Annotated in this window: 54 protein-coding genes and 6 pseudogenes; 23 read left to right on the forward strand and 37 right to left on the reverse strand. The window is 63.8% G+C overall.

What is annotated here, in order from left to right:
* Positions 1–90: 90 nt before the first annotated feature.
* Complete coding sequence (locus tag Q4G22_RS12255; RefSeq protein WP_303386184.1) at positions 91–420, reverse strand: antibiotic ABC transporter; 330 nt, start codon at positions 418–420, stop codon at positions 91–93.
* A gap of 136 nt (positions 421–556) precedes the next feature.
* Here Q4G22_RS12255 and pyrC point away from each other — a divergent pair, with 136 nt between their 5' ends.
* From pyrC to Q4G22_RS12295, 8 genes are all read left to right on the forward strand, one after another.
* Positions 557–1,600 carry a dihydroorotase gene (gene pyrC, locus Q4G22_RS12260; RefSeq protein WP_303386185.1) on the forward strand — a complete coding sequence of 348 codons (1,044 nt, stop codon included), beginning with the start codon at positions 557–559 and terminating at the stop codon, positions 1,598–1,600.
* Complete coding sequence (locus Q4G22_RS12265; RefSeq protein ID WP_303386186.1) at positions 1,597–2,268, forward strand: orotate phosphoribosyltransferase; 672 nt, start codon at positions 1,597–1,599, stop codon at positions 2,266–2,268. Before pyrC ends, Q4G22_RS12265 begins: the two co-directional genes overlap by 4 nt.
* Before the next feature lie 94 nt (positions 2,269–2,362).
* Positions 2,363–3,844 (forward strand): replicative DNA helicase, encoded by a 1,482-nt coding sequence (locus Q4G22_RS12270; protein ID WP_303386187.1) that lies wholly within the window; start codon positions 2,363–2,365, stop codon positions 3,842–3,844.
* Positions 3,838–4,191: a DMT family protein gene (locus Q4G22_RS12275; protein WP_303386188.1), complete on the forward strand. Its 354-nt coding sequence runs from the start codon at positions 3,838–3,840 to the stop codon at positions 4,189–4,191. The genes Q4G22_RS12270 and Q4G22_RS12275 overlap by 7 nt, the downstream gene beginning before the upstream one ends.
* On the forward strand, positions 4,178–5,371 hold the full coding sequence (locus Q4G22_RS12280; RefSeq protein ID WP_303386189.1) for a multidrug effflux MFS transporter: 1,194 nt from the start codon (positions 4,178–4,180) through the stop codon (positions 5,369–5,371). Before Q4G22_RS12275 ends, Q4G22_RS12280 begins: the two co-directional genes overlap by 14 nt.
* 282 nt (positions 5,372–5,653) lie before the next feature.
* Positions 5,654–7,051: a short-chain fatty acyl-CoA regulator family protein gene (locus Q4G22_RS12285; protein ID WP_303386234.1), complete on the forward strand. Its 1,398-nt coding sequence runs from the start codon at positions 5,654–5,656 to the stop codon at positions 7,049–7,051.
* A gap of 174 nt (positions 7,052–7,225) precedes the next feature.
* Entirely contained in the window at positions 7,226–8,551 is a 1,326-nt protein-coding gene (locus Q4G22_RS12290; protein WP_303386190.1) for a M23 family metallopeptidase, read from the forward strand.
* Positions 8,541–9,029, forward strand: a complete 489-nt coding sequence (locus Q4G22_RS12295; RefSeq protein ID WP_303386191.1) for a polymer-forming cytoskeletal protein — start codon at positions 8,541–8,543, stop codon at positions 9,027–9,029. Before Q4G22_RS12290 ends, Q4G22_RS12295 begins: the two co-directional genes overlap by 11 nt.
* Positions 9,030–9,097: 68 nt before the next feature.
* On the opposite strand, the gene Q4G22_RS12300 is transcribed toward Q4G22_RS12295, so the two are convergent.
* Complete coding sequence (locus tag Q4G22_RS12300; protein ID WP_303386192.1) at positions 9,098–9,286, reverse strand: hypothetical protein; 189 nt, start codon at positions 9,284–9,286, stop codon at positions 9,098–9,100.
* Positions 9,287–9,460: 174 nt separating this feature from the next.
* Here Q4G22_RS12300 and Q4G22_RS12305 point away from each other — a divergent pair, with 174 nt between their 5' ends.
* A complete protein-coding gene (locus Q4G22_RS12305) occupies positions 9,461–9,730 on the forward strand; it encodes a hypothetical protein (protein ID WP_303386193.1) in 270 nt (89 codons plus the stop codon).
* Between the two features lie 2 nt (positions 9,731–9,732).
* On the opposite strand, the gene Q4G22_RS12310 is transcribed toward Q4G22_RS12305, so the two are convergent.
* The 5 genes and pseudogenes from Q4G22_RS12310 to queA form a co-directional block, all read right to left on the reverse strand.
* Complete coding sequence (locus Q4G22_RS12310; protein WP_303386194.1) at positions 9,733–10,047, reverse strand: TraR/DksA C4-type zinc finger protein; 315 nt, start codon at positions 10,045–10,047, stop codon at positions 9,733–9,735.
* Positions 10,048–10,181: 134 nt separating this feature from the next.
* Complete coding sequence (lpdA, locus tag Q4G22_RS12315) at positions 10,182–11,573, reverse strand: dihydrolipoyl dehydrogenase (RefSeq protein WP_303386195.1); 1,392 nt, start codon at positions 11,571–11,573, stop codon at positions 10,182–10,184.
* A gap of 45 nt (positions 11,574–11,618) precedes the next feature.
* Complete coding sequence (locus Q4G22_RS12320; RefSeq protein ID WP_303386235.1) at positions 11,619–12,188, reverse strand: DUF924 family protein; 570 nt, start codon at positions 12,186–12,188, stop codon at positions 11,619–11,621.
* A gap of 48 nt (positions 12,189–12,236) precedes the next feature.
* Positions 12,237–13,433, reverse strand: a pseudogene (locus Q4G22_RS12325) (MFS transporter); the annotation flags it as partial.
* Positions 13,434–13,436: 3 nt separating this feature from the next.
* Positions 13,437–14,507, reverse strand: a complete 1,071-nt coding sequence (gene queA, locus Q4G22_RS12330) for a tRNA preQ1(34) S-adenosylmethionine ribosyltransferase-isomerase QueA (RefSeq protein ID WP_303386196.1) — start codon at positions 14,505–14,507, stop codon at positions 13,437–13,439.
* A 119-nt stretch (positions 14,508–14,626) separates the two neighbouring features.
* On the opposite strand from queA, the gene Q4G22_RS12335 reads away from it, so the two are divergent.
* Together Q4G22_RS12335 and bfr are read left to right on the forward strand one after the other, a co-directional pair.
* Positions 14,627–14,923 (forward strand): bacterioferritin-associated ferredoxin, encoded by a 297-nt coding sequence (locus Q4G22_RS12335; protein ID WP_303386197.1) that lies wholly within the window; start codon positions 14,627–14,629, stop codon positions 14,921–14,923.
* Positions 14,871–15,356 (forward strand): bacterioferritin, encoded by a 486-nt coding sequence (gene bfr, locus Q4G22_RS12340; RefSeq protein WP_303386198.1) that lies wholly within the window; start codon positions 14,871–14,873, stop codon positions 15,354–15,356. Before Q4G22_RS12335 ends, bfr begins: the two co-directional genes overlap by 53 nt.
* A 79-nt stretch (positions 15,357–15,435) precedes the next feature.
* On the opposite strand, the gene Q4G22_RS12345 is transcribed toward bfr, so the two are convergent.
* Positions 15,436–16,107 (reverse strand): HAD-IA family hydrolase, encoded by a 672-nt coding sequence (locus Q4G22_RS12345; protein ID WP_303386199.1) that lies wholly within the window; start codon positions 16,105–16,107, stop codon positions 15,436–15,438.
* Positions 16,108–16,209: 102 nt separating this feature from the next.
* Here Q4G22_RS12345 and glmU point away from each other — a divergent pair, with 102 nt between their 5' ends.
* The 3 genes from glmU (at position 16,210) to Q4G22_RS12360 (ending at position 20,399) form a co-directional block, all read left to right on the forward strand.
* Positions 16,210–17,550, forward strand: a complete 1,341-nt coding sequence (gene glmU / locus Q4G22_RS12350) for a bifunctional UDP-N-acetylglucosamine diphosphorylase/glucosamine-1-phosphate N-acetyltransferase GlmU (protein ID WP_303386200.1) — start codon at positions 16,210–16,212, stop codon at positions 17,548–17,550.
* Position 17,551: 1 nt separating this feature from the next.
* Complete coding sequence (glmS, locus tag Q4G22_RS12355) at positions 17,552–19,369, forward strand: glutamine--fructose-6-phosphate transaminase (isomerizing) (RefSeq protein WP_303386201.1); 1,818 nt, start codon at positions 17,552–17,554, stop codon at positions 19,367–19,369.
* A gap of 760 nt (positions 19,370–20,129) precedes the next feature.
* Positions 20,130–20,399 (forward strand): hypothetical protein, encoded by a 270-nt coding sequence (locus Q4G22_RS12360; protein ID WP_303386202.1) that lies wholly within the window; start codon positions 20,130–20,132, stop codon positions 20,397–20,399.
* A gap of 484 nt (positions 20,400–20,883) precedes the next feature.
* Here the strand turns inward: Q4G22_RS12360 and Q4G22_RS12365 are convergent, their stop codons facing one another.
* Positions 20,884–21,762: a DMT family transporter gene (locus Q4G22_RS12365; protein ID WP_303386203.1), complete on the reverse strand. Its 879-nt coding sequence runs from the start codon at positions 21,760–21,762 to the stop codon at positions 20,884–20,886.
* A 39-nt stretch (positions 21,763–21,801) separates the two neighbouring features.
* A complete protein-coding gene (locus tag Q4G22_RS12370) occupies positions 21,802–22,401 on the reverse strand; it encodes a LysE/ArgO family amino acid transporter (RefSeq protein ID WP_303386204.1) in 600 nt (199 codons plus the stop codon).
* Between the two features lie 87 nt (positions 22,402–22,488).
* Here Q4G22_RS12370 and Q4G22_RS12375 point away from each other — a divergent pair, with 87 nt between their 5' ends.
* Positions 22,489–23,328 carry a LysR family transcriptional regulator ArgP gene (locus tag Q4G22_RS12375; protein ID WP_303386205.1) on the forward strand — a complete coding sequence of 280 codons (840 nt, stop codon included), beginning with the start codon at positions 22,489–22,491 and terminating at the stop codon, positions 23,326–23,328.
* Between the two features lie 61 nt (positions 23,329–23,389).
* On the opposite strand, the gene Q4G22_RS12380 is transcribed toward Q4G22_RS12375, so the two are convergent.
* A complete protein-coding gene (locus Q4G22_RS12380) occupies positions 23,390–24,130 on the reverse strand; it encodes a YebC/PmpR family DNA-binding transcriptional regulator (protein WP_303386206.1) in 741 nt (246 codons plus the stop codon).
* 133 nt (positions 24,131–24,263) lie between these two features.
* Between Q4G22_RS12380 and Q4G22_RS12385 the strand changes: the two genes are divergently transcribed.
* Positions 24,264–26,045 (forward strand): SLC13 family permease, encoded by a 1,782-nt coding sequence (locus tag Q4G22_RS12385; RefSeq protein WP_303386207.1) that lies wholly within the window; start codon positions 24,264–24,266, stop codon positions 26,043–26,045.
* A 3-nt stretch (positions 26,046–26,048) separates the two neighbouring features.
* Here Q4G22_RS12385 and Q4G22_RS12390 read toward each other — a convergent pair whose 3' ends face one another.
* The gene (locus tag Q4G22_RS12390; protein ID WP_303386236.1) at positions 26,049–27,836 is read right to left on the reverse strand and encodes an SLC13 family permease; all 1,788 of its coding nucleotides are present in this window, start codon (positions 27,834–27,836) and stop codon (positions 26,049–26,051) included.
* An 83-nt stretch (positions 27,837–27,919) separates the two neighbouring features.
* Entirely contained in the window at positions 27,920–28,738 is an 819-nt protein-coding gene (locus tag Q4G22_RS12395) for a TIGR00282 family metallophosphoesterase (protein ID WP_303386208.1), read from the reverse strand.
* A 139-nt stretch (positions 28,739–28,877) separates the two neighbouring features.
* Here Q4G22_RS12395 and Q4G22_RS12400 point away from each other — a divergent pair, with 139 nt between their 5' ends.
* Positions 28,878–29,372 (forward strand): CAP domain-containing protein, encoded by a 495-nt coding sequence (locus Q4G22_RS12400; protein ID WP_303386209.1) that lies wholly within the window; start codon positions 28,878–28,880, stop codon positions 29,370–29,372.
* 32 nt (positions 29,373–29,404) lie between these two features.
* Here the strand turns inward: Q4G22_RS12400 and Q4G22_RS12405 are convergent.
* The 15 genes and pseudogenes from Q4G22_RS12405 to Q4G22_RS12475 form a co-directional block, all read right to left on the reverse strand.
* Positions 29,405–29,506, reverse strand: a pseudogene (locus Q4G22_RS12405) (5-deoxy-glucuronate isomerase); the annotation flags it as partial.
* Between the two features lie 96 nt (positions 29,507–29,602).
* A complete protein-coding gene (locus Q4G22_RS12410; protein ID WP_303386210.1) occupies positions 29,603–29,749 on the reverse strand; it encodes a hypothetical protein in 147 nt (48 codons plus the stop codon).
* Between the two features lie 147 nt (positions 29,750–29,896).
* Positions 29,897–30,604: an urea ABC transporter ATP-binding subunit UrtE gene (urtE, locus tag Q4G22_RS12415; protein ID WP_303386211.1), complete on the reverse strand. Its 708-nt coding sequence runs from the start codon at positions 30,602–30,604 to the stop codon at positions 29,897–29,899.
* Position 30,605: 1 nt separating this feature from the next.
* Positions 30,606–31,346 carry an urea ABC transporter ATP-binding protein UrtD gene (urtD, locus tag Q4G22_RS12420; protein WP_303386212.1) on the reverse strand — a complete coding sequence of 247 codons (741 nt, stop codon included), beginning with the start codon at positions 31,344–31,346 and terminating at the stop codon, positions 30,606–30,608.
* The gene (gene urtC / locus Q4G22_RS12425) at positions 31,343–32,566 is read right to left on the reverse strand and encodes an urea ABC transporter permease subunit UrtC (RefSeq protein ID WP_303386213.1); all 1,224 of its coding nucleotides are present in this window, start codon (positions 32,564–32,566) and stop codon (positions 31,343–31,345) included. Before urtC ends, urtD begins: the two co-directional genes overlap by 4 nt.
* Position 32,567: 1 nt before the next feature.
* Complete coding sequence (urtB, locus tag Q4G22_RS12430) at positions 32,568–34,475, reverse strand: urea ABC transporter permease subunit UrtB (protein ID WP_303386214.1); 1,908 nt, start codon at positions 34,473–34,475, stop codon at positions 32,568–32,570.
* Positions 34,476–34,535: 60 nt separating this feature from the next.
* Positions 34,536–35,816, reverse strand: coding sequence for an urea ABC transporter substrate-binding protein (gene urtA / locus Q4G22_RS12435; RefSeq protein WP_303386215.1), 1,281 nt, complete (start codon positions 35,814–35,816; stop codon positions 34,536–34,538).
* 176 nt (positions 35,817–35,992) lie between these two features.
* On the reverse strand, positions 35,993–36,655 hold the full coding sequence (ureG, locus tag Q4G22_RS12440; protein WP_303386216.1) for an urease accessory protein UreG: 663 nt from the start codon (positions 36,653–36,655) through the stop codon (positions 35,993–35,995).
* Positions 36,652–37,326, reverse strand: a complete 675-nt coding sequence (locus Q4G22_RS12445; protein WP_303386217.1) for an urease accessory protein UreF — start codon at positions 37,324–37,326, stop codon at positions 36,652–36,654. Before Q4G22_RS12445 ends, ureG begins: the two co-directional genes overlap by 4 nt.
* Complete coding sequence (locus tag Q4G22_RS12450) at positions 37,298–37,768, reverse strand: urease accessory protein UreE (protein WP_303386218.1); 471 nt, start codon at positions 37,766–37,768, stop codon at positions 37,298–37,300. Before Q4G22_RS12450 ends, Q4G22_RS12445 begins: the two co-directional genes overlap by 29 nt.
* A gap of 7 nt (positions 37,769–37,775) precedes the next feature.
* Positions 37,776–39,479 carry an urease subunit alpha gene (ureC, locus tag Q4G22_RS12455; protein WP_303386219.1) on the reverse strand — a complete coding sequence of 568 codons (1,704 nt, stop codon included), beginning with the start codon at positions 39,477–39,479 and terminating at the stop codon, positions 37,776–37,778.
* Positions 39,469–39,783 (reverse strand): urease subunit beta, encoded by a 315-nt coding sequence (locus Q4G22_RS12460; protein WP_303386220.1) that lies wholly within the window; start codon positions 39,781–39,783, stop codon positions 39,469–39,471. Before Q4G22_RS12460 ends, ureC begins: the two co-directional genes overlap by 11 nt.
* 4 nt (positions 39,784–39,787) lie before the next feature.
* Positions 39,788–40,345, reverse strand: a complete 558-nt coding sequence (locus Q4G22_RS12465) for a HupE/UreJ family protein (protein ID WP_303386221.1) — start codon at positions 40,343–40,345, stop codon at positions 39,788–39,790.
* A 9-nt stretch (positions 40,346–40,354) separates the two neighbouring features.
* On the reverse strand, positions 40,355–40,657 hold the full coding sequence (locus Q4G22_RS12470; RefSeq protein WP_303386222.1) for an urease subunit gamma: 303 nt from the start codon (positions 40,655–40,657) through the stop codon (positions 40,355–40,357).
* Between the two features lie 10 nt (positions 40,658–40,667).
* Complete coding sequence (locus tag Q4G22_RS12475) at positions 40,668–41,465, reverse strand: urease accessory protein UreD (protein WP_303386223.1); 798 nt, start codon at positions 41,463–41,465, stop codon at positions 40,668–40,670.
* A gap of 193 nt (positions 41,466–41,658) precedes the next feature.
* Here Q4G22_RS12475 and Q4G22_RS12480 point away from each other — a divergent pair, with 193 nt between their 5' ends.
* A complete protein-coding gene (locus Q4G22_RS12480) occupies positions 41,659–42,426 on the forward strand; it encodes an HpcH/HpaI aldolase/citrate lyase family protein (RefSeq protein ID WP_303386224.1) in 768 nt (255 codons plus the stop codon).
* 261 nt (positions 42,427–42,687) lie between these two features.
* Positions 42,688–42,960, forward strand: coding sequence for a hypothetical protein (locus Q4G22_RS12485; protein WP_303386225.1), 273 nt, complete (start codon positions 42,688–42,690; stop codon positions 42,958–42,960).
* Here Q4G22_RS12485 and Q4G22_RS12490 read toward each other — a convergent pair.
* The gene (locus Q4G22_RS12490; RefSeq protein WP_303386237.1) at positions 42,950–43,285 is read right to left on the reverse strand and encodes a hypothetical protein; all 336 of its coding nucleotides are present in this window, start codon (positions 43,283–43,285) and stop codon (positions 42,950–42,952) included. The two genes, Q4G22_RS12485 and Q4G22_RS12490, sit on opposite strands and share 11 nt — an antisense overlap.
* 30 nt (positions 43,286–43,315) lie before the next feature.
* Here Q4G22_RS12490 and Q4G22_RS12495 point away from each other — a divergent pair.
* A pseudogene (locus Q4G22_RS12495) lies at positions 43,316–43,448 on the forward strand (IS5/IS1182 family transposase); the annotation flags it as partial.
* A 385-nt stretch (positions 43,449–43,833) separates the two neighbouring features.
* Here the strand turns inward: Q4G22_RS12495 and Q4G22_RS12500 are convergent.
* Both Q4G22_RS12500 and Q4G22_RS12505 read right to left on the reverse strand, forming a co-directional pair.
* The gene (locus tag Q4G22_RS12500) at positions 43,834–45,015 is read right to left on the reverse strand and encodes an MFS transporter (protein WP_303386226.1); all 1,182 of its coding nucleotides are present in this window, start codon (positions 45,013–45,015) and stop codon (positions 43,834–43,836) included.
* A 10-nt stretch (positions 45,016–45,025) separates the two neighbouring features.
* Positions 45,026–45,850: an aldo/keto reductase gene (locus tag Q4G22_RS12505; RefSeq protein WP_303386227.1), complete on the reverse strand. Its 825-nt coding sequence runs from the start codon at positions 45,848–45,850 to the stop codon at positions 45,026–45,028.
* A 116-nt stretch (positions 45,851–45,966) separates the two neighbouring features.
* Between Q4G22_RS12505 and Q4G22_RS12510 the strand changes: the two genes are divergently transcribed.
* The gene (locus Q4G22_RS12510; RefSeq protein ID WP_303386228.1) at positions 45,967–46,869 is read left to right on the forward strand and encodes a LysR family transcriptional regulator; all 903 of its coding nucleotides are present in this window, start codon (positions 45,967–45,969) and stop codon (positions 46,867–46,869) included.
* A gap of 554 nt (positions 46,870–47,423) precedes the next feature.
* Positions 47,424–47,576: pseudogene (locus Q4G22_RS12515) on the forward strand (IS5/IS1182 family transposase); the annotation flags it as partial.
* Between the two features lie 284 nt (positions 47,577–47,860).
* Here the strand turns inward: Q4G22_RS12515 and Q4G22_RS12520 are convergent.
* The 6 genes and pseudogenes from Q4G22_RS12520 to Q4G22_RS12545 form a co-directional block, all read right to left on the reverse strand.
* Positions 47,861–49,204 carry a chloride channel protein gene (locus Q4G22_RS12520; RefSeq protein WP_303386229.1) on the reverse strand — a complete coding sequence of 448 codons (1,344 nt, stop codon included), beginning with the start codon at positions 49,202–49,204 and terminating at the stop codon, positions 47,861–47,863.
* Positions 49,205–49,208: 4 nt separating this feature from the next.
* Complete coding sequence (locus Q4G22_RS12525; protein WP_303386230.1) at positions 49,209–50,462, reverse strand: threonine/serine exporter family protein; 1,254 nt, start codon at positions 50,460–50,462, stop codon at positions 49,209–49,211.
* 57 nt (positions 50,463–50,519) lie between these two features.
* Complete coding sequence (locus tag Q4G22_RS12530; RefSeq protein WP_303386231.1) at positions 50,520–52,154, reverse strand: NAD-dependent malic enzyme; 1,635 nt, start codon at positions 52,152–52,154, stop codon at positions 50,520–50,522.
* Between the two features lie 81 nt (positions 52,155–52,235).
* A complete protein-coding gene (locus Q4G22_RS12535; protein ID WP_303386232.1) occupies positions 52,236–52,628 on the reverse strand; it encodes a PRC-barrel domain-containing protein in 393 nt (130 codons plus the stop codon).
* 96 nt (positions 52,629–52,724) lie between these two features.
* Entirely contained in the window at positions 52,725–53,369 is a 645-nt protein-coding gene (locus Q4G22_RS12540) for a Crp/Fnr family transcriptional regulator (RefSeq protein WP_303386233.1), read from the reverse strand.
* A 552-nt stretch (positions 53,370–53,921) separates the two neighbouring features.
* Positions 53,922–54,568, reverse strand: a pseudogene (locus tag Q4G22_RS12545) (transposase); the annotation flags it as partial.
* Here Q4G22_RS12545 and Q4G22_RS12550 point away from each other — a divergent pair.
* Positions 54,564–54,710, forward strand: a pseudogene (locus Q4G22_RS12550) (IS3 family transposase); the annotation flags it as partial. The pseudogenes Q4G22_RS12545 and Q4G22_RS12550 overlap by 5 nt on opposite strands.
* Positions 54,711–54,834: the final 124 nt, after the last annotated feature.

A 54,834-nucleotide genomic window follows, 5' to 3' on the forward strand; every position in this document is an offset into this window, starting at 1 on the left:
CGTCCTTCCGATGGTCACAGGTAAGTAGACCATCACATGATGGGACTAAACACCCCCCCTAGCCCCATCATCCCAAAACCGCAGCCAGTATCAGCCGCGACGCTTGGGTTTTACCCGGTAAAGACGCCGGGAATTGGCACGTGTGCGGCGACCATAGGGACGCAGGGCGTCAGACAAAATCTCACCTGGAGCCTCGCCGCGCCAGATGGCGTGATAAGCGGCCTGCGCCGATTCCATCACCGCCTGCTGTTTTTCTGTGACCATGCGCAGTGGTTCAGTCGGAGATTGGGCGGTCAGCCCCATCATTCCGGCCAGCCGCATGGCGATCACCGCCTGCGATTCGAAGCCGATCCGCGCCATCTGTGCCATCAGCATCAGATGCGCCGCCGGATTGGCAAAAGAGTTAAAGGACTTGTGCATACGCCGACCTTTGACCATGGAATTAACCAATAATTGTAGTTCGCGACAGAATGCCGCACAAGAAAAACCTTGGCCACCATCAGTGGCGCAGCGATCTGCTTGGCATCCTCACATGTCGCGTTATACATCGTGCCTTATGAACAAATCACTAACGCTGACGGTTCCCGACGACTGGCATCTTCATCTGCGCGATGGGGCGATGCTGCACGCTGTCGCCGCCCATTCCGCAGGTTTTGGCCGTGCAATCATCATGCCAAATCTGGTGCCCCCGGTGGTGACAGGGGCGCAGGCCGCCGCCTATCGCGACCGGATTATGGCGGCGCTGCCACCGGGCGCGCGGCTGCACCCCCAGATGACGCTGTATCTGACCGATGCGACCGACCCGGCCGATGTGGTGGCCGCGCATCAGGGCGGCATCATCCGCGCGGTCAAGCTGTATCCGGCGGGCGCGACCACCAACAGCGCCAGCGGCGTGACCGATTTCGACCGTGTGCGCCCCGTGTTCGAGGCGATGGCCGAGGCGGGTATTCCGCTGTGCGTTCACGGCGAAGTCACTGATCCTGCTGTCGATATTTTCGACCGCGAGGCGGTGTTCATCGACCGCGTGCTGGACCCGATCCGCCGCGAGACGCCCGGCCTGCGCGTGGTGATGGAACATATCACCACCGCCGAAGGGGTCGCCTATGCCCGCAGCGGTGGCGATGATCTGGGCGCGACAATCACCACGCACCATCTGGTCATCAACCGTAACGCGATCCTCGCCGGGGGCATCCGTCCGCATTATTATTGCCTGCCGGTGGCGAAACGCGAAACGCATCGTCTGGCGCTGCGTCAGGCGGCCACCAGCGGCGAGGCGCGGTTTTTCCTTGGCACCGACAGCGCGCCGCATCCCGACAGCGCCAAGTTGCAGCCCTGCGGCTGTGCGGGCTGCTTTACCGCGCCGAACACCATGTCGATTCTGGCGCAGGTGTTTCAGGATGAAAACGCGCTGGACCGGCTGGAGGCGTTTACCAGCCTGAACGGCGCCGCGTTCTATGACCTGCCGCCAAACGAAGGCAAAATCCGTCTGACCCGGCGCGACACGCCCGCCGAATACCCAACACACATCACCGCCGGGGACGAGACCGTGACCGTCTTTGACCCCGGCTTTCCGCTTTATTGGCATCAGGAGGACGCATGACCCTGCCCTATCCCACGCGCGAGGAAATCGCCCGCCTGTCCGCCCGGATGTTGCTGGACATCAAGGCGGTCGATTTCAACGCCGCGCAACCGTTCACCTATGCGTCGGGTCTGAAAGGGCCGACCTATGTGGATTGCCGCCGTATCATCAGCTTTCCGCGGGTGCGCGCCACGCTGATGGACTTTCTGGCCGCGACCGTGCTGCGCGACGCCGGGTTCGAGGCGTTTGATAACATCGCGGGCGGCGAAACCGCAGGCATCCCCTTTGCCGCCATGGTGGCCGAACGGCTGTCGCTGCCGATGACTTATGTGCGTAAGAAACCAAAGGGTTATGGCCGCAATGCCCGGATCGAGGGCGCCATGACCGAAGGTCAGCGCGTGTTGCTGGTCGAGGATCTGACCACCGACGGCGGCAGCAAGCTGTCTTTTGTCGATGCGATCCGCGAAACCGGGGCAACCTGCGCGCATACCGCCGTTATCTTTTATTACGGCATCTTCCCCGAAACCATCAACCGGCTGGGCGATCATGGCGTGACGCTGCACCATCTTTGCACCTGGTGGGACGTGCTGGCCGAGGCGCGGGCGCAGGCGACCTTTGACGCCGCGACGCTGGATGAGGTCGAGGCATTCCTGCGTGATCCGCGCGCATGGCAGGCTGCGCATCCGTAACTTATCCACAGAACCGCCCCCCGTTATTTTTCGCCGCCGGATTCCATTCGGCGGCGAAATGCGTTAGGCGTAAGGCTTTGTCAGAGGAACCCTCATGAGCGAGATTCGCGCCCTCAGCACCGCCCCGCAACCCGAGGCGGAGCAGCAGACCGTGCCCTTCTCGATCGAGGCTGAACAGCAATTGCTGGGCGCCCTGCTGACCAATAATGACGTGTTTGACCGGATCAGTCAGATCATCAAACCCGATCATTTCTATGAACCTGTCCACGCCCGCATCTTTGACATCTGTTCCGAACGCATCCGCCGCAATGCGCTGGCCAGCCCGGTGACGATCAAGGCATTCATGGAACAGGACGCGGGTCTCAAGGATCTGGGCGGCCCGGCCTATCTGGCGCGGATGGCGGCAGGTGCGATCAGCGCCTATGCCGCGCGCGACTATGCCCAGATGATCCGCGAATTTGCCCTGCGACGCGAGTTGATTACGCTAGGCCAGGATATTGCCGCGCGCGCAGGCACCGTTGCTGTCGATGACGACGCCGAAGAACAGATCAAGGCCGCCGAACAGACGCTTTACAAGCTGGGCGAACAAGGCGTGGCCGAGCGCGGGTTTCAAAGCTTTCTCAAGGCCGTTACCGGCGCGGTCGAGGCGGCAAACGCCGCCTATCAGCGCGATGGCGAGTTGTCGGGCATTTCGACCGGGCTGATTGATCTCGACAAAAAGATGGGCGGGCTGAACAATTCCGACCTGATTATTCTGGCCGGTCGTCCCTCGATGGGCAAAACCTCGCTGGCGACGAACATCGCCTTCAACGTCGCCAAGGCGCATCAGATGGGCGAAAAGCCCGACGGCACCACCGGCACCGTGGCGGGCGGGATCGTCGGCTTTTTTTCGCTGGAAATGTCGGCCGAACAGCTTGCCGCCCGTATCCTGTCCGAAGCCGCCGAGGTCCCGTCAGAACGCATCCGCCGCGGCGATATGGACGAATCCGAATTTCGCCGTTTCGTCGAGGCCGCGCACGCCTTGCAGAACTGCCCCTTGTATATCGACGACACGCCCGCCCTGCCGATCAACCAGCTTGCCGCCCGCGCGCGCAAGCTGAAACGCACCTATGGGCTGGACGTGCTGATGGTGGACTATCTGCAACTGCTCAAAGCCGCGTCGGCCAAGGACAGCCGCGTGAACGAGGTGTCGGAAATCACGCAGGGTCTCAAGGCTATCGCCAAGGAACTGAACATCCCCGTCATCGCCCTGTCGCAGCTGTCCCGTCAGGTCGAAAACCGCGAGGACAAGCGCCCGCAACTGTCCGACCTGCGCGAATCCGGCTCGATCGAACAGGACGCCGACATCGTGATGTTCGTCTTTCGCGAGGAATATTACCGCGAACGCGAAAAACCCTCGGACAGCGATCTGGACGCCATGGCCAAGTGGCAGCAGATCATGGAGGCCGTCCATGGCAAGGCCGAGGTCATCATCGGCAAGCAGCGTCATGGCCCCATCGGCACGGTCGAACTGGCCTTCGAGGGGCAGTTCACCCGCTTTGGCAACCTTGCGCGCGAAAGTCAGTCGCAATGGTAAACCTGCCCGTGCCGGTGGTGACAATCGGCCTGCTGATTGCTTCGAATGTGTTTATGACAGTCGCGTGGTATGGCCACCTGAAATTCAAAGCCGCGCCCCTGATGCTGGTGATTTTCGTCAGTTGGGGCATCGCGCTGTTTGAATACATGATGCAGGTGCCCGCCAACCGCATCGGCCACGGTCATTTCAGCACCGCCCAGTTGAAAACCATCCAAGAGGTCATCAGCCTGACGGTTTTCGCCCTTTTTTCATGGTTTTATCTGGGCGAGAAACTGGGCTGGCAACATGGTGTCGGCTTTGCGCTGATCTGTCTTGGTGCGTGGTTCGTGTTCCATGACTGGAGTTAAGGCACCCTCACTGCTGACGCTGGTGGCGATGGCCGGGCTGGGGGCGCTGGCCACCAACATCTTTCTGCCCTCGCTGCCGCATATGGCGCAGGACTTCGGCACTGATTACGCCACCATCCAGCTTTCGGTGTCGGGTTATCTGGCGACCAGCGCGGTGCTGCAACTGATGATCGGGCCGATCAGCGACCGCTTTGGCCGCCGCCCGGTGATGATCGGCGCGCTGCTGATCTTTCTGCTGGCGACATGTGGAACGTTGCTGGCCACGAATATCTGGCTGTTTTTGCTGTTCCGCATGACGCAAGCCGTATCGGCGGCGGGCATGGTGCTGTCACGCGCGGTGATCCGCGACCTGTCCGGCCCCGATCAGGCAGCCAGCCGCCTGGGCTATGTCACCATGGGCATGTCAGTGGTGCCCATGATGGCCCCGGCTTTGGGCGGCATTCTGGAAGAAACCGTCGGCTGGCACGGCAGCTTTGCCGTCATGCTGGGTGCGGGCGTGGTCGTGCTGATCCTGGTCTGGACGGACCTCAGCGAAACCGCGCAAGGCGGCGGAATACCGCTGCGCCAACAGATCGCGAGCTATCCGGTGCTGGCGCGGTCGGTGCGGTTCTGGGGCTATGCGCTGGCAGCCACCACATCGTCGGGCGCGTTTTTCGCCTATCTGGGCGGCGCGCCGTTTGTGGGGCAGGAAATCTATGGCCTGACGCCGGGGCAACTGGGCTGGTGGTTCGGGGCACCCTCGGTCGGCTATTTCATCGGCAATTATATCTCGGGGCGTTGGTCGGTGCGGTTTGGGATCAACCTGATGGTGCTGGCCGGGTCGATCATCGTCGCCGCTGCGCTGCTGATCGGGCTGGGGCTGGACCTGTGGGGGCTGCGCACGCCGCTGGCGTTCTTTGGGCCGGTGGTGGCGATGGGGCTGGGTAACGGGCTGGTTCTGCCCAGTGCCAACGCTGGTATGATGAGCGTGCGCCCCGAACTGGCGGGCACGGCATCGGGCCTTGGCGGTGCAATGGCGATCGCGGGCGGTGCTGGGCTGGCCGCACTGGCCGCGCGGATGCTGGACAAAGAGGCGGGCGCCACGCCGCTGCTGACGATCATGGTCGCCTCAGCGCTTGGCACCATTGCCGCCATCCTGTGGGTCATGGCGAGAGAGCGGCAGTTGCTGCGGTCCGGTTAACCCACAGGGATCAACCATTTCTTAGGGGTTATCGCCCCATGATGGGCCATGATCGCGAATCTTGGCTCTTTTCTGATGACCCTGATGGCGGTGATCGGTCTGGGTTTTACCCTGCTGATCCCATCGTCAGTTCAGCGCGCACCGGCAGGCTGCGCACCTTTGGCCTCGCCTGCTGTGGCCGGGCCGGATTTGCCCCGGCTTGTCGCGGTATCCGCAACGCGGCCCCTTGCCCAAGATTGTTTGCAAAGGTTACAGCCGGATTTGCAAACCAAGGGGGCGATCATGGCCTTGCAAAAGATTTATGGTGGTGCCGCCTTGCGGGAAACGCGGGCACGGGCATCCCTGTCGCAGCGGGCCTTTGCCGAACGGCTGGGGGTATCGCTGCCCTATCTGTCGCAGATGGAAAACAACCATCGCCCGATCTCTGCCGGGGTTCTGCTGCGGTTGGCGCAGGAGTTCGGCACTGATCTGGCCTCGCTGGCCTCGGGCGATGCGGAACGCATGGTCATCGATCTGCAAGAGGCGCTGGCCGATCCCTTGTTCGACAGCGCGCCGCCTTTGGCCGATCTGCGACTGGCGGCCACGAACACGCCAATGCTGTCACGCGCCTTTCTGGACCTTTACCGCGCGCATCGTCAGGGGCAGGAACGGCTGGCCGCGCTGGACGAAGCCCTGGGCAACGCCGGTCAGAACGCCATGGCCACCCCGTGGGAGGAAGTGCGCGACTTTTTCCACTATTGCGACAATTACATCGACGCCGTGGACCGCGCGGCGGAACGCTTTGCCAGCCCCGACGGGCAGCGTGCCGACCCATGGCACACCGCGGTCGAGGCGCTGGATACGCGCGGCATCAAGGTGCGGCTGGCCGATCTGCCGCCGGGGGCCGTTTTCCGCCGCGAGGGGCGGCAGATCGTGATGAACGCCGCCGCCGATGCCCCCACTCGCAGCTTTCAGTTGCTGCATCAGGTGGCGCTGGAACAACAGCACGACCTGCTTGAAGCGACACTGGATCTGGCCCGGTTCCGCAGCGCAACAGCGCGGGATGTGGCGCGTCTGGGGCTGGCCAACTATTTCGCCGGGGCGGCACTGATGCCCTATTGCAGCTTTCTGAACGCCGCGCGCACGGAACGGCACGATCTGGAGCGGCTGGCGCATCAATTTGGCGCCTCGCTGGAACAGGTGGCGCACCGGCTGTCCACGATGCAGCGCCCTGGCGACAAGGGCGTGCCGTTCTTTTTCGTGCGCGTGGATCAGGCGGGCACCATTACCAAGCGGCATTCCGCGACACGGCTTCAGTTCGCGCGCTTTGGCGGTGCCTGTCCGCTGTGGAACGTGCATCAGGCGTTCGAACAGCCGGGCCGATTTCTGCGGCAACTGGCGCAAACCCCCGATGGCGCACGCTATCTGCTGCTCGCTCGGGATGTATCAAAACCGGCCGGTTCATTCGCCGCATCGATCCGCCGCTTTGCCATCGGGCTGGGGTGCGAGATCAGCCATGCGGCTGCCATGGTGCAGGCCGACGGGCTGGATATTGGCAACCCGCGTGCCTTTGAGCCTATTGGCATTTCGTGCCGAATCTGCCCGCGCACCGATTGCCATCAGCGCGCCGTGCCCCCGATCGACCGCCCGCTGAGGATACCGCAAGACCGATCCGGCCCCTTGCCATACGATATTTCCTAGGGATTTATCCACAATTTAGGCGGGAATCCGCCTGATCGGGCACGTCTTCGCGCATCCACTGACCACTGGTCTCAACGCATGTTGCCATTCAGGCACACATCCCTTTTATCCGTCTGAATATCGAACCAAAGGCGCGCAGGGAAACCGGGCCGCCGAACCTGGGGACGCGCTGATTTGCCCGGACGCATTCTGAACCGACTGAATACCTCGCTGGAACGCTGGCTGCCCGAACAACGGCTGTTTCTTCGCTCTGACAACGCGACGCGCTTTGTCCGGTTGCGTCCGCTGACGCAAATCGTTGCCTTTGGCGGCACGGCGGTGGTGTTTGGCTGGTCGATCATCGCCAGCTCGATCCTGGTGATCGACGCGATCAGCGCCGGTTCATCGCGCGACGACATCCTGCGCGCGCAATCCGCATTCGAGGATCGTCTGGATCAGCTTTCCGCCGAACGCGATGCCCGCGCGGCCGAGGCCGTGGCGGCGCAGCGGCGGTTTTCGGTGGCGCTGGATCAGGTGTCGCAGATGCAATCGCAACTGCTATCGTCCGAGGAACGCCGCCGCGAGCTGGAAACCGGCATGGGCGCGGTGCAGACCACCCTGCGCGACGCCATCGTCGCCCGCGACAGCGCCAAGTCAGAGGCGCGCGATCTGACCGCCGTGATCGAAGAGCAGACCGGCGCCCCCGTTGGCGAAGCGGGGCGCGCGCAGGAATTTTCGGTCGCGCTGGACATTCTGTCGGGCGAGTTGAAAACCACCGCCGCCCAACGCAGCGATGCCGTGCAAGAGGCACATGAAGCCCGCCTTGCCGCCGAGCAACTGACCGTCGAACGCGATCAGATCATTGCCCGTCAGGATGAAATCTTCACTCAGCTTGAAGACGCCGTAGCCCTGTCGGTCGAGCCTCTGAACCGTGTCTTCCGGCAGGCTGGCATGGACCCAGAGGAAGTGCTGCGTCTGGTGCGACGCGGCTATTCCGGTCAGGGCGGCCCGCTGACACCGATTTCCTATTCCAGCAGCGGCAATGCCGCGATTTCCGAGGGCGAGACCCGCGCCAACAAAATTCTGATTACGCTGGATCAGGCCAACACCTATCGCATCGCGCTGGAAAAGGTGCCGCTGGCGATGCCGGTGAAATCCTCGTTCCGCTATACATCGGGCTTTGGTCGTCGCTGGGGCCGCGCGCATGAGGGGATCGACATGGCCGGGCCGGTCGGCACCCCGATCTATGCCACTGCTGACGGCGTTATCAGCTATGCGGGCTGGCAGGGCGCTTATGGCAATCTGATCAAGATTGACCACGAACTTGGCACCGAAACCCGTTACGCCCATCTCAGCAGAATTCGCGTCCGTCCCGGCCAAAGGGTGTCGCAAGGCGATCTGATCGGTGATATGGGAAATACTGGACGCTCGACCGGACCGCATCTGCACTATGAGGTGCGGGTCAAAGGACGGGCCGTGAACCCCATGGAATTCATCAAGGCGGCAAGCAATGTTTTCTAAAACCCGAGTGACCGAAACCGGCAACCGCAGCCAGACCCCGGCGGAAACCTATGTTCCGCCGACGCCCGAACGCACCGATACCCCGGTACCGCAGGCCCCGCGCAACCGACAGGCCCCCTCGGTTCTGTCCTCTGACCTGACCGTGACCGGCAACATCCGCACGCAGGGCGATATTCAGGTCGAAGGCACGGTCGAAGGCGACATCCGCGCGCATCAACTGACCATCGGCGAAACCGCCACCGTCAAGGGCGAGGTCGTGGCCGATGAGGTTATCATCAACGGTCGTATCGTCGGCCGGGTCCGCGGGCTGAAGGTCCGCCTGTCCGCCACAGCGCGCGTCGAAGGCGACATTATTCACAAAACCATCGCCATTGAATCGGGCGCGCATTTCGAAGGTTCGGTGCAGCGTCAGGAAGATCCGCTGCAAGGCGGCAGCGCGAAAAAGCTGCCCCCGCCTGCGGCAGCCGAGACCGAATAAAACAAAAGGGGCCGCAAGGCCCCTTTTCCATGGCAGATCATGCCTTCTCTGCGGCAAGAGAAGCGGCATCAAGGTTCTGATGCGACGATCTGTTTGGCAACGAACCACGACACCGGAACCGACAGCACAGCCCCCGCAGCAGCCCCCGCGATAATCGGCCAGCCGCCGGTAAGGCCCGCAACCAGCACGACAATGACCCCGATACCGGCCAGCGTGCCCATGGCGATGGACAGGATCAGCAGAAAAAGACGCGGCATGACAGCCCCCTTGATAATTCCCTGCTTATTTGTTTAGCAACCCCGCCCAAAACTGCATTGATGCGGATCAAAACCGCACCGCAAACCGCCCCTGCGTCAGCATGTCGCTGCCCGTATCTTTGGTGCGCGTCAGTGGCCGTGTTATGCTGAACACAAAGCTGTGGAGGCGATGAAATGACCACGCTGAATAACATTCTCACCGCATCGGGCCTGTCTGCGGATGATGTCGCAAGGCTGACCGAAGGCCAGGCCAAAGCCGCCGTCAATACCGCGCTGCGTTCGGAATGGCTGATGCAGCACCGGCATGGCACCGGGCAACTGGCCCGCACGGTCTGTGAAGACATCAAGGAAACGCTGCGTCTGGGCGATCTGGATCATGCCCGCACGCTTTATGCCACGCTCAAGGCGGTTCTGTCGGAACAGACCGCCCCGGCAGGTCGCTGAAATCAGGGCGCGCAGGCGGCGCAGAAGGGCGTATCGGGCAGCAATTCCAGTCGCGCGGGGGCAATATCGTTGCCACATTTGACGCAGGCGCCGTATTCGCCCGCATTGATGCGATCCAGCGCGGCGTCGATGCGGCGCACCTCGGCCTGTTCCTGATGGCCAAGCGCCTGCAACACCTCGTCGTCCTGCCGTTCAACCGCGCGTTCTTCCCAATCGGCGGGCGGCGTTTCGTCCAGCCGGTCCTCGATCTCGTTCAGGTTCGACAGCAATTCACGGCGGCGCGCGATCAGAAATTTACGGGCGGCTTCGGGGGTCATGGCTGCTCCTGTTGGCAATTGGCCAAGGTTAGACGCGGGCGGGGCTGCACACTTTGATGTGGGTCAACGTCACGTAAAAACTGGCAGAGAGAGGGATCGCCCCTCCGCCAGTTTCTCAGCAGGATGACGCAATCTTAGAAATGGATCGCACGGCCATAGGCGTCCAGCACGGATTCGTGCATCATTTCCGACAGGGTGGGGTGCGGGAACACCGTTTCCATCAGATCCTGTTCGGTGGTTTCAAGCTGACGCCCGATGACATAGCCCTGGATCAGTTCCGTCACCTCGGCACCAACCATATGCGCGCCCAGCAATTCGCCGGTTTTCGCGTCAAAGATGGTTTTTACCAGACCGTCCGGCTCGCCCAAGGCAATCGCCTTGCCGTTGCCGATAAAGGGAAAACGCCCGACCTTGATGTCATAACCCGCCTCTTTCGCCTTGGCTTCGGTCAGGCCGACGCTGGCGACCTGCGGGTGGCAATAGGTGCAGCCGGCGATAGAGGACGGCTTGACCGGATGTGGATGCTGACCGGCGATCAGTTCGGCAACCATTACACCTTCATGGCTGGCCTTGTGCGCCAACCAGGGTGCGCCCGCCACGTCGCCGATGGCATAAATGCCGTCAACTCCGGTGCGGCAATATTCATCGGTCACGATATGGGTGCGGTCCACCTTGATCCCCAAGGCTTCCAGCCCAAGGTTCTCGACATTGCCGACGATCCCGACGGCTGAAATCACCGTATCGAAATCCTGCGTTTCGGTTTTGCCGCCGACCTCGATATGGGCGGTCACGGTGCTGCCCTTGCGGTCCAGCTTTTTGACCGTGGCCTTTTCCATGATTTTCATGCCCTGCTTGACGAACTGCTTTTTCGCAAAGGCGCTGATTTCCGCATCCTCGACCGGCAGCACACGGTCCATCACCTCGACCACGGTGGTATCGGCACCCAAAGTGTTAAAGAACGACGCGAACTCGATGCCAATCGCGCCCGAGCCGATCACCAACAGCTTTTTCGGCATGTGCGGCGGCTTCAGCGCATGTTTATAGTTCCAGACCAGCTTGCCATCGGGTTCCAGCCCCGGCAGTTCGCGCGCCCGCGCGCCGGTGGCGATGATGATCGACTTGGCGGTGATGTCTTCGGTGCCCTTGTCGGTTTTCACGCTGATCTTGCCGGGGGCGATCAGTTTCGCCTCGCCCATGATCGAGGTCACCTTGTTCTTTTTGAACAGATGGCCGATGCCGCCCGACAATTGCTTGGCCACCCCGCGCGAACGGTCCACCACCTTGCCCAGATCAAAGCCGATCTTGTCGGCGGACAGGCCGAAATCCTTGGCGCGGTGCATCAGGTGGAACACCTCGGCCGAGCGCAGCATCGCCTTGGTCGGGATGCAGCCCCAGTTCAGGCAGATACCGCCCAGATGCTCGCGCTCGATACAGGCGACGTTCAGCCCCAGTTGCGCACCACGGATCGCGGCAACATAGCCGCCCGGCCCTGCCCCGATCACCACCATATCGAAATTCTGAGCCATGCCTTCGTCCCCCAATTCAAAGATAGTTCAGCGTTAAATCAATTTTTACAGGTCATCAAGCGACAGCTTGCCAGACACCAGCGCACCATATCCGCCCGCGTCCATAAGCCGCTGCTCTTGCGGCGAGGCGATGCGGCCAAGCACGGCGTTGCGCCACGGGAACCGGCCAAAACGGGCGATCGTGTCGCGGTGCAGTTCGGCATGGCGCAGGCTTTCGCCGGGCATCCGTTCCGCGAACAGGGCGACGGCGCGGTTCTGGCGATCCAGATCCTCGGCATGTTCGAAGGGCAGATAAAAGAACTGCCGCATCGGTTCGGGGGTCTGCATGTCGAACCCGGCGGCAATCGCGCGTTCGGCGATCTGCACCGCCAGATCATCGGTGGCAAAGGCGCGCGGATCATCGCGGAACATGTTGCGCGGGAACTGATCGGTCAGGATCAGCGCAGCCAGCGCGCCTTCCGCCGTGCTTTCCCACGCGCGGGTCAGCGCCTCGGCATCCTGCCAATCACCCAGAAAGCGGTCGCGGATCGTCTGATCCAGCGCATCCGAACGTTCATACCAGCCCTTTGGCCCGACCTCTGACCAAAATTCGTTGATTTGCTTTGCACGTTCCATTTCACCCTCTCCTCCCTGAGGTTGGTCGGGATTGTCCTCAAGCGCAACCTCGACCGCGACGCGGGTCGCGGTGGGCGAGATCACCGAATAGGTGCCGACCGCACCAATGGCCGCGCGCCGCGTCATCCGCCAGCCAGCATAGCCCGCCAGCACCGCCAGCAGCAGCCCCATATAAAGCCAGAAGCCGTCCGGCCCTGCCACCCCCATTAGCCAGCCGGTGATCGGCGGCCCCGCCATCGCGCCCAGGCCGTTGATGAACAGCAGCCCGGCCGAGGCGGCGGCCATGTCGGCAGTATCCAGATAATCATTCGTATAGGCCAGCAACAATGCGTAAACCGGATTGGCCACGCCCCCCAGCACCGCGCCCGCCAGCGTCAGCCCCAGAATGCCCGGCCCGGTCAGCACCACCAGCGCCACCGTCACCACCCCGACCACGGCCAGCGCCAGCACCAGCACGCGCCGGTCCATCCGGTCCGACAGCCAGCCGACCGGGAATTGCAGCACCAGCCCGCCGATATAGATGGCCGCGACAAAGGACGAGATCTCGGCCACGCTCATCCCCGTTGCGGTGCCCCAGACCGAAGCCATGCCGAACAGCGCCGAAAACACCCCGCCCATCAGAAAGATACCGACGCAGCCCAGTGGCGAGGCGCGGAACAGCCGGCCAAAGGACATCCGCTTGATCGTCTGGAACTGCGGTGCGGGGCTGGCCGTCAGCAGGATCGGCGTAAAAGCCAGCGACACCAGCACCGACGGGATCACGAACAGCAGAAATCCGGCGGGATCAGCCGCGTTCAACAGCAGTTGCGCCGTGATGATGCCGACCATCTGCACGATCATATAGGCCGCCAGTGCCTGCCCCCGGTTTTCGTTGGTGGCACTGGCGTTCAGCCAGCTTTCTGCGGTGATATAGACCCCGCAAAAGGAAAACCCGATCACAAAGCGCAGCGCCGACCAGACGATCCAGTCGGGCGCCACCGGATACAGGATCAGCACGGCCGAGACCATCGACCCAAGTGCCGCAAAGACGCGGACATGCCCGACACCCTGAATCAGCCCCGGCACCATCAGACTTCCGGCCAGAAAACCGCCGTAATAGGCGGCCATGACGACCGACATCTGAAATGTGGCAATCCCCTCGATCCCGCCGCGGATACCCAGCAGCGTGCCCTGCATCCCGTTCCCGACCATCAAAAGCAGAATGCCCAGCAAGAGCGGCCATGAACTGCGCAGAACCGAAAGCATAAATCAGCCCCTTGTCAGACAGTGCGGGTCGGGAATCAGCAGAGAGGCATCCCCGTAGCTGAAGAAACGATAGCCCGTCTCTACCGCATGGCGGTAAATTTTCTGTATCTTTTCCTGCCCCATCAGTGCCGACACCAGCATCAGCAGGGTGGATTTGGGCAGGTGAAAGTTGGTCATCAGCGCATCCGCCACCCGGAACCGATAGCCCGGATAGATAAAAATGTCGGTTTCCGCCGCAAAGGGCGCGACCGTGCCATCCTGTTGCGCGGCCGATTCGATCAGCCTCAGCGCGGTGGTGCCAACCGGGATGATCCGCCCGCCCGCCGCCCGCGCGGCATTGATCGCCTGCGCGGCCTGCGGCGTCACCTCGCCCCATTCGGCGTGCATCTTGTGGGTGGTGACGTCATCGACCTTGACGGGCAAAAACGTGCCCGCGCCGACATGCAGGGTGACATGGGTCATGCCAACACCGCGCGCGGCAATCGCATTCAGCAGCGGCTGGTCGAAATGCAGGCTGGCGGTGGGCGCGGCCACGGCGCCGGATCGCGCGGCCCAAACCGTCTGGTAATCGGTGCGGTCCTGATCGTCGGGCGCGCGCAGCGCCGCGATATAGGGGGGCAGCGGCATCTGTCCGGCGCGGTCCAGCGCCGCGTCGAAATCGGCGCCCTGCGCGTCGAAATGCAGGGTCAGTTCGCCATCTTCAAGACTGGCGACAGTGGCGGACAGAGCGTCGGAAAACCGGATCACCTCGCCCGGCCGCAGCTTGCGCAGCGGCTTGGCCAGCGCGCGCCAGCCGCTGGCGACGGGTTCCAGCAGCGTGACCTCGATCCGGGCCACGGCCTCGCCCTGCGGGGTCTGCCGGGCACGCGTGCCGCTGAGCCGCGCGGGAATCACACGGGTATCATTCAGCACCAGCAGATCGCCGGGACGCAGGAAATCAGGCAGATCCGCCACATGATGATCGGCCACGCCATCCCCCTGCGCCACCAGCAGCCGGGCCGAGGATCGGGGCCGCGCGGGCCGGGTGGCGATCAGCCCCTCGGGCAGGTGAAAATCGAAATCATCCAGCTTCATCCATGTGTTTTCCGCGTCGCGCCGCCCAAGGTCAAGCAGGCGTGAGTTTCAGATGGAATTTGTCAGGTTTACATTGCCGACAATTATGGTAAGAGTTTCCCAACCGCAGGGAGCGCGCCATGATTATCTGTCACTGCACCGGCATCACCGACCATCAGATCCGCAGCGCCGTTGACTGGATGCGGGCGTCGGATGCGGATACGATCATCACGCCGGGCAAGATTTACCGTGCCCTGGGCTATCGCGCTGATTGTGGCGGGTGCTTGCCGCTGTTTCTGGACACTATGCGTGGATGCGATAATATAGGGGTCGCGCCGCCAGTTCTGCGGACAAACAAAGCACTGAAACAACGGAGCGATTCCCATGAAGGGCGACAGCAAGGTCATCGAGTATCTGAACGCCGCACTGCGGTCTGAACTGACTGCGGTCAGCCAGTATTGGCTGCATTACCGGCTGCAAGAAGACTGGGGCTATGGTCACATCGCCGACAAGTCGCGCGCCGAATCAATCGAGGAAATGAACCACGCCGATCGCCTGATCCAGCGTATCATCTTTCTCGAAGGGCATCCGAATCTGCAAAAGCTGGACCCTCTGCGCATCGGTCAGAACCTGAAAGAAACGCTCGAGGCCGATCTGGCTGGCGAACATGACGCCCGCACCCTGTATATCGAAGCGCGCGAGCATTGCGAAAAGGTCGGCGATTACGTCAGCAAAGCCTTGTTCGAGGATCTGATCGCCGATGAAGAAGGTCACATCGACTTTCTGGAAACCCAGATCGAACTGCACGATACGCTGGGTGCCGAAAAATACGGCCTGCTCAACGCCAAACCGGCCAGTCAGGCGGAATAACGGCACGGTCGGTCCGGGGTCAGCCCCGGACCCCCGACGTGTTTATCACAAACGGCAAGGGGCATGGCGGCCCCTTTTTTCATGCCAGCCAATCGGCGGCCAGATCGGGCAGATCGTCGAAATGGTGCAGCAAGGCGTCGGGGGCCAGACGTTTGATCGCCTCGCCTTCCGGGCCAAAAGTGACAAGGGCAACGGGCACGCCCGCGGCGGCAGCGGTTTTCCGGTCGGTTTCGGTATCGCCGACCAGAAAGGATGCCGCGCCCGCGCGGGCCGCATCGACAGCCGCCTGATAGGGCCGCGGGTCGGGTTTGCGCACGGGCAGCGTATCGGCACCGATCAGGCTGGCAAAGGCCTGCCGGATGCCCAGCTCGCGCAGCAGGGTTTCGGCCAGCCCCTGGGGTTTGTTGGTGCAGACGGCCAGCGCGTGCCCCTGCCCGGCCAGCCGTTCCAGCGCGGTTTCGACGCCGGGATACAGCCGGGTGTGGGTGGCGATGGCCGCACTGTAATGTTCCAGCAGATGCAGAAAATCCTGATCCTCGGCACCGGGCGGCAGCAGCCAGCCTTGGGGAAGGCGCGCATATCCGGCCCGCAGCATGGCGCGTCCGCCGTGAAAGGCGGTCAGCGCATCGGCCACCGGGTCCAGAAGCGGCGGCAGGCCGCGCGCGGTAAAGCAGCTATTCGCCGCCGCGATCAGATCGCCCGAGGTATCGGCCAGCGTTCCGTCAAGGTCGAACACCACAACGCCCGTCATTTCCGTAACCTTCCGTCAAGATAAGTGATCGCTCGGGACTTTCGTCCCGTCGCCGCCGTGGTTAGAACGCCCGCGACAGAAGTTCAAACGGCGGGATAGTTGATGCGTGATAAACCTGTTGCACTGATCGTGCTGGCGGCGGGGCAAGGCAGCCGGATGCAATCCGATCTGCCCAAGGTGCTGCACCGGCTGGGGGCGGTGCCGCTGGTCGGGCACGCGCTGGCCGCCGGGCGGTCGCTGGACCCCGAACAGGTGATCGTGGTTGCCGGTCACGGTGCCGATCTGGTCCGCAAGGCGGTGGCCAAGCTGGACCCGGATGCGCAGATCGCCTTGCAGGAACAGCAGCTCGGCACCGGCCATGCCGTGCAGCAGGCGATGCCCTTGCTGGAAGGGTTCGGCGGTCGGGTGATCGTGCTCTATGGCGACACGCCGTTTATCGGCGAAGATACGCTGGCGCGGCTGGCGGGGCATGATGCCGATGTGGTCGTGCTGGGGTTCGAGGCGGCTGATCCGGGCCGTTATGGCCGTCTGGTTGTGTCCGGCAACGGGCTGGAACGGATCGTCGAATACAAGGACGCGACCGAGGCGGAACGCGACATCGCGCTCTGCAATTCCGGTGTGATGGCGCTGGATGCCGATTTGCTGCGCGCCCTGATCGGGCAGTTGCGGGCAGAAAACGCCGCCGGGGAATATTACCTGACCGATCTGGTCGCGCTGGCCCGTGCCGCCGGGCGGCGGGTCGATGTCGTCACCTGCGACGAGGCCGAGACGCTGGGCATCAACACCCGCGTCGAATTGGCCGCCGCTGAAACCGCGTTTCAGGCCCGCGCCCGCGCCGCCGCGATGGATAACGGCGTGACGCTGACTGATCCGGGAACCGTCTGGTTTGCGCAGGATACCGTCATCGGGCGCGATGCCGTGATCGGACCGAATGTCGTGTTCGGGCCGGGTGTCACCGTCGAAAGCGGGGCCGAAATCCTGCCGTTTTGCCATCTCGAGGGCTGCCACGTCAGCGCCGGTGCCACCGTCGGCCCGTTCGCGCGGCTGCGGCCCGGTGCGGAACTGGGGGCCGATGTGCATGTCGGCAACTTTGTGGAAATCAAGAACACGGTGCTGGATGAAGGGGTCAAGGTCGGCCACCTGACCTATCTGGGCGATGCCCATGTGGGCGAGGCGACCAATATCGGCGCGGGCACCGTCACCTGCAATTATGACGGTGTGGGCAAGCATCGCACCGAAATCGGCGCACGGGCCTTTATCGGTTCGGATACGATGCTGGTCGCCCCGGTGCGGGTCGGCAATGACGCAATGACCGGATCGGGCAGCACCATTACCGAAGACGTGCCGGATGGCGCGCTGGCCATCGGCCGGGCGCGTCAGGTGACAAAGCCGGGGCTGGCGCTGCGGCTGATGGCGGCGCTCAAGTTGAAAAAGGGTAAATGAAATGTGTGGTATCGTCGGAATTCTGGGCAATCACGAGGTCGCCCCGCAGCTGGTCGAGGCGCTGAAGCGGCTGGAATATCGCGGCTATGACAGCGCCGGGATCGCCACCGTCGATGACACCGGCACGCTGGATCGTCGCCGCGCCGTCGGCAAGCTGGTGAACCTGTCCGACCGCCTGGTGCACGAGCCGCTGACCGGCCGCGCCGGGATCGGCCACACCCGCTGGGCCACGCATGGTGCGGCGACCGAAGGCAATGCCCACCCGCACCGCTTTGGCCCGGTGGCGGTGGTCCATAACGGCATCATTGAAAACTTCCGCGATCTGCGCGCCGAACTGGCCGAGGCGGGCATCGAGGCACAGACCGAAACCGACACCGAAACTGTTGCCCTGCTGACCGGGCACCACATGGCGCAAGGCATGACCCCGGTCGAGGCGGCGCGGGCGACGCTGGCGCGGCTGCATGGTGCCTTTGCGCTGGCCTTTATCTTCGACGGTCAGGGCGATCTGATGATCGTCGCCCGCAAGGGCAGCCCGCTGGCCATCGGCCACGGAACAGGTGAAATGTTCGTCGGCTCTGACGCCATCGCGCTGGCCCCCTTTACCGACAAGATCACCTATCTCGAAGACGGCGATCACGCCATCCTGACCCGCGCCGGGGCCGAGATCTATGACGCCAACGGCAACCGTGCCAACCGCGACATGGCCCGCATCGACGTGGGCGCGACGGCCATCGACAAGGGCGGCTATCGCCACTTCATGGCCAAGGAAATCGCCCAGCAGCCCGCCGTTCTGGGCGATGTGCTGTCGCATTACGTCAAGGGTGACCGGATCGTGCTGCCCGATGCGGTCGATTTCACCAGCGTGGACCGGGTGATTCTGGTCGGCTGCGGCACGGCGCATCTGGCGGGGCATGTGGCGAAATACTGGTTCGAACAGATCGCCGGCCTGCCCTGCGACATCGACATCGCATCCGAATTCCGCTATCGCGAGCCGCCCTTGTCGGATCGCAGCTTTGCGATTTTCGTCAGCCAGTCGGGGGAAACCGCCGACACGCTGGCCGCGCTGCACTATGCGCAGGACAAGGTGGCCAAGACGCTGGGCGTGGTCAACGTCGGCACCTCTGCCATCGCCCGCGAATCCGACATCGCCCTGCCGACGCTGGCCGGGATCGAGGTCTGCGTGGCATCCAGCAAGGCGTTCACCTGCCAATTGGCCGTGCTGGCCGTGCTGGCGCTCAAGGCCGCCGCCGACCGGGGCCGTCTGGATGATGCCGCACTGGCCGCGCATCTGAACGACCTGCGCGCCATCCCCGGCCTGCTGAATCAGGCGCTGGCCGTGGCGGATGACTGCCGCGCACTGGCCGACTGGCTAGCCGAGGCGCAGGACGTTCTGTATCTGGGTCGCGGCGCGCTGTATCCGGTAGCGCTGGAAGGCGCGCTCAAGCTGAAAGAACTGTCCTACATCCACGCCGAAGGTTACGCCTCGGGTGAATTGAAACACGGTCCCATCGCCCTGATCGACCGCAATGTGCCGGTGGTGGTGCTGGCCCCGCGCGACGCGCTGTTCGAAAAAACCGTCTCGAACATGCAAGAGGTGATGGCCCGCCATGGTCAGGTCTTGCTGATCTCTGACGCCGATGGCGTGACCGAGGCAGGCGAAGGCGTGCGCGCGGCGATCACCATGCCTGCGGGCGGCGGAGCCTTTGCCGCAATCCTTTACGCGGTGCCGATGCAATATCTGGCCTATTACACCGCAGTCGCCAAAGGAACCGACGTAGACCAGCCCCGCAATCTGGCGAAATCGGTGACAGTGGAATAGGCCGCCACACAGCCGGGGGCACAAACCCGCGCCACACCCGCGTCAGGCGGGCTTCCCTTGGGGAACCCTGCCTGACCGTGCCCTCCACCATGACAAATGCGGCACGAGTTCACGGCTGATGACCTGCCTGTGTCCTGACCGCCCCCTTGCGGGAACGGGGCGCCCTGCCCCCGGATAGCCGACCCAATCTCGTCACAAATGCCTTTTGCGGGAACAAAGAACAGCCGTCCATGGCCCAAACCGCACCCGGATCAAGATCGTGCCGGGCAGTTGCCCCATCCGCAATAAAAACACAAACCGCCACGCGCCATGTGGCAAAATGGATAGCCAACGGTTTCACAAAGCCCCCGGATCAAGACATTTCTCGTGAACAATGCAGGGCATACACCTGAGAATATTATTATTTTTACCCGCCCACTTGCCGAACCAGCCTTTGCTCTGAACAATGTGCCGCCGATAACCTTGGGCACGCCACGGCTTGCGCATAGCCCTGCTGACGGTGGACTGTCGGGCAACTGCCATGAGATCGTCTGCCGTATTTGACACAGACACGCGCATGATGGCCTCGGACATCGCCTTTGCGATGCTCAGAACCCCAAGGGGCAGTCCGTCTTTTCTGGCCCGGAGCTAATCCCCGCTCGGGGACTGAATAGCTATCAGGCCCACAGGGCCTGCATGGCTTTATCCGAGAGGAATCCGGGCGCGTTGCCCGCAATCTGAAAAGAATTCCGATCTTCGCCGCCTATTTCACGCCGTGACGATGAGAAACGATTGCGGCGGCTTGCTGACCCTTGGGCTTGGGCGCTTTTCCCTGCGCTGGATCAGCCTCATCAGCGGCCCACTTGAATATAAAAATCTTGGGCACAGCATCCATTTTCACGCCTCATTTTCTATCATCGGCCCAAACCGCACCCGGATCATGGTCCGCGCGGCAGCGCCGCTAAAGGTTCATGCATGGGTCATGGATGCGGCGATCCAGTCACCATCCACGCCCGGATTGACACCTGCACCGAGACACACAACAAATTAATAATAAACTATTTTATTGACTTGATGGCATTTTATAAACGCCTGAAAGCCTCTCAAACACCCCACAGCAAAATCAGGACTCACATATCCCATCGACCCCGCTGACAGGGTTCAAATGTCCAATCGCTCTCACGCCGACACTCCACCAGCCCCGGAAAGCCGTATTTCGTTGCCTCTGCCCGGATGGAAATCATGGCTTCATATGTCTGGTATCAACGGCAGCAGCATGATCGCCCTTGATGTGCGTCTGATGGCGGCCCAACATCCCGCCGCCCGATCCGCCGTCATGCTTTTTGACCCGCTTCTGACAGGCAACACCCGCCAGGCTGTGCACAGGCTGTGTACAGCATGTGCACAGGTTGTGCACGACCTGTGCAGCCAAAAACCCAATAAATGCTGGCTTTTTCGGCCCTGCCCCAGCGCAGGTTGCGCAACGCACCGCACGCTGCCGTTGCCTCAGACCTTAGTCGTATCCGCAGGCGGTGTCACCGCGCGCCCTCTGCCCCCGCCTCGCGCCAGGTGATATAGCTGATCGCCCCGATCATCAGCGCCCCGCCAAGGATGACCCAAGCGTCCAGCGGTTCGTGAAAGGCGAACCAACCCAGCAGCGCGGCCCAGATCAGTTGCAGGAATGTCACCGGCTGCGTGACCGTCAGCGGTGCCGCGGCAAAGGCGCGGGTCATCGTGTAATGCCCCAGCGTCGCAAAGACCGCGACCAGCCCCAGACCAGCGACCTGCGCCAGCGTCGGCGGCACCCAGACAGCCGCAGCCAGAGGGGCCAGACCAACGGTCACGGTCAGCGACATCATCGCCACCACCACCGCCGGAGAAGCAAGTAAAGACAATCTCTTAGCTACCAGATATGATGTCCCGAAACAGATCACCGCCGCGACTTGCGCCAGATGGCCGGGGTCCAGCGCGCGGATACCGGGGCGCAGCACGATCACCGCGCCCAGAACCGCCACGGCGATCGCGGCCATGCGCCGGGTTGAAATCCGCTCGCCCAGAAACAGCGCCGCGCCAACCATAACCACCACCGGATTCAGGTATCCGATAGCTGTAACCTCGGCGACAGGGATGCGCGCCACGCCATAAAACCACGCCACCACTGCCGCCAGATGCAGCGCGCCGCGCAGCCCGAACAGCCGCCAGACCGGGCCAGAAAACCCCGTCCGCAGCGCCGGAACCAGCACCGGCCCCAGAAAAACAAGGCCAAAACAGAACCTTATGAAAGCCGCCTGCGGTGCGGGCAAGGCCCCATCCAGCGCACGCACAATGCCGCTGACGGCGACAAAGCTCAGCCCCGTCGCCACCATCCATGCAATCCCGGTCAGGTCGCTGCGCGTCTGCTGGTCCATCCGCATGACCGCGACCTTGCCGGGAAGCCGGGCCAAGAACAAGGCTCAGCCATGCAGAATCAAGCCCAAGGCGATGGCCCACATCACCAGCCCGATCAGCACGTCCAGCACCTGCCACGCACGCGGACGGGCAAACAGGGGCGCCAGCCAACGCGCACCATAACCCAATGAAAAGAAAAACAGAAATGATCCGGTCATCGCCCCCGCAGCAAAGGTTCCCTTATCCGCAAACCGCGCCGAAACCGCACCCAGCAGCACCACCGTATCCAGATAGACATGCGGATTCAGCCATGTCAGCGCCGCCACCGTGGCCAATGCTGCGCCCAGACTGCCCGTGCCCCCACTCGCCCGCAGCACCGATGCCCCCGTCGCCGCCGCCCGGAACGCCCGCGCACCATACCAGATCAGAAACGCCGCACCGCCCCACCGCATCAGCGGCAGAAACCACGGCACCGCCTGCGCCAAGGCACCCGCCCCGGCAACCCCGGCGGCAATCAGCAACGCATCCGACACGGCGCAGAACAAACAAACAGCAAAGACATGACTGCGCAGCAGCCCCTGTTTCAGCACGAAAGCGTTCTGCGCCCCAATCGCCACGATCAACGACAACCCCGTGCCAAGCCCTGTAAAAAATGCCGGTCCCATATGCAGTCCTTTCATCCGTCACTTGCCAGTCGCACAGACCAAGGGTTTAATCGAACTCATCTTTCTGATGCTTATTAAGTTTTCTTTATGCTCGACTATCCCGCCCTCGCCGCCCTTGCCGAAATCATCCGCCGCGGCTCGTTCGAGGCCGCAGCCGCTGCGCTGCATGTCACCCCTTCGGCAATTTCCCAGCGGATCAAAGGGCTAGAGGAAAAGATGGGCACGGTCCTGATCCATCGCGGCCCGCCCGCCACCGGCACGGCACAGGGGTTGCGACTGATGCAGCATCTCGATCAGGTGCGGCTGCTGGAACAGGGGCTAAGCCGCGATGTCAGTCCCGCCACCCTGCGCATTGCCGTCAACGCCGACAGCCTTGCAACATGGTTCCCGCCGGTGCTGACCGCCCTTGACGCGCTTTATGATCTGGTGATCGACGATCAGGACCACGCCCGCGACTGGCTGCGCAAGGGCGAGGTCTCGGCCGCGATCACCTCCAACCCCGACCCGGTGCCGGGCTGCGATGTCATCTCGCTGGGCAAGATGCGCTATCTGGCCATGGCCCGACCGGAGTTCATCACCCGTCACTTCGCCGACGGCATCACCGCGACAACGCTGGCCAAGACCCCGGCTGTCATCTTCAACGCCAAGGACGGCGCGCAATCGCAATGGGCCAAGGCGCTGACCGGCCAAACCCTGCACCTGACCGGCCACCGGATCCCCTCATCCGAGGCGTTCGCCCGCGCCGTCGAACTGGGCCTGGGCTGGGGCATGATCCCGGAAACCATGGCCACGCCAAGGCTCGCCCCGCTGACAGCGCAACCGCTGGACATCCCGCTTTACTGGCAGGTTCAGCGGGCTATGAAACCCGCCCTCGCCCCACTGACCGCAGCCATAAAGAAAAAGGCCGCAGAAAACCTGCGGCCCTAGGCATCTCTGGTCTGTAAATATCCCGGGGGTCTGGGGGCTGGCCCCCAGTCCGGCCGCGCCATCAAAGCTGCGCCGCAACCTCGTCCGACAGTTCGAAATTGCCTGTGACGTTCTGAACGTCATCGTCATCTTCCAGTGCCTCGATCAGCTTCATCAGCTTTTGCGCCGTTTCCAGATCAATCTCGGTCGGGGCCTGCGGTTTCCAGATCAGCTTGGCGGTTTCCGATTCACCCAAGGCCGCCTCCAGCGCGGTAGATACCTCGTTCAGATCGGTGTCGGCGCAATAGATCCAATGCCCGTCCTCGTCCGATTCCACATCCTCGGCCCCGGCCTCAATCGCGGCCATCATCACCGTATCGGCATCGCCGACGCTGGTGGGATACATGATCTCGCCCTTGCGGTCGAACATGAACGCGACCGAACCAGACTGCCCCAGATCGCCGCCGTGCTTGGTGAAATAGGACCGCACGTTCGACGCCGTGCGGTTACGGTTGTCTGTCATCGCCTCGACCATGATCGCGACACCGTTGGGACCATAGCCTTCGTAACGGATCTCGTCATAGTTTTCGGCATCGCCGCCCAAGGATTTCTTGATCGCGCGGTCGATCACATCCTTGGGGACGGAGTTCGACTTGGCCTCTTTCACCGCCAGTCGCAGGCGGGGGTTCTTTTCAGGGTCAGGGTCGCCCATCTTGGCGGCCACGGTAATTTCCTTGGCCAGTTTGGAAAACAGTTTCGAGCGGATCGCATCCTGCCGCCCCTTGCGGTGCTGGATGTTGGCCCATTTGGAATGGCCTGCCATTGGTTCGTCCTTGCCATCGTCATACTGAAAATCGGCCTGTTTTTATCCACACAGGCGCTCTGCTGCAAGCAACCCTTTGTGACCCGCGCGCGTTGAGTGCAACGATCCCGCACATCCCGGCATTGGAGACCCCATGACCACACCACAGATCACCCTGTTCGCGATCTTTGGCGCGGTGATGATCCTGATGATCTGGGGCAAGTGGCGTCACGATCTGATCGCCTTTGCCGGGCTGATGGCGGGCGTGCTGACCGGGGTCGTCCCCGCCGCCGAGGCATTCAGCGGCTTTGGCCATCCGGCCACCATGGTAGTGGCGCTGGTGCTGGTGGCGACGGCCGGGCTGATGCGTTCGGGCGTAGTGTCCCTGCTGACGAAATTCCTGTCCCGCCCGAAATGGCCCGTCACCCTGCACATCGCCGTCATGGGCGGGGTGGGGGCCGCGCTGTCGGGCTTTATGAACAACATCGCCGCTTTGGCGATCCTGATGCCGACCGATATGCAGGTGGCGCGCAAGGCGGGGCGTGCGGCGGCCCTGACACTGATGCCGCTGGCCTTCGCCACCATTCTGGGCGGAATGCTGACCATGATCGGCACCCCGCCCAACCTGCTGGTATCCGGCTTTCGTCAGGATGTGATCGGCGAGCCGTTCCGCATGTTCGACTTTCTGCCCGTTGGCGGTGCGGTGGCGGCGGCCGGGCTGGCCTTTATCGCGCTGGTCGGCTGGCGGCTGATTCCGCGCCACGCCACCGAAACCCCTGCCGACGATGCCGAAGCCAAGGTGCGCGATTACATGGCCGAACTGGTCGTGCCCGAAGGATCGTCGGCCATCGGTAAAATGGTCGCGGATCTGGACGAAAGCGCCGAAAAGGCGGATGTGGCGATCCTTGCCGTGCGCCGGGGCGAGATGCGGCTGTCGGGCCTGACCCGCGCCATTACGCTGCAACAGGGCGACCGGCTGCTGGTCGAGGCGGCACCGGCGGCACTGGATGAATTCCGCTCGGACCTTCGTCTGGCCTTTCCCGATGGCCACGGCGACAGCATCCCCCGCGCCGGCGGCGAGGGGCAGTCGCTGGTCGAATGCGTCGTCCCCGAAAACGCGCGCGTCGTCGGCCACACCGCCCGCAGCCTGCGCCTGTCCAGCCAGTTCAACACCGTGCTGATGGGCATTCAGCGCCGCGGGCGGACCATCCGACAAAATCTGCGGCAGGTGCGCGTCGAACCCGGCGACATTCTGCTGTTGCTGGTCCCCGAAGACCGGGACGAAGAAATCATCGCGAATCTGGGCTGCCTGCCCCTGGACGGTGCCTGGCTGACAGTGACGAAAGAAAACCGGATGTGGCTGGCCTTCAGTCTGTTTCTGGCCGCAATCGGCGCCACGACGATGGGCTGGATAACAATGCCCGTCGCGCTTGGCTGCGTCACAGTCTGCTATGTCCTGTTCAAAATCCTGTCGCTGGACGAAATCTATACCCATATCGACTGGCCGGTGATCGTGCTGCTGGGCGCGATGATCCCGCTGGGGCTGGCGTTGGACACCACCGGCGGATCGGCGCTGCTGGCATCGGGGCTGGCCGCCATAACGCAGGGTTATCCGGCATGGGTAGCGCTGGTTTTGCTAATGATTGCCACGATGACCTTATCGGATGTGCTGAACAACAACGCGACCACGATTCTGGCCGCGCCGGTGGGTATCCGCCTGGCCGAACAGTTGAACGTGAACCCCGACGCCTTTCTGATGGGCGTTGCGGTATCCGCATCCTGCGCATTTCTGACCCCGATCGGGCATCAGAACAACACGCTGATCCTTGGCCCCGGCGGCTATCGCTTTGGCGATTACTGGCGCATGGGCCTGCCACTGGAAGTTCTGGTGATGGCGGTATCCGTGCCGATGCTGCTGATCGTCTGGCCGCTGTGACCGCTACGGATACAGCGGAAACACAATCGGAATCATCACCGACCCCACCACGGCCAGCAGAATGTTCAGCGGCAGCCCGACCTTGATGAAATCCGCAAAGCGATAGCCGCCCGGCCCATAAACCAGGGTATTGGTCTGATAACCAATCGGTGTGGCAAACGCGGCCGAGGCCCCGAACATCACCGCCACGATCAATGGCCGCGGATCAACCCCAAGCTGCGCCGCCAGCGAAATCGCGACGGGCGTCAGGATGATAGCCACGGCATTGTTCGTGACCATCTCGGTCAGGATGGTGGCCAGCAGATAGACGCACAGCACCAGCATCCACGGCGAAAGCTGCGTCATATGGGGGGCCACACGCGTCACGATCAGTTCGACCGCGCCCGAGCTTTCCAACCCCGCGCCCACGGCCAGCATGGCAAAAATCAGCGCCAGCAACCGGCCATCAACAAAGCCCAACGCCTCATCCGCGTCGATACAGCGGGTGGCCAGCACGATGGCCACACCGATAAAGGACAACAGCAGAATCGGCGCGACCTCCAGCGCCGACAGCGCCACGACACCCGCCAGAACCGCCACGACGATGGGCGCATGGCTGCGGCGATAGGCGCGGTCGCTGGGGGCGCTGACCTCGACCATTTCCATATCTTTGGACAGGCGCTGAATATCGCCTGCCGCCCCCTCAAGCAGCAGGGTATCGCCAACCCGCACCACCAGATCGTCCAGCTGGCGACCGATGTTCTGGTTCTTGCGATGCGCCGCCAGCACATAAACGCCATAGCGCCGCCGCAGCCGCATCGACCCCAGACTGCGCCCGATCATGTGGCATCCGGGGGTAATCAACACCTCGACCGTCGAGGTCTGAACCGAGGACAGCTTGTCGGCGATACGCAGATCCTTGTTGTTCTGAAGGCCAAGAACCTCTGACATCGGCGTGCGCAGCACCACCCGGTCGCCGGGTTGCAGGCGCACAGCCTCCAGATCGCGGCGCAGCGAATCGTCGCCCCGCAGCACGTCGATCACCCGTGCGTTGTCGCGGTTAAAGATCAGGATTTCCGACAGGGCCTTGCCGACAAGCTGCGAATCTTCGGGAATGGCAACCTCGGTAAAGAACTTCATCCGCGACCGGGTGCCGCCAAGCAGCGCCGTCATGGAATCGCGGTCAGGCAGAACGCGCGGGGCGATCACCAGCAGATACAATATCCCCACCACCGCCATCGGCAGGCCCACCGGGGTGATTTCGAAAATGGTGAAGTGCCGCTGCCCGGCAGCGGCGGCAACCCCATCCACCAGCAGGTTGGTCGAGGTGCCGATCATCGTCATCGTGCCGCCCAGAATAGACAGGTAAGACAACGGGATCAGCAGCTTGGACGGTGCCAGCGACATTTCCTGCGCCAGCCGCATAAAGATCGGCATCATCACCACCACCAGAGGTGTGTTATTGACGAAGGCCGACAGGCCACACACGACGCATGACACCATGGCCAGCGTGATCGCGGGCCGGGCTATGGCATGTTTTGCCGCCTTTTGCCCCACATAATCCAGTGCCCCGGTCCGCACCAGGCCACCCACGATGATGAACATAAAGGCGATGGTCCAGGGTGCCGGGTTCGACAGCACACCGGCAATCTGCCCAGGCTTGAGAATCCCGCTTCCCAGCAGGACGACAGCGCCCAAAATCGCTGTAACCTCAGGGGGATAGGTCTCGCGAATGAACAGGGTCAGCATGCCGCCGATCAGAAAGATCGTAAAAACCGCGGCGGTCAGGCCCGTCAATTCAAAACCAAACATCCAGTCCCATCCCTTCTGCCGCGCCATGACGGGCGTCAGGCTGCATTTTTCTCAGCACAGCCTGTCATGCAAGGACCATGTGGTCATGATGTCGCGGGCGACTGTTGCAACCGGCCACCGCTGCGGACCATATGGACCGTCTTGGCCATCCCGCTGCGGTCATCCGTTTCGACCAGAATACCGCTTAGGGTGGCCTCACCTTCGGCGGGGGTAAAGCGGTCGCGCGACATGCCGGTCAGAAAGCGGCGCATCGGCTCAACCTTGTCCATGCCGATTACGCTGTCATAGTCGCCGCACATCCCCGCATCGGTCAGATAGCCGGTGCCGCGCGGCAGAACCTGCGCATCGGCGGTCGGCACATGGGTATGGGTGCCCACGACCAGACTGGCACGCCCGTCGCAATAATGCCCCATCGCCATCTTTTCGCTGGTCGCCTCGGCATGAATGTCCAGCACGGCGGCCTGCACCATCCCGCCCGGCGGATAGGCACGCAGCACCTGATCGACGGCGCTGAACGGATCATCAAAGGGCCGCTTCATGAACACCTGCCCAAGCGCCTGCAACACCAGCACCTTGCGCCCGCGCGCATCGCTGAACACACCATGCCCCCTACCCGGCGCCTCGCGCGAGAAATTCAACGGGCGGATGATGCGCGGTTCGCGATCGATAAAGGACAGCATATCTTTTTGATCGAAGGCGTGATCGCCCAGTGTCAGGCAATCCGCCCCGGCATCCAGCAACAGTTGCGCGTGGCCCGCCGTCAGCCCCATGCCGCCGCTGGCATTTTCACCGTTCACGATAACGAAATCCGCCCGCAGCCGTGCGCGCAGATCTGTCAGACCTTCGGTGATGGCCCGGCGTCCGGCCCGGCCCATCACATCGCCCAGAAAAAGAATTCTCATATCTCTTGGGTAGGGCAAGCCACCGACACGCTCAAGCAAAAAACAGCTAAAATCAAAAACATTAAAATTCAGTGCGTTAAGATAGTTTCCATCGTTTCCGTGCAATGTGACCAAGTGCAGCTTGTCATGCGGAGGGATCATGCGCCTGTTTGTTTTCCTGATTACTCTTTTCAGCGCTTCCGCCACATGGGCAGGCTGCACACCCGGTGGTGCGCCCAGCCTGATCGCCGATCTGGGCCGTGCGACAAATGCCATGCGCGGCCAGATCGGCACAGGACCGCTGACCATTGAAACCGCCCTCAGCCGTGTGGCGCAGGATCACGCTTGCGATCTTGCCCGGCGCAGCACCGTCTCGCACCGTGACGGATCGGGGCGAATGCCGATGCAGCGCCTGCGTCGCGCGGGGCTGACGGTGTGCTATTCAGCGGAAAACGTCGCCATGGGCACCGCTGACGCGGCAGGCACGGTGGCGGCCTGGCAAACATCACCCGGCCACGCCCGCAATCAGCAAAGCACCCGCGCCCGCGCCATGGGTGTCGGCGTCGCGCGCGGACAGGACGGACGGCTGTTGTGGGTGGCGCTGTATGTGGCGGGATGCGACCGGGTGGCGTCACAACGGCGAATGATCTGGTAAAGCGTCGCGTGCAGATAGAACAGATGGGCGGACTCGGCTGCGGGAACGAACCGCCATTTGTGCAAAGGGTTAGCCACGACGTTCAGGCAATACATCTCAAAGCCCACAGGGATGCCACAGGAATGATGGTCTCGCGTTGGTTCATCCAGAATCCGGGGCCGGGTCAGCCGCCAGCGTGCAATCAGCACGCTTTTGCTGATTACCAGCCCGAAAGGTTCTCGATCCGCTCATCAAGGTTTGGGATATTGATCCGCAGCTTGTCCTTTATGTCGAGGCAGAAATTGCTCTCCCCGCTTATCGACACCGCCCAGCTTGATATGACCCGTATGCAAGGCGGCGATCTGCATGTTTTCCAGAATGGAAAGCAGCCATTTCAATTGGAAAGATCACGCCCGCAACATCATCGGATCCGTTGCGCAAGACGGTCCAGCTATTCTTGCAATGACAAATCCCATGCAATCACAGGTTTTTGCCCGAAAACCGGGACCAAATACATCCCCGCCTTGGCAAAGGGCAGAACCGTTTCAGGCTGACGCCAAATTCGCCAGCCGCGCATAAACATCGGCACGCGTGACCTGATCCCGTGCCCCTTGCAAAACCGCCCTGCCCCGTTCCAGCACGGTGAAGCTGTCGCCCAGATCCCAGGCAAAGTCGAAATACTGTTCGACCAGCACCACGGCCATCTCGCCCTGATCGCGCAGGGCGGCGATGACGCGGCCGATCTGGGCGATGATATTGGGCTGGATACCCTCGGTCGGCTCATCCATCAGCAGAACACGCGGGCGGATCACCAGGGCGCGGGCGATGGCAAGCTGCTGTTGCTGCCCGCCCGACAGATCGCCGCCACGGCGGTGGGCCATTTCCGCCAGCACGGGAAAGCTGTCATAGATCGCATCCGGCACGCGGCGCGCACCGCGCGGCAGGCAGCCAAAGCCGGTTTCCAGATTTTCCCGCACGGTCAGCATAGGAAAGATCGCCCGCCCCTGCGGGACATACCCCACCCCGCGCCGCGCCATCTCTTGCCCGGTGACGCGGCCAAGGCGTTCGCCCATCAGCCGCAATTCTCCGCCCGACCGGGGGTGCCGCCCGGCAAGCAGGTTCATCAGGCTGGTTTTACCGGTGCCATTGTTGCCCATGACGCATGTTACCTGCCCCGGCAGGGCCGTCAGCGACACCCCGTGCAGGATTTGCGAGCCGCCGTAATGCAGCGTTACGTTTTCCGCCTCGATCATCTTAACGCCCCAGATATACTTCGATCACCTCGGGGTTGGCGGATACGTGATCCAGCGACCCCTCGGCCAGAACGCTGCCCTGATGCAGCACGGTGACGCGGCAGTTCAGGCGCCGCACGAAGTCCATGTCATGTTCCACGACCACCACGGCGCGGGTTTGGGCCAGCCGCACCAACAGCGCCGTTGTCGCCTCGCGTTCGGCCACGGTCATCCCGGCGGCGGGTTCATCGACCAGCAATAGGCGCGGTTCCTGCGCCAGCAGCATCCCGATTTCCAGCCATTGTTTCTGGCCATGCGACAGCTCGCCCGATTTGCGGCTCAGGTGGTCGGCAAGGCCGACCTCAGTCGCCAGTTCCTCGACCCGCGCGCGGCTGATGTCGGTGGCACGCCAGCGCAGCACCGCGAACGGGCCGCGCGGCGCACGCAGGGCCATGGTCAGGTTGTCGCGAACGGTCTGATCCTCGAACACGGTCGGGCGCTGAAACTTGCGGCCGATGCCGGCGCGGGCGATCTGCGCCTCGGACAGTTTCAGCAAGGAAACCGAGTTTTCGCCCCACAGCACATCGCCAGAATCAGGCCGGGTCTTGCCGGTCACGATGTCCATGAAGGTGGTCTTGCCCGCGCCATTCGGCCCGATCACCGCGCGCAGTTCCGCCGCGCCGATTTCAAACGACAGGTTGTTGATGGCGCGGAACCCGTCAAAGGTCTTGGATACGCCCGATACTTCCAACAGCGCGGTCATGCCTCGGCCTCCTTTTCCTGCAAGGCGCCAAGGTTGGGGCCAAGGTCCGACCCGTGCCGGTCGGGGCGGCGCAGCCCGGCCAGCAGGTCATAGACCGACGACAGGCCGCGCGGCGCGAACAGGGTCACGCAGACAAAGCCGAGGCCAAGCAGCACCTGCCACCAGTCAATCCACTGGATGCGGTAGAACCCAAGGTTCAGGTCGGGCGCGCGCCCGCCGGTGAACCAGCTTGACAGCAGCGACACGGCAATGGCCCCCACAACTGCCCCATACAGCCGTCCGCGCCCGCCAATGGCGACCCAAACGGCAAGGTAGATCGAGGCAATCGGCATCAGTTCCGCCGGGTTCACGATCCCGGCTTGCGGGTAATACAGCGCCCCGGCAATGGCGCAGATCATCGCCGTCAGGGTAAAGATGGTCAGCTTATAAACCTCGACCGAGTAACCCAGAAAACGGACCCGGCTTTCATCGTCGCGGATGGCGCGGATCACGCTGCCGAACTTGCCGCCGGTCAGCCATGTGCCAAGCACGAACGCCAAGGCCAGCGCGGCGGCAGAGGCCCAGAGGAACCAGACTGAGATCACCGATTGCGGGGTGCCGGTCAGGCCGGGGATGTTTTGCAGCCCTGACAGCCCGTTATTGCCGCGAAAGCCGCTGTCGTTCTGGAACAGCCAGAGGGCAAGGGCCAGCGTCATCGCTTGGGTCAGGATCGACAGGTAAACGCCATTCACGCGGCTGCGGAACGCCAGCCAGCCGAACAGGAACGCAAATACCCCCGGCACCGCGACCACCAGCAGCAGTTGCATCGGCAGGCTGCCCGCAAAGGTCCACGTCCACGGCAGATCGGTCGATCCGACGACGCCGAACACTTGGCCCGCGATGCCCTGCTGAATCTCGGCGGCGGTGGCGGGGATGGGCGAGTTGGCCAGCGTGGCGGTAACGATTTCCCCGGTGCGGGCATACATCAGCCACATGCCGATCATATAGCCGCCAAGCGCAAAGAACGCCATGTGACCCAAGGACAGGATACCGGCGTATCCCCAGACCAGATCCATCGCCAAGGCCGCCAGCGCAAGGCACAGCGTCTTGCCCAGCGTCTTGACCATGGATGTCGGGATCGCGCCGGACCCATACGCCTCGGACATCAGGGTAACTGCGACGGTGAACAGGGCCAGCAGCGCAAGCGCGATCAAAAGGGCGGGATATTTGCGGATCAGCATGTCAGACCTCTGCCGCCCGGCCCTTTTGCGGCATGATGCCGCGTGGCCGGAACTGAATAAAGATGATGATGAACAGGATCATCCATGTCTGCGCGGCCAGCGTATTGGCCGGGTTCAGAACCTCGATCCCCTTTTGCAGCCCGCCGATCAGCGCGGCACCGGCCAGCGTCCCCCAGATATTGCCGACGCCGCCGACCACCACGGTCATGAAGGATTGCACGATATAGCCCTGCCCCAGTTCCGACGTGACTTGCGCGAACAGCCCGATGGCCACCCCCGCGATCCCGGCGATGCCGGACCCAAGGCCAAAGGTCATCATCGCGATACGCCCCGGATTGATGCCCATGCTGGCCGCCATGCCGGGGTTCTGGGTGACGGCGCGGACCTCTAGCCCCAGCCTTGTGCGGCGCATGATGAACAGGAACAGCGCCAGAAAGATCAGCGCCAGGACGAAGATGGCGACGCGGATCGAGGATATGCCCACGATCTCGCCCCAACCCACGGACCCTTGCAGCCAATCCGGCGCGGTCAGCGGGCGGGCCTGCGTGCCGAAGATGTTCTTGGCCAACTGTTGCAGCGCGATGGACACGCCGAAGGTCGCCAGCAGGGTTTCCAGCGGGCGGCTGGCCAGATGGCGGATGACCAGCAGATACAGCACCACCCCGGCGCCGAAGGTGACGGCAAAGGCGGCAGGCAGCGCCACGACCAGCGACAGGGTGCGATCCGTGATTAGCGTCTGGGTGACATAGCCGGTGTAAGCGCCCATCATGATGAACTCGCCATGCGCCATGTTGATGACGCGCATCACGCCAAAGGTGATGGCCAGACCGATGGCGGCCAGAAAATAGATCGAGGCAAGCGACAGCGCATCCAGCGCCAGATCAACGGTTTGCAGCGCGCCTTGCCGCAGCGCGATGGCGTTCAGCGCCGATTGTGCGGCCTCTGTCACAGCGGGGTCGGGTTCGGCGTAGATGTCGGCAAAGATGTGGCGGGCAAGGGCGGCGTCGATCTCATCACTGGTCGCGGCCAGCGGGACCAGACCTTGCCGTTCCAGCGCCGAATAGGCGCGATCGCGGGCTGCCGGGTCGGTCAGCGCGGCGACAGGCACGCCGCCGACCATGCCGTCGCGGACATTGGCCGCCAAAGCCGCCTTTTGATCCGCGCCGCTCAGCGGAGCCTGCGCCAGACCGTTCTGCACCAAAGCCGCATAGGCATCGCTGCGCGAAATCTCATCGCCCGGCGTCAGGCTGCGGGCGACATTGGCCCCTTGCGGCAGGGTCAGCCCGGCAAAGCGAGTCGTGGCCAAAAGCGGGTTCAGCGCCGCCTGAAAATCCGCGCCGATAGACCCGGACAGGTCATTGATCGCCGCCACCCGCGCCGTGCTGTCCGGGTCAAAGCGGATGGTCAGCAGCCGTTCCAGCCGCGCCTTGCGGGCGGCCAGTGCCGGGTCGGGGTCGGGCGCGGCGCCCCGCAATGCCGCCAGGTGGTCAGGCGATCCGTCGCGCGCGATAGCATCCAGTGCCGCCGCGCGCCGCGCCGGGTCGGGGTCGGCGATCTGCCCGGCGACCAAGGCCCCCGCGATCAGCCCGCGCACGCCCGAATTGGGCCGCAGCGCCTGCGCCGGGGCCGAGACCGGCACCCCCGTCACCGCATCCAGCCCGCTGTCCAGAAACACCAGCGCGCCGTCCGCCGTCATCCCCAGCCGCCGGTCAGCCCATGCCGACAGCAGCGCCGCGCCTTCGGTGCCGGCCCCGGCCAGCGCCTCGATCACCGGGGCGATGGTCTGGCGCGATGGATTGGCGATCTGGTCGCGGTAGCTGTCCACCACCGCGCCCAGATCCTGCGCCTGAACAGGCGCGGCCAACCATACCGCCGCCATGACAAGGACAGAAAACAGAAAATTTCGCATGAATCCGGCCCCGTTCAGGCAGTTTCGGGGGGGGCGGCACAGGGGCCGCCCCGCTTGGTATCAATAGTTCGACTGAATCTGCACGCAGCTTTCGGTCTGCGTGTTCCACATGCCGCAGCCCTTGCCCGGCCAGTCCGAATCCAGCACCGCCGAGGCGGGCAGGTAATCCGTCCAGGCGTCACCCGGCACCGGCGCGGTCTGGCTGATGATGTCGAACTGGCCGTCGGCGCGGATTTCGCCGATCAGCACCGGCTTGGTCAGGTGGTGGTTGGGCAGCACAGTCGCCATCGTGCCGGTCAGGTTCGGCACCTCGACGCCCACGATCGCGTCTAACACCGCGTCGGTGTCGGTCGTGCCTGCCTTTTCCACCGCCGCGACCCAGGCGTTAAAGCCGATCATCGTCGCCTCCATCGGGTCATTGGTCACGCGGTTCGGGTTGCCGGTAAAGGCGTGCCATTCCTCGATAAAGGCGGCGTTTTCAGGGGTCTCGGCGCTTTCAAAGTAATTCCACGCCGCCAGATGCCCGACGAGGTTCGCAGTATCCAGACCTGACAATTCCTCCTCGCCCACGGAAAAGGCCATGACCGGAATGTCATCAGCGCTGATCCCTGCCGCCGCCAACTCTTTGTAAAAGCCCACATTCGCATCGCCGTTGATGGTGCTGACCACGCCGACCTTTTTGCCGTCGCGACCCAAGGCCACCACATCGGCCACGATCTTGGACCAATCGGAATGGCCGAAGGGGGTATAGTTCACGAACACATCGCCCGGCGCGACGCCCCGGCCCGCCAGATAGCTTTCCAGAATCGTGTTCGTGGTGCGTGGATAGACGTAATCCGTCCCCAGCAGCGCCCATTTTTCGACGCCAAGCTCGTCGGCCATGTAATCCACCGCCGGGATCGCCTGCTGGTTCGGGGCCGCGCCGGTGTAGATGACGTTCTTGGACGATTCCTCGCCCTCATATTGCACCGGATAGAACAGCAGCCCGTTCAGTTCCTCGACCACCGGCAGCACCGATTTGCGGCTGACGCTGGTCCAGCAGCCAAAGATCGCATCGACCCCCTGATCCGAGATCAGCTCGCGCGCTTTTTCGGCAAACAGCGGCCAGTCCGAGGCCGGATCGACGACCACCGCTTCGATCTGCTTGCCCAGAAGGCCGCCCTTGGCGTTTTGCTGATCCACCATCATCAGGACGGTATCTTTCAGCGTGGTTTCCGAAATCGCCATCGTGCCCGACAGCGAATGAAGCACGCCGATCTTGATCGTGTCTTCAGCCAGTGCCGCGCTGGTCAGAACCAGCGTCATGGCGGTGCCGGTCAGAATTGCCTTCAATCCCTGCATGTCTTCCCTTTCAGGCCGCAAAGGGTCCGGCCGCTGCCAGAGGGGTGGCGCGAGGTATCCTTGGGGCGGCATTTGTGTTTACCGTGGCTTGGGCCTTGCGCGGCCTTTGCAGGTGCAGAAAATCCGCTGCCGGGTGCGGCGGCAATGGTGCAGGGCGGTTTCCGCCCCGCGCGGCGTCAACTGCCCTTGGCGCTGGCAGCGAGGCAGCCCTCTGCCTGAAAACCGGGCAGTGAGCCGATGCCGCCCTGCCGGATGATAAACTCGGCGACCTGCTGTGCGCCCTGCCCCTGCCGCAGAGCCGCCATCACCACCGCCCGGCCCGCGCGCGATTCCCGTGCATCTGATTCCAGCATCTCGGCATCCACGCCGACATAGGGGGCCAGGTCGGTCTTGTTCACCACCAGCAGGTCAGACCGCGCCAGACCGGGGCCGCGTTTGCGCGGAATGTCCTGTCCGGCGGCGGTGTCGATGACATAGATCGTCAGATCGGCCAGTTCGGGCGAAAAGGTCGCGGCAAGATTATCGCCGCCCGATTCGATCAGGATCAGGTCAAGGTCCGGGTGTGCCGCCGTCAGATCGGCCACGGCGGCCAGATTGATGCTGGCATCCTCGCGGATGGCGGTATGCGGGCAGCCGCCGGTTTCGACGCCGCGCACCCGGTCGGATGGCAAGACTTGGGCGCGGGTGACAGCCTCGGCATCCTCGCGGGTGTAGATGTCATTGGTGATGACCGCCATCGACAGGCGCGGGGCCAGAAGGCGGGACAGTTCGATGGTCAGCGTGGTCTTGCCCGCACCGACGGGGCCGCCGATGCCGACGCGAAGGGGGCCGTTCTTCATGTTCGGAAAATCCTTGTATGCATGGTTTCGTGGCACATCTGGGCGATGTCCGCGCCGATGGCGCAGGTGCCGAGGTCGGCCTCGGTGGCGGCGCTCGCGCGGGCGGCCAGTTGCAGGATGGTGGGGGCCAGCCCGGCCAGCAGTGCCTGCCCCTGATCCGTGCCAAGCGGCAGGTATCGCACCGCCGCAAGGGTCAGGTTCAGCGCCTGCCCGTGCAGGTAAAGCGCGATCACCTCGGCGCGGGGCAGCGGTTGGCCTGACAGCGCGCGGCCCACCGCCACCGGCAAGGCGGCGGGGGTGGCGGGCGCGCCCGTCAGCGGCGCGGCGGTGCGGGCAAAGGCCGCGCCTTGTTCCAGCGTTTCGGTCAGCCGTTCGGACGACAGGCACAGCGCGCGGGCCAGATCGTCCAGCGCGGCATGGTCGGCACCGGGCCGCAGCGCCAGCGACAGGATCACCGCATCCGACCAGCCCGCGCCATAGTCCAGCACATCGCCCAACCAAGCCGTCAATCCCGCTGCATCGCGGATCGCCCCGCTCTCCATCGCCCATTCCAGCCCCTGCGCATAGGCGAATGCCCCGGTCGGGAAAGCGGGCGACAGCAGTTGCACCGCCAGCAGGCGGGCGGCGTCAGCCCGAACCGCGTCAGTGGGAATGGCCGAATGTCCGTCCATGACCATAGGCCCCGCCCTCGGGGTGAAACGGGGCCATCGCGCGGGTGATCTGCGCGCCCAGTTGGACCAGCATCGCTTCCAGCACCGGATCGGCGCGGATCACCAGATGGTCGCCGCCGATCTGGCAGGGGCAATGGCGGTTGCCGATATGCCAGGCCAGCCGCACCAGATCGCCGCTGATGCGCAGCACGGGTTCATGCGCCTCGACCACCTCGACCGCGCTGCCATCGGACAGGGCCAACGCCATGCCGCCCGACAAGCTGACCGTCTGCGGCAGATCGACCATAAAGCTGGCCCCCCCTTCCGTCATCAGCCGCTTGCGGCGCAGACAGCGCGCGTCGTAATCCAGCACCACGCGGCCCGAGATCGGGCGGCCATGGCCATCGGACAGGATCGCCGTGGCGACGCCCAGTTCGACAGGTTTTATCTCGGCATAGATCATTGTTACCTCAATACAGGAAATAGCGTTGCGCCAGCGGCAGTTCGCCAGCGGGTTCACAGGTCAGCAGCTCGCCGTCGGCGCGGACCTGATAGGTTTCGGGGTCCACCTCGATCTGCGGCGTGGCGTCATTCAGGCGCATATCGGATTTGCCGATGTCGCGGGTGCCGCTGACCGCAACGGCGGCCTTGCCCAGCCCGTCGCAGCAGCCCGCATCCGCCCCGGCGGCGCTGACGAAATGCACCGCCGCCGACTGGCAGGCACGCCCCAGCGCGCCGAACATGGGCCGCATCGCCATCGGCTGCGGCGTCGGGATCGAGGCATTCGCATCGCCCATCTGCGCCGCCACGATCTGCCCGCCGATCAGCACCATTTCGGGCTTGGCCCCGAAAAACGCCGGGTGCCAGATCACCAGATCGGCGCGCTTGCCGGGTTCCACACTGCCGACATGGGCGGAAATGCCATGCGCCACCGCCGGGTTGATGGTGTATTTCGCCACATAGCGCCGGGCGCGCAGGTTGTCGTTTTCGCCGGTTTCCCCAGTCAAACGCCCCCGCTGCACCTTCATCTTATGCGCGGTCTGCCATGTGCGCGTGATGACCTCGCCCACGCGGCCCATGGCCTGACTGTCGGACGAAATGATCGAAAACGCGCCCAGATCGTGCAGAATATCCTCGGCCGCGATGGTCTCGCGCCGGATACGGGATTCGGCGAAGGCCACGTCCTCGGGGATCGCGCGGTCGAGGTGGTGGCAGACCATCAGCATGTCGAGATGTTCCTCGATCGTGTTGACGGTATAGGGCCGCGTCGGGTTGGTGGAGGAGGGGATGACGTTTTGCGACCCGACCACGCGGATGATGTCGGGCGCATGGCCGCCGCCCGCCCCCTCGGTGTGATAGGCGTGGATGGTGCGCCCGCCGATGGCCGCCAGCGTGTTTTCGACAAAGCCGGATTCGTTCAGCGTGTCGGTGTGGATCATCACCTGAATGTCGTGGCTGTCGGCCACGGTCAGGCAACAGTCGATGGCGGCGGGGGTGGTTCCCCAATCCTCGTGCAGCTTCAGCGCCATCGCGCCTGCGCGGATCTGTTCGATCAGCGCATCGGGGCGGCTGGCGTTGCCCTTGCCCGCAAGGCCAATGTTCATGGGCAGGCTGTCCGCCGCCTCAAGCATCCGGCGGATGTGCCAGGGGCCGGGGGTGCAGGTGGTGGCCAGCGTGCCATGCGCGGGGCCGGTGCCGCCGCCGATCATGGTGGTGGTGCCAGAGGCCAGGGCCTCATCCACCTGCTGGGGGCAGATAAAGTGGATGTGGCAGTCGATGGCGCCTGCGGTGATGATCCGCCCCTCGCCCGCGATGATCTCGGTTCCCGGCCCGATGATGATGGTGACGCCGGGCTGGGTGTCGGGGTTGCCTGCCTTGCCGATGGCGTGGATGCGCCCGTCGCGCAGGGCGATGTCAGCCTTGTAAATGCCCGAATGGTCGAGGATCAGCGCATTGGTGATGACCGTATCGGCCGCCCCCGCGGCGCGGGTGACCTGGCTTTGGCCCATGCCGTCGCGGATCACCTTGCCGCCGCCGAATTTCACCTCTTCGCCATAGGTGGTCAGATCGCGTTCGACCTGAATAATCAGATCGGTGTCGCCAAGGCGGATGCGGTCGCCGGTGGTCGGGCCATAATGGGCGGCGTAATCGGCGCGGGTGATGTCAGTTGCCATCCAACGCCCCCATGACTTGCGCATTAAAGCCCCATACCTGACGCGCCCCGGCAAAGGCGATCAGCCGCACCTCGCGCCGCTGACCGGGTTCAAAGCGGATCGCGGTGCCTGCGGGAATATCCAGCCGCATTCCGCGCGCGGCATGGCGGTCAAATTCCAGCCCGGCGTTGGTTTCCGCGAAATGATAATGGCTGCCGACCTGCACCGGGCGGTCGCCGGTGTTGGCGACCATCAGCGTGATCGCCGCGCGACCGGCATTCAGGGTGATGCGGTCGCGGGCGGGGATGATTTCTCCGGGGATCATCGGCTTAGCCCGCCACCGCCAGTGCGACGCCCGCCAGCCCGGTCACGGCACCCGCCGCGCGCAGCGCCAGGCCGGGGGCCACGCGGGCCACAGCAATCCCTGCGCCATGCAACAGCGCGGTCGCCAGCGCAAAGCCCGCCGCATAAGCCGCCAGCCCGGTGGCCGGGCCTTCGGCCCCATGCGCCCAGCCATGCGCCGCGCCGAACACCGCTACCCCGGCCAGCAGCACCGCCATCGGCAGGCGCAGGGCCAGCGCCACCAGTGCGCCAAGGACGATGACCGAGGTCAGGATCATCGGCTCGACCCCGACAAAGGGCAGGCCCAAAGCCCCGGCGACCCCGCCCGCAACCATCGCGCCGACAAAGACGGTGGGCAGCAGCCAGACCGCGCGCCCGCCGATCTGCGCGACCAATACGCCAAGCGCGACCATGGCCAGAACGTGATCCAGCCCGCCGATGGGATGCGCCATCCCGGCGGCCAGCGTTCCGGTGTCATGGCCCGGATGGGCCAACGCCGCCTGCGGCAGCAGCAAAAGGGCGGCGGATGAGAAAAGCCGTTTCATTGCGATCTCCTATCGGATGGGGTGGTGGACCGTGACCAGCTTGGTCCCGTCGGGAAAGGTCGCCTCGACCTGCACGGTCTCGATCATGGCGGGGATGCCGGGCATACATTGATCGGCGCGGATCACCTCGCCCCCTGCTGCCATCAGATCGGCGACGGAGCGGCCATCGCGCGCGCCCTCGACGACGAAATCGGTAATCAGGGCGATGGCCTCGGGGTGGTTCAACTTGACGCCGCGCGCCAGCCGCCCGCGCGCGACCATCGCGGCGAGGCTGACCAGCAGCTTGTCCTTTTCGCGGGGGGTGAGGTTCATCGGTTGCCCTTCATATCTGCCACACACGGGGAAGCGCGCCGGGGCGCAAAATCTCGATCAGCCGGATCATCTGCCGCCGCAACGGCCAGCCATCGGCGGCAACCGCCCGCACGACCAGCCGCCCGTCCAGCGCAGACGCGGCGGCGGTCACGCCGGGTTCATCCAGCGCAGCGCGAATAGGGACCAGCGCATCGGCGGCACCGTCCTGCACCAGCACCAGCACCGCCATCGCCCGCGCCCCGCCCAACAGAGCATGGCCTGCGCGGGCCAGCGCCGCATCGGTCAGCCGCAGCGGATCGGACAGCAGCAGGCGGCCATTGCGTTGGATCACGCGACGGTCAGTCAGCCCAAGGCGGCGCACCGTCTCGCCCATGGCCGCGCGGCCCAGAATGATCGTCTCAAGCCCCAGAAACGCAGCATCCGGGGCCAGATCGACACTGGTCAGCCGATCCAGCCGCGCATCGTCAAACATGATGGTTTCCTGCGGCAACCAGTTCAGGCGCGCACCCGGTCCGGCGCTCAGGCTGACACGGACGCGGGCCGGGATGCCGCCGGGGCTGGCACGATAGGCACGTTCCGCCGTCTGGGTCGTGGCGGTAGCCGCGCCCTGCGTCACGCCGAATGACAGCTCCAGCCGGTCGCCATCGGTCATCCCGCCGGATGTATTCAGAAACACCACCTCGGGTGTGCCGCGCAGCCGCAACATTGCCTTGGCGGAACCGGCCTGATGCAGCGCCACCAGCCGCCCCCCCGACAGGGTGACGCGGGCCTGACCAAAACTGCGCTGCATCGGGGCGGTGTCCAACATGCCCCCAGAATGAGCGGCAGCGGCACGGACCAAAAGCCGGACGGGCACGCCACAGCCGCCGGAAGTGCGCATCAGACCAGCAAAAGGTCATAATGCGGGCAGTCTGCACCCTTTTCGGGCAAATACGAAACGCCCCGCCCTCTTGCGCCGCCTGCGCCGCCGCCTAAGCTGCGCCTGTCACCGGAGGTTTCCCATGCCCGCACCCCTGAATCGTCTGAAACAGCGTCTGGCCCGTGGCGAGGTGCTGCACGGCATCTGGCTGGGCCTTGCCGATCCCTATGCGGCGGAAATCGCGGCGACGGCGGATTTCGACTGGCTGCTGATCGACGGCGAACATGCGCCCAATGATCTGCGCAGCCTGTCGGCACAGGTGGCGGTGCTGGCCGGTAAAGCGCCTGCGCCAGTGCTGCGCCTGCCCGACGACGACCCGGCCCGGATCAAGCAGGCACTGGACATCGGGGTGCAGTCGCTGCTGATCCCGATGGTGGACAGCGCCGAACAGGCCGCGCGCGCGCTGCGGGCCACCCGCTATGCACCGCAGGGCATCCGCGGCGTGGGGGCGGGGCTGGCACGAGCTTCGGGCTGGGGGGCGGTGCCGGATTATGTAGCCACGGCAAACGACCAGATCTGCCTGATCGTGCAAGTGGAATCGGTGGCCGGATTGGCGGCGCTGAACGATATTCTGGCCGTGCCCGGCCTGGACGGCGTGTTCATCGGCCCCGCCGATCTGGCCGCCGACATGGGCCATGCCGGGCAATCCACCCACCCCGAGGTGCGCGCCGCCGTCACCGACGCGCTGCGCCGCATCCGCGCAGCAGGGCGCGCGGCAGGAATGCTGTCCACCGATCCCGGCTTTGTGGCTGAATGCGTCGCTGCGGGGGCGAATTTTGTCGGCGTCGGCATCGACGTGACCACACTGGCGCAGGGGCTGCGCGATCTGGCCCGACACTGGCGCGGTTGAGGACGGGTCAGACCCCGATCAGAATGGCGGGAAGTCATTCACATTGGTCAACGTCGGCCCGACGACCTGCCCACAACACCTGCGAAACCCATGCGCATCATTGCGCGCCGACATCGGTGCGGCACAAGCAGCGACCAACTGCCCGCCTCGCCCATCTCGCCGCCGCCGGGGCCACGTGTATGGCAGCGGACACCAGCCTTGAGACATGTTCATCCGCCTGAGCAGTCGCAGGATAATATGTGATGCCAAGTCCACGGCATCATGGCTCTGCTGCGTATGAAATTCATCCAGATGCTGCTGATCGTGTCGCTGATGTGGCTTTTGCTGTTCGACTTCGCCATCAACCCTGGATTAATACCCACCGTCCTTGTCGCGCCCGCCGACGACCGCTTTGTCCACGTCATGATAACGGCACCGGAAAACACCAGTGAGTATCGTTTCATCTCGCCCATCCTACCGCCGCCGAGACAGAACGGATGCTGCCCGATGGGCGGATGTCGTTCGGCGTCACCATCGTCCGGGGTTAGGCGCTGACCTGCCGAGCACCCACCGCCGCGCCAAATATCATCGTCCACCGCCGTTGCACCCCCGAGAGGCTGAGCCAGTTCAACATCCTGCCGGGTCTGCCGGAAATCATCATGAAAATGGCCATGGTGATAATGACCTTGATCGTGCTGACCTGCGAAATCGCACGCGACACCATGAAAACCTGCTGGCCGCGCCCGTCACTCCAGCAGAAATCATACTCGCCAAGATCACCCCTTTTCTGACGGTCGGCGCGATATAGGTGACGGTCATTCAGATCGCAGCGCGGATCATTTGCGACGTGCCGCCCAAGGCTGGCTGCCTTTGCTGGCATAATGAGGGTTTGGCATCAGCCCCAGGAACAGTCGATGAGACCACCCATCTGAAGGCGCATCGCACAGCGTCCAGCCTGTGGTTGAAAAGGGGGCGCGGATGCCTGATCGGGCGCACAAAAGACGGATGAACACCAATTGCACATTATGGCCGATGCTCGGGGCCTGGCTATCCATTGGTGAGCGGGCGGTGGTCCGGGTCTTGGCGCGGGGGTGTCACAGGATGGGCTGCCCCAAGACGATCAGGGGCTGCAAGGGATTGATAAGCTCTCACCCATCCCGGATCGGGGCGCGTGGAGATCTATGCCACGCTGTATAGGGAATTGGGGCGGATTTGGGCTGGACAGAGGGGCAACCCATTGAATAGGCCGCCCAAAACAACAACACCCGCAGCGAATGCTGCGGATGTTGTCAGTATCAGCGACCGTTCGCCCAAGATGCCGATGAGCAGATCATCGTCGAACTTGATTCGTTCATGTCATGGCTCTCTATAGGCCGGACCCTGTAGGGTAAGGGCGGTATCCCTTGTCACAGCATCCGGCCTACAGTCTCAATGCGGCTCGACAACAGGTCGATTCTTGCGGCTCTTTATAACGGCGGGCCAGACCAGCACCAGCCCGACCGCGGCGGCCAGCCCGCCCGCCACGGGAACCATGGCATAGCCCAGCCCCGCGCTGATGACCGCGCCGCCAAGCGCCGCGCCGATGGCATTGCCCAGGTTGAACGCGCCGATATTGATGGACGAGGCCAGCCCCGGCGCGTCATGCGCGGCCTGCATCACCCGCATCTGCACCGGCGGCACGACGCCAAAGGCCGCAGCCCCCCAGATCAGCAGCAGCACGGCGGCGCTGATCGTGTGGCCCAGAAACAGCGGCGCGGCCAGCATCACCACCGACAGCAGCGCCAGAAAGCCCGCCGTCGCCCCGTCAAGCGACCAGTCCGCCACGCGCCCGCCCAGCCAGTTGCCGATGGTAAAGCCGATCCCGATCAGCATCAGCGCCAACGTGATGAACCTGTCGGACGCCCCCGCCAGCGTGGTCAGGACCGGCGCGACATAGGTGTAAAGCGCAAACATCGCGCTTGACCCCATCACCGTCACCAACAGTGCGATCAGCACATTGGGGCGGGTCAGCACGCGCAACTCGCGCGCCACTTCGGGGCGTTGGCCTGGCTCGCCCTTAGGCAGCGCAAACCAAAGGGCGCCGATGGTCAGCAGGCCCAGCAGGGCGGTGCCTGCGAAAGCCTCGCGCCAGCCGATTTGCTGGCCGATCCAGGTCGCCACCGGCACGCCGCCGATATTGGCGATGGTCAGGCCCATGAACATGGTGGCCACCGCGCTTGCCTGTTTCTCGCGCGGCACGACGCTGGCCGCGACCACCGCGCCAAGGCCGAAGAACGCCCCGTGGTTCAGGCTGGTCACGACGCGCGCGGCCAGCAGCGTCCAGTAATCCGGCGACAGCGCCGACATCAGGTTCCCCAGCGTGAATATCCCCATCAGCGCCATCAGCGCCGTGCGCTTGCCAAAGCGGGCGAACAGCAGCGTCATCACCGGCGCGCCGATCATCACGCCAAGCGCATAGGCGCTGACCAGAAGCCCGGCCGAGGGGATGGACACGCCCACCCCCTCGGCGATGACGGGCAGCATTCCCATGGGCGAAAACTCGGTCACGCCGATGCCGAAAGCCCCGATGGCAAGGGCCAGCAGCGGCCAGTTGGAATTGCGCGTTTCCATTGAATTATCCTTATGCAGCCCAATCCGGGGCAAGACCTGCCGGGCTGACCAGACGGCCATCCGCGCGGGAAAGGGCGGTAATGCGGGCCATTTCGGCACCAGACAGGGCGAAATCGAAAATGGCGAAGTTTTCCGCCAGACGGGCGGGATTGGCGGTTTTCGACAGCGCGATAATGCCCTGCTGCACCAGCCAGCGAAGCGCCACCTGCGCCGCCGTCTTGCCATGGCCCGCGCCGATTTCCGCCAGCACCGCATCGCGCGGCACCGCGCCATCGGCCATGCCGTAATAGGCGGTCAGCGCGGTGCCGGTATCCGCCGCAAGCGCGATCATCGCGGATTGGTCCAGATAGGGGTGCATCTCGATCTGGTTGGTGATGATGGGCGTGGCGGATGCCGCAATCGCCGCCTTCAGCTGGCTGCGGTTATAGTTGCTGACGCCGATATGGCGCGTCTTGCCCGCCGCCTGCACTTCGTTCAGCCATTCGATCTGACGTTCCACCGGCACCGCATCGCCGGGCCAATGCGCCAGCAGCAGATCGACGTGATCCACGCCAAGCCGGTCCAGACTTTCATCGACCGAGGCCGCGAACCGATCCGCGCTGTAATTCGAAACCCAGACCTTGGTGGTCAGGAACAGGTCATCCCGCCGCGCGCCCGCAGCCGTCAGCGCCCGGCCCAAAGCGGCTTCGTTCTCATAAATCTGCGCGGTGTCGAAATGGCGAAAGCCGGTCTCCAGCGCGGCGGGGATCAGGGTTTCGACCTCGGCTTCCGACATGCGGAACACACCGAAACCAAGCGCGGGGATCACGGCCCCATGAGCATTGACGTTCATCATCACAATCTCCTGTTCGGGCGGTTTGCCCGCGATGCAGCCCAGATAACCCGTGCAACGGGGCTTGATAATCGCCCCGAATGTCACATTATCTGTGAAACCATTTCACAGGATGGCAGATGGACAACCGGGCGGGCGAAATGCAGGTCTTTCTGCGCGTGGTCGATAGCGGCAGCTTTTCGCAGGCCGCGCGGCATCTGTTGATGACGCCATCCACCGTGTCGAAACTGATCGGCCGGATCGAGGCGCGGCTTGGCGTGCGCCTGCTGGAACGATCCACGCGCCGGTTGTCGCTGACGCAAGAGGGGCGGATTTACTATGATCGCAGTCAGGCCCTGCTGGCGCAACTGGAGGCCGTGGAACAGGAACTGTCCCAAGGGGCGGCCAGCATCAGCGGCACGGTGCGGGTGACGGCCTCGGTGGGCTTCGGCATGGTCGCGGTAGAGCCGCTTTTGCCCGCCTTCTGGGCCGAATATCCGAATATCGTGGTCGATCTGTCGATCTCGGAAGACATCGTGGATCTGTATCTGGATCGCACCGATGTGGCCTTTCGCGTCGGCCCCCTGGCCAATTCGGGGCTGACGGCTGCCAAGCTGGGCACCGCACCGCGCCGGATCGTGGCCTCGCCCGCCTATCTGGCCCGGCGCGGCACCCCGCAAAGCCCCGCCGATCTGGCCGGGCACGCCTGTCTGGGCATGAACTTTCGCCATCCCATCTGGCCCTTGCGCCACGGCGGGCGGGTGGTGGATTTCCCGGTCAGCGGGCCTTTGCTGGCCAATAACGGCGAGACCGTGCTGCAAATGGCGCTGGCGGGCATGGGGCTGGCCCGGATGGGTGAATTCCACGTCCGCCGCGACCTGCAAAGCGGCGCATTGGTCGCGGTCATGCCCGATGCGGTCGAGGGCGACGGCGAGGACGTCCACGCCCTGTTCCTTGGCGGCGATCACATGCCCCACCGCGTCCGCGCCTTTCTTGATTTCATGGTGCCACGGCTGCGGGCGTTCATGGATGAGGGGGTATAAGCGGCAGCCAGTCGTGTCGGTTATCCGCCGCTACAGGCATTGACACAGGTCGCATCAACGCGACGCGCGCGCCGGATCAGTATTCTGGTCTGGCATGAGCCAGCGACAGTCTGCGACAGTTTTCCAGCCGCAGCCCCTCGGGCCATGGTGGTGCCAAATCGAGCATGATCGCGATGCCCCCCGCAGTTGACCAGCCCCGCGATAGCATCCAGCGCGTCGAGTTCCAGCCAATCACCAACCTTCAGCCCCTACTGACGCAGAAAACGATCTACGATCTGTCCGCCCCCTTGGTTACGATCACAGGCGAATAAAGGGACGACGCAGGATCACGTCGCGCGGATCATCCAGCCCGACTATAAGGCGGCGGGCAAGGATCGCGCCAGACTGGATCTTGAACAACTCGAATCTGCCTTTCGCACAAGTGTCAGGGGCTTTCTGTGGTCCCCTAACAATCCTGCCAACGGGGGCTATTCCCCAGCCGAGACCGCCCGCACTGCGACCCTGGTCGCATAATATGCCACCCACGATCATCGTCGACCAGTTTTATTCGCGACGGCACTATTCCAGCGTGGCCTATACTCATTTTCGGGCACAGAGGCTCAAGAACGTGCGCACCGAGGTGGCGCTGCAAGCGCTAATCTACAATGCCAAGAGGATGGTATCCTTGATCCGCAATCCGGCGCCTGATGGCGATTATTCCGGGATGAACATGATGACCCGATCTTTGGCGTGATCGCATCCGGCGCAGGCTTGGTCCGGGATAGTCATGACAAGTCTTTCCAGGCGCAGAATTTTGACACACCCGCCCCTGGCGCAGCAGCAAGTCCGACATGGAAGGCATTCATCGGATGTCCGGTCAGACCCGTCGCGGCAAATATTGGCGCAAGGGTCGAGACCGAAGCGTCCATCAGCCCCCAAAGACCAGGCTGGATCTTTTAAAGAACCAAGTTTTTGCGCGCCTTGCCTGCGCAAGAGTTCGGATCGATAGGGATCATGTTCCCTTCCGCATGTGTTGACCAAGGTTGCAGGATGCCACCGCCGCCGTCACGCAGGCCCCGGCGACGGCGAGGCTGACGGGGATCAGGAAATCGGGGGCGGCACGGGTGAATTCCATCGTCAGGATGACTGCGGTCAGCGGCATCTTCATCGACACCGACAACAGCGCGGCCGCTCCGATCAGTGCGTAAGAGCCGGGCATGAGCGCCGCGCCGGTCAGTGCCCCCCAACCCGCGCCAAGGATCAGCGCCATCAGTGCGCCGATGGTCATGGCGGGGGTCATCAGCCCGCCCTCGGCCCCGGCGCGCAGGACCAGAACGACGGCGATCAGTTTCAGCGCGATCAGGATCAGGGCCAGCCTGACGCCGACCTCGCCCTCTAGCCCCAGTTGGATCGGGCCGTGGCCGTTGCCCAGCAGTTCGGGCACGAATATCGCGGCGATACCGATGGCGGCAAAGACCGTCAGACAGGCCGGGATCATGCGGGCATCGGTCAGCGCGCTGGCGCGGCTTGCCGCCGTCAGGCGGCCATAGGCCAGCCCGGCCAACCCGAAAACCGGCCCTGTCAACACCGCCCAGATCACCAGCGAGCGGTCCATCACCAGCGCCGGAATGCGGTAAGCTACGCTGTCGCCCAGCCCGGTCCAGGCGACATAGGCACCCAGCGTGCAGGCCGTCAGCGCGGCCACCGCCTGCCGGGGTGCCAGGGTTTTCAACAGCACCTCCAGCGTAAAAACCGCACCGCCCAATGGCACGTTATAGATCGCCGCCAACCCGGCCCCTGCACCGCAGGCGATGACCGTCCGCTGGTCGGCAACGGTCAGCCCTAGCCGCCTGGACAGCCATCCGCCCAGCATTGCGGCGATTTCGCGCGGGGCGACCTCGCGTCCGACGGGCGATCCCATGGCCACGGTGACGATCTGCAAACCACCATGAACCAGCGTCGCGCCGACCGGCATCGGGTGGGCGGGGTCATCCACCACCTGCGCAATAGACCGCAGCGGGCGGCCAAAGCGGAAAAGCAACCACCAGCCGACGCCTGCGATCACGCCACACAGCGCCAACACAACCACTCTGCGTGAGGGGGCGGCGGCGCGCACGCCATCCAGAAAGCTTTCGTCGCCCCACAGATCGCCAAGCGCATAGCCAAAGGCGAGGTGCTGCACGACATGCAGCGTCAGAGCACATGCCGCCCCGACCAGCCCGGCAACGCAGGCGGTCAGCAAGATGGCCAGAGCGAAAGAAACATGGCCTTGCGTATCGTCAGAGGCAGCGACAGCCATGTGGCCGGAACGGTCGGCGGGGGCCTTGTCCGGTGCGGCGGTCGGAGCCTTTTCCATCTGCTTACCCCAAACGTTTGGAGTGGCGCGCCCATGCCCGCGCGACGGCCAGCGGCAGCATCAGCCCCGCCGCCATCGCGCCGGTCGTGACCAGAAATGTGGCCAGATCGGTTGCAAGGATCGCCGACATCTCGGCCCTTTGTGCGGCGTCGGCGCTGGTCAGCGCGAACAGTGCGCTCATGGCGCGAAAAGCGAACAGGCCCGGCACCAGCGCGACCACGGCGGCAAAGCCGATGGCGGCAAAAGGCAGGTGGCGGCGCAACGCCAAGGGGGCCAGCACCGCGCCGACGATCAGGCAGGCCAGCCCGGATGCCAGATACATCGGCATGGCCAGATCGTGCATTGCCAGCCAACGCACGCCATGCGCTGCCGCGCCCACCAGCATCGGGGCCAGATACAGGCGCGGCGGGGCCGAAAAGAACACGCTATAGGCCAGCGCAGCGGCTGCGGCGGCGGGAATATCCCACAGCAGCGGGGACGAACCGACGGGTTCCGCCGGGGGCAGCGAACTGCCGCCCAGCAGCAGGCCCGCCACGACGCCCGCCGCGATCCCGGCCAAAATGGCTATGCCAAGCCCAAGCCGCGCCATGCCGATCTGAATGCGGCCCGCCACGATGTCGAAACAACCGTTCAGCAGATGCGGCCCCGGCACCAGCACCATGCAGGGGCAGACCGCCACCAGCCTTTGCGCCGAGGTCAGGTGCAGGTGATCCGCCAAGGCGCCGAACAGCCCGGCCAGCAGCGCCGCCGCGAAAGCCTGCCAGATGCCGCTTGCGCCAAGCGCCCCCATCCGGCGGCGCAGCAACCCGCCCAGCCCGGCCGCCAGCGCGATCAGCAGCATCGAGGCGGGGACGTCTCCGCCAAAGATCACCGCCAGCGCCACCGCGCCAAGCGCCGCCGCCCCGGCAAAGGCCAAATCGCCCGAGGCAGGCAGCCGCCCCGCGCGGTCCAGTGCGGGGCGAAAATCGGCGCGGGGCAGCTTGCCTGCCAGCAGATCTTCGCAGGCGGTGATGGTGGCGGCGACGCGGCGCATGTTCACCGCAGCCGGTTGGCCCGGTGCCAGACGCAGCGCCCCCAAAGGATCATTGTTATCCAGCACCGCAACACCGTTCCAGCCCGGCATCAGGATCAGGTCGCGGCCAAAGTGGCGGGCCAGCCGCGTGCCAATGTCCAGCGTGACCGCCGTGCTTTGGCCATTGGCGTGCAGCAGGCCAAGCGCCGTCATCAGGTCGGCCAGATCGTCGTCGTGATGGCTCATCCGCACCCCCGCAAGCCCGCCCGGACAAGGGCGGGCCTTATGGTCGATTTTACAGGCTTACTTGTAAACCGGCTGCCACATGGCGTCTTGCACCGCCTGCACCAGATTGTCCTTTGGCGTGGCAACGCCATCCGCCACGGCCTGTTTCGCAACCGCCACGGCAACCGTGGCCGAGGACGCCCGCAGGTTCGACACATCCGGCAACAGCGAGGCACCAAGCGCGGTCGGGTCAACCTGACCCGCCACCGCCTGCGCGGCGGCCAGCAGCATCCCGTCGGTCACATGCGACGCGCCGGACACCACGACACCCAGCCCAAGCCCCGGATACAGCAGCGCATTATTCGCCTGCCCGATGTGATAGGTGGTGCCGTTATACTGGATCGGATCAATCGGAATCCCGGTGGCGATCAGCGCACGGCCATCGGTCCAGGGGATGATGTCGGCAGGCATCGCCTCGATCTTTTCGGTCGGGTTCGACAGCGGCAGAATGATGGGCCGGTCAACGCCCGCCGCCATCGCGCGGATCACGCCCTCGGTAAAGGCGTTGTGGTCGGTCGAGGTGCCGATGAGGATGGTCGGTTTGACCTGCTCAACCACGGTTTGCAGCCCGATCTTGCCGTCCTTGCGCGCCCAGTCGGCGACTTCGGCGGCGGGGCGGGCATAGACCTGCTGATAATCGGGAAGGTTCTTCATGTCGTCCGTTACCAGACCGTTGATGTCGATCAGCCAGACGCGGGCGCGGGCCTCCTGATCCGACAGCCCGGCGCGCATCATCGCAGCGTGGATCTGGTCGGCCATGCCGGTGCCTGCCGTGCCTGCGCCATAAACCACCAGCTTTTGGTCGGCAAAGCTTTGCTTGGTGACCTTCAGCCCCGACATGACCGAGGAAATCACGATCGCCCCGGTCCCCTGCATGTCATCGTTGAAAATCCGATACTTGTCGCGGTTGTTGACCAAAATCCGGCGGGCGTTCGACGGGCCGAAATCCTCGAAATGCAGCAGCGCCTTGGGGAACATCTTGCTGGCTGTCGCCAGATAGATGTCGATCAGATCATCATATTTCTGCCCGGTGATCCGCGCATGACGGTTGCCCAGATAGGCCGGATCGTTCAGCAACTGTTCGTTATCGGTGCCGACATCAAGGTTCACCGCAATCACCCGCGACGGGTCGATCCCCGCCGCCGCCGTATAGACCGCCAGCTTGCCCACGGAAATATCGGTGCCATTCACGCCCCAGTCGCCAATGCCAAGGATTTCCTGCGCGTCCGAGACCACGATCAGATCGACATCATCCGGTCCAAGGCCAAGGGTCTGGAACGACGCCTCGACATCCTGAGGGCGATCAACAGACAGGTAAACCGCGCGCGACTGACGGTAATCGCGGCTCCATTTCTTGATCGCCTCGCCGATGGTGGGGTCATAGACGATGGGCAGCATCTCGGCCAGGTGATCGGTGACGACGCGGTAATAAAGCACCTCGTTCCGGTCGTGAAGCTGGTCCAGATAGATGTATTTCTCCAGATCGGTTTCAAAGCTGGAAACCTGCGCATAAGCTCGCGCCGCCTGCTGATCCAGCGTCTCGACCGCGGCAGGCAAGCGCCCGGTCAGGCCCAGCTTGGCCCGTTCGTCATGCGTAAAGGCAGTGCCGCGATTGGTCAGCGGATCGGTGATGATGTCGGGGCGTTTGGTCATGGTCCGTTCCTTTCAGGGCAGGAAAATGCAACAGCAGACCGCAAGATTCTGCGATCTGCCGGAGGAAGGGTCAAGGCAGTATTATTCCACCACGGCCTTCAGTTGGTCACGGGTGTAGCTGGTCGCAAAGGTGATCTTGTCATCGTCCTGCTGGACCGTCACGTCCCCCAGCGGGATCGCGACGAATTTTTCGTCGATGCCCAGAAAGCCGCCGACGCCCACCACCAGCGCGGTGACGCTGTTATCCGCATCCAGCAGCAGGTCATGCACGCGACCGATGCGCTCATCCCCGGCGCCGGTTACATGACCATCCAGCCATGCCTTGCCCGAACCGTAAACGTCAAACTCGACCGTATCGTAAATCACCAGCGTTTCGATCGGCGTCGCGTCCTGCGCCATCACGGGAACAGTGAGGGCGGGGCCAGCGGCAAAGGCCAGCACCAGCGCGGCCAGGGCGTGTTTCGTTCTGGTCATGTCGGTTCTCCTGATAAGCGGGCCGTTTTGGCCGCTGGGGCAAGATAGCGCCGGGCTGGGCGCAATTCTGTCAGGTGGCTGACAGCAGGGCCGCGGTCAGGTTCCGTCGCGGGCGAAATCGCGCAGCTTCTGCACGTCGCTGATGCTGACACGACCACGGGCAAAGCTGGCCAGCCCGGCTTGACGCAATTGCTGGAACGCCTGATTGACGGTCGGACGGGCCGCGCCGACCAGCGTTGCGAACTCGGCCTGCGTCAGATGCAGGGTCAGGCTGGCCTGGTTGTCGTGAACCTCGCCGAAATCATCCAGCAGCATGACCAGCACCCCGGCCAGCCGTGCGGCGACGGATCGGAACACCAGTGCCTCGGCGCGGGTCTCGATCCGCTCAAATCGGTTGGCGATCTGCTTGGTGATGGAAAAGCCGATCTGCGGCGTCGCCTGCACGATTTCCATGAAGACCGGGCGCGGCACGCAAAGCGCGGTCGAGGCGACAACGGCCTGCGCGAAACTTTCGCGGGGGCGGTTGGTAAAGGCCGTCAGCTCGCCAAATATCTCGCCCACGCTGATATAGGCCAGCGTGAACTCGTCCCCGTCGGGCGACAGGCGATAGATTCGCACAATTCCCTTTTCCAGAAGGAACACGGTGTCGGGGTCCGGTTCCGGGGCAAAGACGATCTGGCCCTTGGCATAATGCAGGGTCGTCGAATGGGTGCGAAGTCGGGCAAGCAGCGGCTTGGGCAATGCGTCAAGCCAGTCAATAGAATGTAGGTGCCAATGCGACACGAGATTGCCCCACAGATTGACGACGCGCCCGGCACGACCATTCCCCTGTGGTTAACACAGAAGATGCGGCCCGACCACGCGATCGGACGACGGGCAAGCCGGTCGCTGACCTCATATCTGCGCCCGATCGGCGGCATGGCTGGGAAAAATCACAGGCGGCGGGCTATTCCTGCGGCAGCGCGGCGCCGGAATTTCACGGAGGGCAGCAAGGTGTGAAGGCATCGGGAAAGGTCATATCGCATGGTTCAAGCACGCCCTGACTAGCGCATTAAGACAATACGATCTGTTATCCGGCTGACAGACGGTGCGAAAATCACTGTCGCTTATCCATCTGATCGGGCAGAAAAAATCCTCTGACCGAACAGTTTGATGCGGCGGACGTTGGCGCGATCTGCCTGACATGAGGTCACGGCGTGATGTGGGATTTCGCTGATTGTGGTCGTTTCCGCCCCATGGAGTGGTGTAGCTGGCGCTGATCGTCACCGTGATGTTCGATGCGGGCCTGCTTGATCAGGATGCCACGGCGGGCAGGCTGATGACGGCATCTTCGCCCATCTGCGCGATGGTTTCCAGCGTCATATAGCGGGCGCGCTGGACGGCCCATTCGTCGTTCTGTTCCAGCAGCAGCACGCCGACGAGGCGGATGATCGCCTCATCATTGGGGAAGATCCCGGTGGCCTCGGTGCGACGCTTGATCTCGCCGTTCAGCCGCTCGATCGGGTTGGTCGAGTGCAGCTTTGCCCAGTGTTCCTTGGGGAAGGACATGCAGGCCAGGACGTCGTGCTCGGCGTTATCCATGAGGGTGGCCAGCTTCGGCACCTTGGGCCTGATCTGATCGGCGACGGCGCGCCACTGGGTGCTGGCGGCCTTGGCGGTGTTCTGGGCGAAAGCGGTGGCGATGAAGGCCGAGACCACGCGTCGGCCGCTCTTGTCGGCATGGGCGAGGGCGTTGCGCTGGAGGTGGCACTGAGCACCTTCGAGACGGCGGCCTTGATGCCCTTATGCACGTCGCTGATCACCAGCTTCACGCCCCGAAGGCCGCGCCGGGTCAGCTTGCGAAGGAACTCCGTCCAGATCGGCTCGGCCTCGGAGGTGCCGATCTCCAGGCCCAGAACCTCGCGCCGACCGTCGGTGTTCACGACGATGGCGATGATGATGCGCCAGAACGGTATCTAGGTCGTTCGCAGCCGCAAGCTCAAGCGAACCACGAACAGCGATCACGCCATGGGCATCGCCCCGAATCTTCTGCAGCAAGACTTCACAGCAAGTCGGCCGAACCAGAAATGGGTGGGCGACATCATTCGACGGGAAAACAGTCCCCCGGACTGTTTTCTGATCCGTCTCATTCCAACGACCAGCGCGCCCTATGTGTTTAGTCCCATCATGTGATGGTCTACTTACCTGTGACCATCGGAAGGACGCA

The organism is Paracoccus sp. (in: a-proteobacteria) (genome assembly GCF_030538655.1).
GTDB lineage: Bacteria > Pseudomonadota > Alphaproteobacteria > Rhodobacterales > Rhodobacteraceae > Paracoccus.

Coding starts and splice junctions, on each gene's coding strand:
- Q4G22_RS12255 (WP_303386184.1), bottom strand. CDS start 420: ATGCACAAGTCCTTTAACTCTTTTGCCAATCCGGCGGCGCATCTGATG.
- pyrC (WP_303386185.1), top strand. CDS start 557: ATGAACAAATCACTAACGCTGACGGTTCCCGACGACTGGCATCTTCAT.
- Q4G22_RS12265 (WP_303386186.1), top strand. CDS start 1,597: ATGACCCTGCCCTATCCCACGCGCGAGGAAATCGCCCGCCTGTCCGCC.
- Q4G22_RS12270 (WP_303386187.1), top strand. CDS start 2,363: ATGAGCGAGATTCGCGCCCTCAGCACCGCCCCGCAACCCGAGGCGGAG.
- Q4G22_RS12275 (WP_303386188.1), top strand. CDS start 3,838: ATGGTAAACCTGCCCGTGCCGGTGGTGACAATCGGCCTGCTGATTGCT.
- Q4G22_RS12280 (WP_303386189.1), top strand. CDS start 4,178: ATGACTGGAGTTAAGGCACCCTCACTGCTGACGCTGGTGGCGATGGCC.
- Q4G22_RS12285 (WP_303386234.1), top strand. CDS start 5,654: ATGGCCTTGCAAAAGATTTATGGTGGTGCCGCCTTGCGGGAAACGCGG.
- Q4G22_RS12295 (WP_303386191.1), top strand. CDS start 8,541: ATGTTTTCTAAAACCCGAGTGACCGAAACCGGCAACCGCAGCCAGACC.
- Q4G22_RS12300 (WP_303386192.1), bottom strand. CDS start 9,286: ATGCCGCGTCTTTTTCTGCTGATCCTGTCCATCGCCATGGGCACGCTG.
- Q4G22_RS12305 (WP_303386193.1), top strand. CDS start 9,461: ATGACCACGCTGAATAACATTCTCACCGCATCGGGCCTGTCTGCGGAT.
- Q4G22_RS12310 (WP_303386194.1), bottom strand. CDS start 10,047: ATGACCCCCGAAGCCGCCCGTAAATTTCTGATCGCGCGCCGCCGTGAA.
- lpdA (WP_303386195.1), bottom strand. CDS start 11,573: ATGGCTCAGAATTTCGATATGGTGGTGATCGGGGCAGGGCCGGGCGGC.
- Q4G22_RS12320 (WP_303386235.1), bottom strand. CDS start 12,188: ATGGAACGTGCAAAGCAAATCAACGAATTTTGGTCAGAGGTCGGGCCA.
- queA (WP_303386196.1), bottom strand. CDS start 14,507: ATGAAGCTGGATGATTTCGATTTTCACCTGCCCGAGGGGCTGATCGCC.
- Q4G22_RS12335 (WP_303386197.1), top strand. CDS start 14,627: ATGATTATCTGTCACTGCACCGGCATCACCGACCATCAGATCCGCAGC.
- bfr (WP_303386198.1), top strand. CDS start 14,871: ATGAAGGGCGACAGCAAGGTCATCGAGTATCTGAACGCCGCACTGCGG.
- Q4G22_RS12345 (WP_303386199.1), bottom strand. CDS start 16,107: ATGACGGGCGTTGTGGTGTTCGACCTTGACGGAACGCTGGCCGATACC.
- glmU (WP_303386200.1), top strand. CDS start 16,210: ATGCGTGATAAACCTGTTGCACTGATCGTGCTGGCGGCGGGGCAAGGC.
- glmS (WP_303386201.1), top strand. CDS start 17,552: ATGTGTGGTATCGTCGGAATTCTGGGCAATCACGAGGTCGCCCCGCAG.
- Q4G22_RS12360 (WP_303386202.1), top strand. CDS start 20,130: ATGAGAAACGATTGCGGCGGCTTGCTGACCCTTGGGCTTGGGCGCTTT.
- Q4G22_RS12365 (WP_303386203.1), bottom strand. CDS start 21,762: ATGCGGATGGACCAGCAGACGCGCAGCGACCTGACCGGGATTGCATGG.
- Q4G22_RS12370 (WP_303386204.1), bottom strand. CDS start 22,401: ATGGGACCGGCATTTTTTACAGGGCTTGGCACGGGGTTGTCGTTGATC.
- Q4G22_RS12375 (WP_303386205.1), top strand. CDS start 22,489: ATGCTCGACTATCCCGCCCTCGCCGCCCTTGCCGAAATCATCCGCCGC.
- Q4G22_RS12380 (WP_303386206.1), bottom strand. CDS start 24,130: ATGGCAGGCCATTCCAAATGGGCCAACATCCAGCACCGCAAGGGGCGG.
- Q4G22_RS12385 (WP_303386207.1), top strand. CDS start 24,264: ATGACCACACCACAGATCACCCTGTTCGCGATCTTTGGCGCGGTGATG.
- Q4G22_RS12390 (WP_303386236.1), bottom strand. CDS start 27,836: ATGTTTGGTTTTGAATTGACGGGCCTGACCGCCGCGGTTTTTACGATC.
- Q4G22_RS12395 (WP_303386208.1), bottom strand. CDS start 28,738: ATGAGAATTCTTTTTCTGGGCGATGTGATGGGCCGGGCCGGACGCCGG.
- Q4G22_RS12400 (WP_303386209.1), top strand. CDS start 28,878: ATGCGCCTGTTTGTTTTCCTGATTACTCTTTTCAGCGCTTCCGCCACA.
- urtE (WP_303386211.1), bottom strand. CDS start 30,604: ATGATCGAGGCGGAAAACGTAACGCTGCATTACGGCGGCTCGCAAATC.
- urtD (WP_303386212.1), bottom strand. CDS start 31,346: ATGACCGCGCTGTTGGAAGTATCGGGCGTATCCAAGACCTTTGACGGG.
- urtC (WP_303386213.1), bottom strand. CDS start 32,566: ATGCTGATCCGCAAATATCCCGCCCTTTTGATCGCGCTTGCGCTGCTG.
- urtB (WP_303386214.1), bottom strand. CDS start 34,475: ATGCGAAATTTTCTGTTTTCTGTCCTTGTCATGGCGGCGGTATGGTTG.
- urtA (WP_303386215.1), bottom strand. CDS start 35,816: ATGCAGGGATTGAAGGCAATTCTGACCGGCACCGCCATGACGCTGGTT.
- ureG (WP_303386216.1), bottom strand. CDS start 36,655: ATGAAGAACGGCCCCCTTCGCGTCGGCATCGGCGGCCCCGTCGGTGCG.
- Q4G22_RS12445 (WP_303386217.1), bottom strand. CDS start 37,326: ATGGACGGACATTCGGCCATTCCCACTGACGCGGTTCGGGCTGACGCC.
- Q4G22_RS12450 (WP_303386218.1), bottom strand. CDS start 37,768: ATGATCTATGCCGAGATAAAACCTGTCGAACTGGGCGTCGCCACGGCG.
- ureC (WP_303386219.1), bottom strand. CDS start 39,479: ATGGCAACTGACATCACCCGCGCCGATTACGCCGCCCATTATGGCCCG.
- Q4G22_RS12460 (WP_303386220.1), bottom strand. CDS start 39,783: ATGATCCCCGGAGAAATCATCCCCGCCCGCGACCGCATCACCCTGAAT.
- Q4G22_RS12465 (WP_303386221.1), bottom strand. CDS start 40,345: ATGAAACGGCTTTTCTCATCCGCCGCCCTTTTGCTGCTGCCGCAGGCG.
- Q4G22_RS12470 (WP_303386222.1), bottom strand. CDS start 40,657: ATGAACCTCACCCCCCGCGAAAAGGACAAGCTGCTGGTCAGCCTCGCC.
- Q4G22_RS12475 (WP_303386223.1), bottom strand. CDS start 41,465: ATGTTGGACACCGCCCCGATGCAGCGCAGTTTTGGTCAGGCCCGCGTC.
- Q4G22_RS12480 (WP_303386224.1), top strand. CDS start 41,659: ATGCCCGCACCCCTGAATCGTCTGAAACAGCGTCTGGCCCGTGGCGAG.
- Q4G22_RS12485 (WP_303386225.1), top strand. CDS start 42,688: ATGGCTCTGCTGCGTATGAAATTCATCCAGATGCTGCTGATCGTGTCG.
- Q4G22_RS12490 (WP_303386237.1), bottom strand. CDS start 43,285: ATGCCAGCAAAGGCAGCCAGCCTTGGGCGGCACGTCGCAAATGATCCG.
- Q4G22_RS12500 (WP_303386226.1), bottom strand. CDS start 45,015: ATGGAAACGCGCAATTCCAACTGGCCGCTGCTGGCCCTTGCCATCGGG.
- Q4G22_RS12505 (WP_303386227.1), bottom strand. CDS start 45,850: ATGATGAACGTCAATGCTCATGGGGCCGTGATCCCCGCGCTTGGTTTC.
- Q4G22_RS12510 (WP_303386228.1), top strand. CDS start 45,967: ATGGACAACCGGGCGGGCGAAATGCAGGTCTTTCTGCGCGTGGTCGAT.
- Q4G22_RS12520 (WP_303386229.1), bottom strand. CDS start 49,204: ATGGAAAAGGCTCCGACCGCCGCACCGGACAAGGCCCCCGCCGACCGT.
- Q4G22_RS12525 (WP_303386230.1), bottom strand. CDS start 50,462: ATGAGCCATCACGACGACGATCTGGCCGACCTGATGACGGCGCTTGGC.
- Q4G22_RS12530 (WP_303386231.1), bottom strand. CDS start 52,154: ATGACCAAACGCCCCGACATCATCACCGATCCGCTGACCAATCGCGGC.
- Q4G22_RS12535 (WP_303386232.1), bottom strand. CDS start 52,628: ATGACCAGAACGAAACACGCCCTGGCCGCGCTGGTGCTGGCCTTTGCC.